The sequence below is a fragment of the Spirosoma luteum DSM 19990 genome, from assembly GCF_000374065.1.
In the GTDB taxonomy this organism is placed as follows: Bacteria; Bacteroidota; Bacteroidia; order Cytophagales; family Spirosomataceae; genus Spirosoma; species Spirosoma luteum.
In genome coordinates this window covers 1-42,883 of sequence record NZ_KB893290.1, presented here as the reverse complement: position 1 = coordinate 42,883, position 42,883 = coordinate 1, and the positions used below count along the sequence as shown (strand labels likewise).

35 protein-coding genes and 2 tRNA genes are annotated in these 42,883 nt (G+C 53.1%); 15 read left to right on the top strand and 22 right to left on the bottom strand.

Annotated features, from left to right (window positions below):
- On the top strand, window positions 1-5,486 hold a 5,486-nt coding region (locus B156_RS30540), incomplete at its 5' end, for a beta strand repeat-containing protein (RefSeq protein ID WP_018622274.1).
- A gap of 368 nt (window positions 5,487-5,854) precedes the next feature.
- On the opposite strand, the gene B156_RS0123670 is transcribed toward B156_RS30540, so the two are convergent.
- Together B156_RS0123670 and B156_RS0123665 are read right to left on the bottom strand one after the other, a co-directional pair.
- Window positions 5,855-6,667: a ferritin-like domain-containing protein gene (locus B156_RS0123670; protein WP_018622273.1), complete on the bottom strand. Its 813-nt coding sequence runs from the start codon at window positions 6,665-6,667 to the stop codon at window positions 5,855-5,857.
- 12 nt (window positions 6,668-6,679) lie between these two features.
- Window positions 6,680-7,438, bottom strand: a complete 759-nt coding sequence (locus B156_RS0123665) for a ferritin-like domain-containing protein (protein ID WP_018622272.1) — start codon at window positions 7,436-7,438, stop codon at window positions 6,680-6,682.
- A 349-nt stretch (window positions 7,439-7,787) separates the two neighbouring features.
- Between B156_RS0123665 and rbsK the strand changes: the two genes are divergently transcribed.
- From rbsK to B156_RS0123650, 3 genes are read left to right on the top strand one after another with little or no spacing between them, the layout of a single operon-like run.
- Window positions 7,788-8,753 carry a ribokinase gene (rbsK, locus tag B156_RS0123660; protein ID WP_026261010.1) on the top strand — a complete coding sequence of 322 codons (966 nt, stop codon included), beginning with the start codon at window positions 7,788-7,790 and terminating at the stop codon, window positions 8,751-8,753.
- Between the two features lie 23 nt (window positions 8,754-8,776).
- Complete coding sequence (locus B156_RS0123655) at window positions 8,777-10,330, top strand: ADP-ribosylglycohydrolase family protein (RefSeq protein WP_018622270.1); 1,554 nt, start codon at window positions 8,777-8,779, stop codon at window positions 10,328-10,330.
- Between the two features lie 13 nt (window positions 10,331-10,343).
- Window positions 10,344-11,339, top strand: coding sequence for a GRP family sugar transporter (locus B156_RS0123650; RefSeq protein WP_018622269.1), 996 nt, complete (start codon window positions 10,344-10,346; stop codon window positions 11,337-11,339).
- 179 nt (window positions 11,340-11,518) lie between these two features.
- Here B156_RS0123650 and dnaB read toward each other — a convergent pair whose 3' ends face one another.
- Window positions 11,519-13,105 (bottom strand): replicative DNA helicase, encoded by a 1,587-nt coding sequence (gene dnaB, locus B156_RS0123645; protein ID WP_018622268.1) that lies wholly within the window; start codon window positions 13,103-13,105, stop codon window positions 11,519-11,521.
- Window positions 13,106-13,465: 360 nt separating this feature from the next.
- Here dnaB and B156_RS0123640 point away from each other — a divergent pair, with 360 nt between their 5' ends.
- The 4 genes from B156_RS0123640 to B156_RS0123625 all read left to right on the top strand — a co-directional run bounded on the left by B156_RS0123640 (window position 13,466) and on the right by B156_RS0123625 (window position 18,514).
- Window positions 13,466-14,428 (top strand): PhoH family protein, encoded by a 963-nt coding sequence (locus B156_RS0123640; RefSeq protein ID WP_018622267.1) that lies wholly within the window; start codon window positions 13,466-13,468, stop codon window positions 14,426-14,428.
- A complete protein-coding gene (locus tag B156_RS0123635) occupies window positions 14,409-15,761 on the top strand; it encodes a M43 family zinc metalloprotease (protein WP_018622266.1) in 1,353 nt (450 codons plus the stop codon). The genes B156_RS0123640 and B156_RS0123635 overlap by 20 nt, the downstream gene beginning before the upstream one ends.
- A gap of 135 nt (window positions 15,762-15,896) precedes the next feature.
- A complete protein-coding gene (locus B156_RS0123630; protein WP_018622265.1) occupies window positions 15,897-16,349 on the top strand; it encodes a GNAT family N-acetyltransferase in 453 nt (150 codons plus the stop codon).
- A complete protein-coding gene (locus tag B156_RS0123625; protein WP_018622264.1) occupies window positions 16,346-18,514 on the top strand; it encodes a ComEC/Rec2 family competence protein in 2,169 nt (722 codons plus the stop codon). The genes B156_RS0123630 and B156_RS0123625 overlap by 4 nt, the downstream gene beginning before the upstream one ends.
- A gap of 57 nt (window positions 18,515-18,571) precedes the next feature.
- On the opposite strand, the gene B156_RS0123620 is transcribed toward B156_RS0123625, so the two are convergent.
- Both B156_RS0123620 and B156_RS0123615 read right to left on the bottom strand, forming a co-directional pair.
- Window positions 18,572-19,114: a hypothetical protein gene (locus B156_RS0123620; protein ID WP_018622263.1), complete on the bottom strand. Its 543-nt coding sequence runs from the start codon at window positions 19,112-19,114 to the stop codon at window positions 18,572-18,574.
- A 45-nt stretch (window positions 19,115-19,159) separates the two neighbouring features.
- Window positions 19,160-19,711: a hypothetical protein gene (locus tag B156_RS0123615; protein WP_026261009.1), complete on the bottom strand. Its 552-nt coding sequence runs from the start codon at window positions 19,709-19,711 to the stop codon at window positions 19,160-19,162.
- Window positions 19,712-19,826: 115 nt separating this feature from the next.
- Between B156_RS0123615 and B156_RS0123610 the strand changes: the two genes are divergently transcribed.
- Entirely contained in the window at window positions 19,827-20,495 is a 669-nt protein-coding gene (locus B156_RS0123610) for a TetR/AcrR family transcriptional regulator (protein WP_018622261.1), read from the top strand.
- 67 nt (window positions 20,496-20,562) lie between these two features.
- Complete coding sequence (locus B156_RS0123605; RefSeq protein WP_018622260.1) at window positions 20,563-21,888, top strand: ABC1 kinase family protein; 1,326 nt, start codon at window positions 20,563-20,565, stop codon at window positions 21,886-21,888.
- A gap of 407 nt (window positions 21,889-22,295) precedes the next feature.
- On the opposite strand, the gene B156_RS0123600 is transcribed toward B156_RS0123605, so the two are convergent.
- From B156_RS0123600 to B156_RS0123560, 8 genes are all read right to left on the bottom strand, one after another.
- Window positions 22,296-22,622 carry a DMT family transporter gene (locus tag B156_RS0123600; RefSeq protein ID WP_018622259.1) on the bottom strand — a complete coding sequence of 109 codons (327 nt, stop codon included), beginning with the start codon at window positions 22,620-22,622 and terminating at the stop codon, window positions 22,296-22,298.
- Between the two features lie 73 nt (window positions 22,623-22,695).
- Complete coding sequence (locus tag B156_RS0123595) at window positions 22,696-23,961, bottom strand: flavin-containing monooxygenase (RefSeq protein WP_018622258.1); 1,266 nt, start codon at window positions 23,959-23,961, stop codon at window positions 22,696-22,698.
- Window positions 23,962-24,182: 221 nt separating this feature from the next.
- On the bottom strand, window positions 24,183-25,328 hold the full coding sequence (locus B156_RS0123590; protein ID WP_018622257.1) for a diaminopropionate ammonia-lyase: 1,146 nt from the start codon (window positions 25,326-25,328) through the stop codon (window positions 24,183-24,185).
- A 149-nt stretch (window positions 25,329-25,477) separates the two neighbouring features.
- Window positions 25,478-27,175, bottom strand: a complete 1,698-nt coding sequence (gene ggt, locus B156_RS0123585) for a gamma-glutamyltransferase (RefSeq protein ID WP_026261008.1) — start codon at window positions 27,173-27,175, stop codon at window positions 25,478-25,480.
- A 177-nt stretch (window positions 27,176-27,352) separates the two neighbouring features.
- The gene (locus tag B156_RS0123580; protein ID WP_018622255.1) at window positions 27,353-27,952 is read right to left on the bottom strand and encodes an outer membrane beta-barrel protein; all 600 of its coding nucleotides are present in this window, start codon (window positions 27,950-27,952) and stop codon (window positions 27,353-27,355) included.
- A 484-nt stretch (window positions 27,953-28,436) separates the two neighbouring features.
- Window positions 28,437-28,958: an HPP family protein gene (locus B156_RS0123575; protein WP_018622254.1), complete on the bottom strand. Its 522-nt coding sequence runs from the start codon at window positions 28,956-28,958 to the stop codon at window positions 28,437-28,439.
- Window positions 28,959-29,034: 76 nt separating this feature from the next.
- Entirely contained in the window at window positions 29,035-30,567 is a 1,533-nt protein-coding gene (locus B156_RS0123570) for a malate:quinone oxidoreductase (RefSeq protein WP_018622253.1), read from the bottom strand.
- Between the two features lie 187 nt (window positions 30,568-30,754).
- On the bottom strand, window positions 30,755-32,461 hold the full coding sequence (locus tag B156_RS0123560; RefSeq protein ID WP_018622252.1) for a DUF6909 family protein: 1,707 nt from the start codon (window positions 32,459-32,461) through the stop codon (window positions 30,755-30,757).
- A 218-nt stretch (window positions 32,462-32,679) separates the two neighbouring features.
- On the opposite strand from B156_RS0123560, the gene B156_RS0123555 reads away from it, so the two are divergent.
- A complete protein-coding gene (locus B156_RS0123555) occupies window positions 32,680-33,624 on the top strand; it encodes a DUF2279 domain-containing protein (protein WP_026261006.1) in 945 nt (314 codons plus the stop codon).
- 68 nt (window positions 33,625-33,692) lie between these two features.
- Here B156_RS0123555 and B156_RS0123550 read toward each other — a convergent pair whose 3' ends face one another.
- Window positions 33,693-34,292: a hypothetical protein gene (locus B156_RS0123550; protein WP_245563810.1), complete on the bottom strand. Its 600-nt coding sequence runs from the start codon at window positions 34,290-34,292 to the stop codon at window positions 33,693-33,695.
- Between the two features lie 163 nt (window positions 34,293-34,455).
- Between B156_RS0123550 and B156_RS31860 the strand changes: the two genes are divergently transcribed.
- On the top strand, window positions 34,456-34,632 hold the full coding sequence (locus B156_RS31860; RefSeq protein ID WP_169518274.1) for a hypothetical protein: 177 nt from the start codon (window positions 34,456-34,458) through the stop codon (window positions 34,630-34,632).
- 62 nt (window positions 34,633-34,694) lie between these two features.
- On the top strand, window positions 34,695-35,102 hold the full coding sequence (locus B156_RS0123540) for a DUF4332 domain-containing protein (protein ID WP_018622248.1): 408 nt from the start codon (window positions 34,695-34,697) through the stop codon (window positions 35,100-35,102).
- Between the two features lie 85 nt (window positions 35,103-35,187).
- On the opposite strand, the gene cdaA is transcribed toward B156_RS0123540, so the two are convergent.
- The 7 genes from cdaA to B156_RS0123505 all read right to left on the bottom strand — a co-directional run bounded on the left by cdaA (window position 35,188) and on the right by B156_RS0123505 (window position 41,645).
- Window positions 35,188-35,991, bottom strand: a complete 804-nt coding sequence (cdaA, locus tag B156_RS0123535; protein ID WP_018622247.1) for a diadenylate cyclase CdaA — start codon at window positions 35,989-35,991, stop codon at window positions 35,188-35,190.
- A 123-nt stretch (window positions 35,992-36,114) separates the two neighbouring features.
- On the bottom strand, window positions 36,115-37,065 hold the full coding sequence (locus B156_RS0123530) for a ribonuclease Z (RefSeq protein ID WP_018622246.1): 951 nt from the start codon (window positions 37,063-37,065) through the stop codon (window positions 36,115-36,117).
- 27 nt (window positions 37,066-37,092) lie between these two features.
- A complete protein-coding gene (locus B156_RS0123525) occupies window positions 37,093-37,500 on the bottom strand; it encodes an STAS domain-containing protein (protein ID WP_018622245.1) in 408 nt (135 codons plus the stop codon).
- Between the two features lie 72 nt (window positions 37,501-37,572).
- On the bottom strand, window positions 37,573-38,526 hold the full coding sequence (locus tag B156_RS0123520) for a phosphoribosylaminoimidazolesuccinocarboxamide synthase (RefSeq protein WP_018622244.1): 954 nt from the start codon (window positions 38,524-38,526) through the stop codon (window positions 37,573-37,575).
- Between the two features lie 89 nt (window positions 38,527-38,615).
- Entirely contained in the window at window positions 38,616-39,791 is a 1,176-nt protein-coding gene (locus B156_RS0123515; protein WP_018622243.1) for a thiolase family protein, read from the bottom strand.
- Window positions 39,792-39,935: 144 nt separating this feature from the next.
- Complete coding sequence (locus B156_RS0123510; protein WP_018622242.1) at window positions 39,936-40,631, bottom strand: tetratricopeptide repeat protein; 696 nt, start codon at window positions 40,629-40,631, stop codon at window positions 39,936-39,938.
- Between the two features lie 51 nt (window positions 40,632-40,682).
- The gene (locus B156_RS0123505; RefSeq protein WP_018622241.1) at window positions 40,683-41,645 is read right to left on the bottom strand and encodes a vWA domain-containing protein; all 963 of its coding nucleotides are present in this window, start codon (window positions 41,643-41,645) and stop codon (window positions 40,683-40,685) included.
- 168 nt (window positions 41,646-41,813) lie between these two features.
- Here B156_RS0123505 and B156_RS0123500 point away from each other — a divergent pair.
- Window positions 41,814-41,900 (top strand) — tRNA-Ser (locus B156_RS0123500).
- A 20-nt stretch (window positions 41,901-41,920) separates the two neighbouring features.
- Window positions 41,921-41,994, top strand: a tRNA-Pro gene (locus B156_RS0123495).
- A 378-nt stretch (window positions 41,995-42,372) separates the two neighbouring features.
- On the opposite strand, the gene B156_RS29785 is transcribed toward B156_RS0123495, so the two are convergent.
- The gene (locus B156_RS29785; RefSeq protein WP_169518273.1) at window positions 42,373-42,699 is read right to left on the bottom strand and encodes an integrase core domain-containing protein; all 327 of its coding nucleotides are present in this window, start codon (window positions 42,697-42,699) and stop codon (window positions 42,373-42,375) included.
- Window positions 42,700-42,883: the final 184 nt, after the last annotated feature.

The window sequence follows — 42,883 nt, the reverse complement described above, 5'->3', positions numbered from 1 at the left end:
GTGGCAATTTTAGTGGCACCACCAACGTAGCCGTGGGCAGTGATCCTATAAGTGTGGCGGTGGGGGATGTGGATGGGGATGGCGATCTGGATTTCTTAACCGCTAATAATAACGAAGCCAATGTGAGTGTGCGCTTGAATAACGGCAGTGGCACTTTTAGTGGCGGCTCCAACGTAGGGGTGGGCACGGGAAACAGTCGTCCTCGAAGTGTGGCGTTGGGGGATGTGGATGGGGATGGGGATCTGGACTTCCTGGCCGCTAATCAGATGAATAGCACTGTGAGTGTGCGCTTGAATAACGGCAATGGTAATTTTACTGGCGGCTCTACCCTGGGGGTGGGCTTTGAACCTTTTAGTGTCGCGTTGGGGGATTTGAATGGCGATGGCAATCTGGATTTCTTAACTGCTGGTAATGGCAATAACACGGTGACTGTGCGGTTCAATCAGCCCCCACCCCCCACCATCACGGGCTTTGCCGCCGTCGACAACAGCGTTTGCGTCGGTAGCCCTCTGACCTTCACCGCCACGTTAGGTAACGTGACGAGCCCCTACGCCTTCACTCTCTCCAACGGCACAAGCCCCCTGAATGGCCCGGCCACGGGCGGGACTTTCAGCCAGAGCCTGGTGGCCAGTGGCAGCGGCAGCCAGAGCTTCACGCTGACGATAAGCAGCGGGGGGCAGACGGCCACGGCCACTACCAGCGTTACGGTCACGGCTCCGGTGGTCAGCAACCCATCGGTCACCACCGCTACCCAGGGCCAGCCATTCAGCCAGACTTTTACGGCCAGTGGCGGAGTGAGTCCCTACAGCTTCAGTCTGGCCAGCGGCACTCTGCCAAACGGCCTGAGCCTGAGCACGGGTGGGGTACTGGCTGGCACCCCTACCCAAACGGGTAGTTTCAGCCTGAGCGTGGGGGCCACCGATGCCAACGGCTGCGCGGGCGTGGGCGGCACCTATATCCTGTCGGTGAATGTGACGCTAAGCAGCCAGGCCCAGATCAACGCTTTCCCGGCGGATTCCATCACCCTGGCTGGCACACTCACTATTCGAGGAGATGACATCACGGATTTGAGCCCCCTGGCAAATTTGCAACGGATTGACGATGGAGATTTAATCATTCAAAATAACCCACAACTTACCAGTCTTTCCGGATTAGGCAGTTTGAGTGCGGTAGGAATGGGAGTAGTGCGGATTGAATCCAATCCTGAGCTCACCAGCCTTGCCGGCCTGGAGAATCTGACCGAGATTGGAAACGTGGAATCTAATGCGGGCATGTTTATCGGAGGTAACCCCAATCTCACCAGTATAGCCGCGTTGAGCCGGTTGAGTTCAGTAGGAGCGGGTGTGATAATTCGATCCAACCCCGAACTGACCAATCTTACCGGCCTGCAGAACCTGACCGAGGCTGAAAACGTGGAATCTACTGTGGGTTTGTTTATCATTGGGAATGCTAAACTAACCAGTCTTGCCGCGCTGAGCCAGTTGAGTTCAGTAGGGGGAGAGGTGGAGATTGAACGTAATCCTGAGCTAACGAGTCTGACCGGTCTGGAGAATCTGACCCGTATTGGCGGAAATTTAAGGATCATCAATAACGCGCAGCTGACCACCTGTGCCATTGCCAGCATCTGCCAGTACATAGCCAATCCTACCGGCAGTATCACCATCTTGGGTAATGCACCAGGCTGCAATTCCAGTGCCGAGGTACAAGCCCTCTGTGGTGGGCTGGCCGTAACGGGCTTTGCCGCTAGTCCGGATGTAGCTTGTGTGGGTAGCTCCGTCACCTTCACGGCTACAGCCACCAATGCCGCCCTACCTTATGCCTTCACGCTCACCAACGGCAGCAGCCTTACAGGCACGGCCAGCAGTCAGGCTTTTAGCCAGAGTGTAGTGGCCAGCGGTTCGGGCAGCCAGAGTTTTACGCTGACGGTGAGCAGCGGGGGGCAGACGGCCACGGCCACCACCAGCATTACGGTCAACCCGGCTCTGGTGGTCAACAACCCAATGGTCACTACCGCTACCCAGGGCCAGCCCTTCAGTCAGACGTTTACCGCATCGGGCGGCAGTAGTCCCTACAGCTTCAGCCTGGCCAGCGGCAGCTTGCCCGCTGGTCTGAGCCTGACGATGGGGGGCGTTTTGGAAGGCACGCCCACGCAAACGGGGAGTTTCAGCCTGAGTGTGCAGGCTACCAATGCTAGTGGTTGCGTGGGGGTGGGAAGCCCGTATACCCTGACGGTGAATGCGGCTCAGGCTCCCTGCCCCACGGGCAATGTAACCCTGAGCAGCCAGGCCCAGGTCAACGCTTTCCCATCGGGCTGCCCAACTATACCGGGTACCTTACTTATTTCGGGGGCGGATATCACGGATTTGAGCCCGCTGGCAAATGTGCAGCGTATTACTGATGATGATTTAATTATTCAGAATAACCCGCAACTCACCAGTCTTACAGGATTGGGCAGTTTGACTGCGGTAGCAAGAGGAAACGTGCGAATTCAAGGTAATCCTGAGCTGACGAGTCTGACCGGTCTGGAGAAGCTTAGTCGGATTGTTAGAACTTTGTTTATCATAAATAATGCTAAGATTACCAGTTTAGCCGCCCTGAGCAGTGTAAGTTCAATAGGGACAGGTGTGGAGATTGCAGGCAATCCCGAACTAACCAGTCTGACCGGTCTGGGGAGGCTGGGAGAAATCAGAAACGGAGACTTGTTTATCCGCAACAACCCTAAACTGATCAATCTTGTCGGACTGAACAATTTAAGTGTGATTGGAGGTCGTCTGTTAATTTCCGATAATCGTGATCTGACCAGTCTGACTGGTCTAACTAACCTATCCGAGATTGGAAACGTGGAGTCTAATGCAGGCATGTTTATTACCAGGAACCCCAGTCTCACCAGTATAGCCGCATTGGGCAGGGTAAGTGTAATAGGAGGAGAGGTGGTGATTGAAGGCAATGGTGAGCTAACGAGCCTGAACGGTTTGGAGAGGCTAACCAGGATTGGAGACCGAGGGGACTATAACCTGGAAATCAATAACAACGCCAGGCTGGCCAGCCTGGCCGGGTTGGGCAGTTTGGTCTCAGTACGAAGAGATGTGGTGATTCGGGGCAACAGCGCACTGACGAGTCTGAGCGGCCTGGAGACGCTCACCAGTATTGGGGGACGATTGACAATCGTCAACAACGCGCAGCTGAGTACCTGTGCCATTGCCAGCGTCTGCCGGTTCATCGCTACCCCTCCTCCGGGTGGGATCACCATCTCGGGCAACGCAACGGGCTGCGCGTCGGTAGCCGAGGTGCAGGCCAACTGTAACCCGCTTACCATCACTGACTTTGCCGCCAGTCCGAATGTAGTTTGTGTGGGTAGCCCTGTCACCTTTACGGCTACGGCTACCAATGCCACCCTGCCTTACAGCTATACGCTCACCAACGGCAGCAGTACCACCACGGGCACAGCCAGCACCACCGCCTTCAGCCAGAGTCTGGTCACCAGCGGTTCGGGTAGCCAGAGCTTTACGCTGACGGTAAGCAGTGGGGGGCAGACGGCCACGGCCACTACCAGCGTGACGGTCAACGCCCCGCCCACGGCCACCATCAGCGGCAACACGACCGTTACCAGCGGGGGCTCGACCACGCTAACCGCATCGGGAGGCACCGCCCAGACCTGGTCCACCGGAGAAACCACCCCCAGCATCACCGTGATGGCCGGCACCTACTCGGTCACCGTCACCAACGCCAGTGGCTGCAGCAGTTCCACCAGCGTGACCGTCAGTACGGCCGCCGGAACACCGCCCCCCACGGCCACTTTCAGCATCACAGGGGTGACGACGGTCAGTTGTCAGGTGGTGTCGGCGGGCCAGCGCCGGGTGAGCTTCACCCCCCGCTACGCGGGTCTGGATGGTAGTCCGGTGAGCTTCTCGGTGGTCAACGAGATGCTGCCCACCACGGCACCGGGTCCCTACACCCTGAACCTGTACACCGATAATGCGGTCATCACCCTGAGAGCAGTGCAGAGCGGCATCAGCAGCAGTTTTGCCTACAACTGGCTGTCGGCCTGTAGCTCCTCGACGGCCAACACCCCGCCCACGGTGGCGAGTCCGGTGTCGCCCCAGTCGGCCACGGTGGGTATCGGGTACACGCTGTCGCTGGCGGGTGTGTTCACCGATGCCGAGACGCCCAACAGCCTGGTGCTGTCGGTGACGGGCCTGCCCGCGGGGCTCAACTTCGTGGCCCCCTCCACTATTTCGGGTACACCTTCGATGTCGGGCGTCTCGACGGTGACGGTCACAGCGACCGATCCGGGGGGGATGATGGCTAGCACCAGCTTTACCCTGACGGTGAGTCCGGCTGGGGGTACTCCTCCACCACCGAGTGGCACCTTCAGTATCACCAGCGTGCAGACGGTGAGTTGCCAGGTGCTCTCGGCCGGTCAGCGCCGACTGACCTTTACTCCACAGTACGCGGGCCTGAACGGGGCACCGGTGAGCTTCTCGGTGGTCAACGAGTTGCCGACCACTACCAATCCGGGCCCCTACAGTCTGGACCTGTACACCGACAATCCGGTCATCACCCTCAAAGCGGTGCAGAGCGGCATAGCCAGCAGTTTTGCCTACAACTGGCTCTCGGCCTGCAGTTCCTCGACGGGTAACACTCCGCCCACGGTGGCGAGTCCCGTACCACCCCAGTCGGCTACGGTGGGCAACGCCTACACGCTCTCACTAGCGAACGTGTTCACCGATGCTGAGACGCCGAACCAGTTGACCCTCTCGGTAAGTAATCTGCCCGCGGGGCTGAACTTCGTGGCTCCTTCGACCATCTCGGGAACGCCAAGTATGTCGGGTGTCTCGACGGTGATGGTGACGGCGACTGATCCGGGTAGCATGAGCGCGAGCACCAGCTTTACCCTCACGGTGAATCCGGCTGGGGGCACTCCACCTCCGCCATCGGGTACCTTCAGCATCACGGGGGTAACGACAATGAGTTGTGAGGTCATCTCAGCGGGCCAGCGCAGACTAACCTTCAATCCCCGGTACGCGGGTCTGGATGGCAGTCCGGTGAGTTTCTCGGTGGTCAATGAGCTGCTGCCGACCACGGCACCGGGCCCCTACAGTCTGGACCTGTACACCGACAACCCGGTCATCAACTTACGGGCGGTGCAGAGCGGGGTCAGCAGCCAATTCAGCTATGGCTGGCTGGCCGCCTGCCAGACGGGCGCACGTCAGGCGGCTGAGCCCGTGAGCGGGTGGTTGGCCCGGTTGGTAGGCAACCCGGTAAGCGGAGAACTGGTGGTGGAGATCAGTGGAGCCGAAGGGCAGGCATTGAGTGTGTCGCTGACTGACGGGTTGGGTCATGTAGTAACGCATCGGGCGGTGCAGCCCACAAGCGGCACGCATCGGGAAGTCTTCGATGTGAGTCGTCAGGGCGGAGGCCTGCTGTTGTTGCAGGTCACTGGTCAGGCTGGCAGTCAGACGCTGAAAGTGATCAAGCTGGACTAGTTTTCCTCCACACCATTCGTTTCTGATCATCAATTCAGGAAAAGGCGTGCTCCGTAAAATGGGCACGCCTTTTTGCTACCTATCTGGCGGGGCCTTAGGCGGAAAAGGACCGGATGGCCTGTTTCTGAGGTGAACTGACGGGTGGGGCTGTTCGACAGAGTACTACCTAATCACTCCGTTTCTGAGCCATTATTCGGGAAGGGTCGATTGCCGCAAAGGAGAGTGATTGAGCGTTCCGTAAAAAGAATTTGGGTACGAAACGTTTCAACTTTTGGAAGCCTTATAACTGAGTGCTGAAGGTGGGGTAAAAAAACAGCAGGGTAGCTTATGGGCTACCCTGCTGTTACCACAACGTTACTTACTCTTTTTTACGGCGTTGCCTTGACAAAAGGACCGGCAATAGCCAGTACTTTTTCTTTGCTTAGCGGCTCATCGAACGATTCACGAACAATCTCTGTATCCGTCTGTTCGGTGTTACCTCCCTGCTGTTTTATCATCGGTTTGGTAACGGATACCAGGTCAACTAAATCGTGTTGACGCACCAGATTTTCGCCTTCATAAATGGCCTTGGGTGCGCCCCCTGTTTCCTGCTCCGATGCCCAGACGCGCAAACCACGAATCAGCCGTACCTCAGCTGCGTGGCGGGCCTCAACCGAGTGAATTCTCAGGGCCGTCTGCAGGATTTGTTTGTCTCCTTTTAGCCGGGGTGCCTGCCCTTTGTAGGCTCTTACGCCCAGATCCTCGAACGATTGGGATAAGACCAGGAAAGTCTGATAGTCGGAGAAAACGGTTGGGTACTTCCCTCCGCCCGTAAAATCAAACATGGGTTTGGCAATGGCATCCGCACCTAACAGGCTCTTCAGTAATTGAACGTGTTGTTGTTCATGTTCACCAATTTTCATGAACACCATCCGGTCGCTTTCCGGAATAAGTCCCGGCCTGGCCAGGCCCATCGCGTAAAACTCAGCTTCCAGGTACTCCAGCAGCAGGGCAAAGTTGAATACATCTACCACTTCGCTGTTGGCAGCAAAGGCTTTATTGAGCGTAGTAGTCAGTAAGGTAGTGGTGCCAACAGCGGCATACGCCGTTGTTTTCAGTAATTTACGACGCGAAAATGCGATTCGTTCGTAGGCTTCAGCGTCGCGTTTTTCAATGTCCGATAAGATGGCAAATAAGTTCATACGATGGCTGAATTAATAGGTTGGGAGATTAGCTACACTAAGTTTCTGTTTGATAAAAGGCTGGGCCTTCATCGCGGCTTCAACGGGCGTTCTGAACCAGTCGCGGCCCAGCACATCGATCAGTTCGTGGCCCAGAGAAAAATACGTTTTGGGCCGAAGCATATTCAGGGTAAGCGTAGCGTGCCTGGCTTCAACCGAAACAATTTTACCCGCCAGTTTGAGCATTTCCACATCCTCCAGCAAAGGTCCGGCACCGTTATAGGCTGCTACCCCCAAATTTTCAAACTGTTGAGCCGCATCGAACACCCCATACCGATCGTTGAAATTGATGTTGCTGAAATTGAACTCCAGCATTGGAATGGCATTGTTGGTTAGAATCCCCTTGAAAAATTCGCGGTGTACCAATTCGTGGTCGTGTAATTCTTCCAGTACTTTTCGATCCTGTGCACTCAGGCCAGTTGCCCTTTCGAGGGCGGTTGCGTAAAAGGCGGTTTCCAGTTGTTCCAGTGAGTAAGCCAGATTGGCAATACCAATATCACCGGAGCCCAGATCAATGGTCCCATCTGGTAGTACCGACGCCCCCATCCGGGCCGATGCACGACCGGTTACGGGGTTAACATCCGTTACTTCGCGGGTGCAGGCCGTCATCAGTGCCGTAACGGAGGCCGCCGTCAGTCCCAGCTGACGCATGAACATCCGTCGTTCTACCGATGGAATAGCCGGAATCGTTGGCCTGCTTTTTACGGGTTGCTGTTCATTAAGTTTTTCCATAAGAGTTAGAGAAATTTGTTGTGTAATTAACCTCAATCCAAAAACTTTTCAGAAAAACTGGCAGGCAGGCAAATCTGATTTCAAAGCCATAAAAAGTGAGGGAACGGTCCCTCGTTGGCGTGGTAGGTCGTGCCGAGAAACGCCGTCAGAGAAGTGCTGTTCGTGGGCAGGTAGTATCCGTAGCTTCGTTGCAGGTTACCGTTTATATATACCTCAACGGCATTGTTAGCCTTAGATAACTACTTTTTATTAACAATATATTCGTTAGTAACGTAGGATATGCTAAAAACAGGGCATTTATTTAATGCAAAAATTTAATAGGTTTGTCCTAAATTATTCCTGCAACTATATGGCCCCTGCGGTATGTGTAATCGGTAGCTCCAATACCGACATGGTAATTAAAGCCGACAGGTTGCCCGACCCCGGCGAAACGGTACTTGGCGGTACGTTTCTGATGAATCCCGGTGGTAAGGGCGCCAATCAGGCTGTAGCCGCAGCCCGGCTGGCGGCTCTGCCTGGTTCCGAACGCGGGGAGACCACTTCAATAACGTTTGTGGCCAACGTGGGGAATGATGTATTTGGCCGGCAGGCCCTGGAGCAGTTCGAGCGGGAGGGCATCCGGGGCGATTTCGTGACCACCGATGCCGACGCACCCTCGGGCGTGGCCCTGATTGGCGTAGACAGCAGGGGTGAAAATAGCATCATGGTAGCCTCCGGGGCCAACGCCCGGCTGAGTGAGCAGCAGGTAGCCACCGCCCTGGCTTCTATTACCAACCCCGTCCATACGGTAGCCCTGCTTCAACTGGAATCGCCCATGCCGACCGTGGTCTACGCCATCCGGGCGTGTTCCGAAAAAGGAATGCGGGTGGTGCTTAACCCGGCCCCGGCGCAGCCCGTCGACCCCGCCGTGCTGGCCTGCCTGTATGCCATTACGCCCAACGAAACCGAAGCCGAGCTGCTCACCGGTGTTCGCGTTACCGACGAAACTACCGCCCGCCAGGCCGCCCGGTCCCTGCACGATGCGGGGGTACCCAACGTGGTTATCACGCTCGGTTCACGAGGTGCCTACGTGTCTACAGACTCCGGCGCAGAAACTAAACTGGTGGCGGCTCCGCCCGTAACGGCTGTTGATACTACGGCTGCTGGCGACTGTTTCAACGGAGCTCTGGCGGTAGCCCTGGCCGAAGGGAAGAGCCTGTTCGACGCCGTATCGTTCGCCTGTAAAGCTGCGGCCATTTCGGTTACCCGCATGGGCGCACAGGCATCGATGCCCCATCGCTCAGAAGTCGAGGCTTTGCCCTTACTGTCCAGATGAAACCTGATCTTCAAATGAAACCAATGAAACGAAGTTATGTAGTGCTCCCTCTGCTGGCGTTGCTGTCTTTTGTTCCCGCGCCCCGCCCGTACCGCACCCCGCCCGCTACGGTCACGATGGCCAAAGCCAAACTACAGGACAAAATCAAAGGCGGCTGGGCTGGTCAGGTGATTGGCGTTACGTTTGGCGGCCCCACCGAATTCCGGTTCAACGGGACCATGATCAACGATTACCAGCCGATTCCGTGGTACGACGGCTACATCAGGAAAACGATGGTCGAGAATTTTGGCCTGTACGACGACCTGTACATGGACCTGACGTTTGTGGATGTGTTCGAGAAAAAGGGACTGGATGCGCCCGTGAGCGAACACGCCAATGCGTTTGCCAAAGCCGACTATATGCTTTGGCACGCCAACCAGGCGGGTCGCTACAACATTCTCAACGGGATGGAAGCCCCGGAATCGGGCCACTGGCTCAACAACCCCCACGCCGACGATATTGACTTCCAGATCGAAGCGGATTTTTCGGGGCTGATGGCTCCCGGCATGCCCAACACGGCCGTGCAGATTGGCGACCCCATCGGGCACATCATGAACTACGGCGACGGCTGGTACGGTGGGGTATACGTGGGAGCCCTGTATGCGCTGGCTTTCGTGAGCGACGATGTGAATTATGTTGTGCGCGAGGGCTTGAAAACCGTTCCGGCCCAGAGTACCTTTTATCAGTGCATTGCCGACGTGATCAAGTGGCACGACCAGTACCCGAACGACTGGAAACGCACCTGGTATGAAGTGCAGCGTAAATGGTCGGACGATATCGGCTGTCCGGACGGGGTGTTTGTGCCGTTCAACATCGATGCCAAGGTGAACGCGGCTTACATCGTGCTGGGCCTGTTGTACGGCCAGGGCGACTATACCAAAACCATGCAGATCAGCACCCGCGCCGGGCAGGATTCCGACTGTAACCCATCATCGGCGGGGGGGATTCTGGGCACCATGCTGGGCTACGACAACATTCCGGCTTACTGGAAGCTGGGCCTGAAAGAAGCCGAAGACATCGACTTTAAGTACACGACCATGTCGCTCAACGACGTGTACGGTATCGGGATGAAGCACGCGCTTCAGGTAATTGAGCGCAGCGGGGGCAAGGTAACCGGCGATCAGGTGACCATTGCCGTACAAACTCCTAAACCCGTCCGGCTCGAACAAAGCTTTACCAGTCACTATCCGACCGAAAAGCGCCGGGTCAATAAAGATCTGACTGATGAATACACCGCTGATTTCGAGGGGAACGGCTTCGTTGTTCTGGGTCAGGCAACGCCCAAAAACCAGTCGAACGGCCGCTACGAAAGCGACTTTTCGTACACGATGGACGTGTACGTTGATGGGCAGAAACTGGAAACGGTGACGTTGCCCGCCAGCTTTACCCGTCGTCGGCACGAACTGACCTGGAAATACCAGTTAACGCCCGGTAAGCACACCGTCCGGCTAAAGGTGCAGAATCCCGACAAGGACTACACCCTGCGGCTACAGGAGCTTATCGTGTACAGCAACAAACCCACCGAGATCCGCTACTAACCTCAACTACCTTATGTTTATCATCGAGACTTACGGCACAGCCGTTCTGTTTTGTATCGTTACCATGATTTGCTGGGGGTCGTGGGCCAATACCCAGAAACTGGCCGCCGGTAGCTGGCGCTTCGAGCTGTTCTACTGGGATTACGTGCTTGGCATCGTTGGGCTGGCCTTGATTTCTGCCCTAACGTTGGGGAGCCTGGGCGAAGGGGGACGCTCGTTCCTGGCCGATGTTCAACAGGCCGACCCGGCAAATATTAGCTCGGCGCTGTGGGGCGGGGTGCTGTTCAACGCGGCTAATATCCTGCTGGGCGCAGCTATCGCCATTGCGGGTATGTCGGTGGCCTTTCCGGTGGGTATCGGGCTGGCGCTCGTAATCGGGGTGGTGGTCAATTACCTCAATGCCCCGGTGGGGAGCGCGGGTCTGCTATTCGGCGGCATGGCCCTGATTGTGGTAGCTATCCTGCTCAACGCCATTGCCTACCGCCGGACGAGCAGCGCTGGCAGCGGCTTGTCTACCAAGGGATTAGCGCTGTCGGTGGTAGCGGGTTGCCTGATGGGCCTGTTCTACGGCTACGTGGCGCAGTCGATGTTCCCGAATTTTGAGCAGCCCGAGCCGGGAAAACTCAGCCCCTACACCGCCGTGGTCTTTTTTGCCCTGAGTATTCTGGTCAGTAATTTCCTGTTTAATACCCTGCTCATGCGCCGGCCCTTCGTCGGCGCACCGGTGAGCTATACCGACTATTTTCGGGGTAGTGCCCGCGATCACCTGACGGGCGTACTGGGCGGCATGGTCTGGTGCCTGGGGATGTTGTTCAGCATTCTGGCCTCCGACAAAGCCGGTCCGGCCATCAGCTACGGGCTGGGGCAGGGGGCCACGGTGGTGGCAGCTCTGTGGGGCATCTACGTCTGGAAAGAGTTTCGGGACGCCCCCAAAGGCGTTAGTGGCCTGCTGAACGGGATGCTTCTATGCTACATCGTAGGCATCGGCCTGCTGATTGTAGCGCGGTGACGAGTTATCAATTCCGCTTTTAGCCGTACTGGTTATTTATGGATTAATATAGGCAGCCGCTGAGTAGCAACCAGTCTGACTTGCCCCCGCGTTGTAGCCGGGGGCTGTTTGGTAAGTTTATACCGCCAGTACTATCGTACTCACTGGAAAACGGAAGCGAAATAGCTTGCTCTGTTTAGTTAAAACGGCGTTTCCTGACTGGGGTCGGCGTTGCCGAAGTTGGTCATGTTATTGGCCTTGCTTTTGAATACGCTGCCTGCCGATGGAGGTGCTTCGAAACTGCTTAATCCATTGACATCGGGCGCAAAGCCCTGCGTAGCTACCGGCTCGAAGTAGGAGTCGAGGTCGCAGAATTTGGTAAACTTATTGATAAACCGAAGCTGAATGGTGTCGAGCGAACCACTCCGGTTTTTGGCAATGATTACTTCACCGATACCCGCCGTCGAGTTACCGTTTTCGTCCTGGGTGATATTGTAGTATTCAGGCCTGTATAGAAAGCAGACCATATCGGCATCCTGCTCGATAGACCCTGATTCACGCAAGTCGGAAAGCTGTGGTTTTTTGTCACCACCGCGCGTTTCTACAGCCCGGCTCAACTGCGAGAGGGCAATAACTGGTACGTTCAACTCTTTCGCCAGGTTCTTGAGGGCCCGGGAGATGGAGGCAATTTCCTGTTCGCGGTTGCCACCCATCCGCCCCGACGTGTCGCCGGACATAAGCTGGAGGTAGTCGATGACCACCATCTGAATATCGTGCTGGGCTTTCAGGCGTCGGCACTTGGCCCGTAATTCCAGAATGGATAGGGCAGGGGTGTCGTCAATGAAAATGGGAGCTTCGGTGAGTCGCTGAATTTTGTGGTGCAACTGCGTCCACTCGTGGGGAGCCAGCGTACCCTTCCGGATCTTCTCCGAATCGATCTCCGCTTCGGCCGCAATAAGACGGTTGACCAACTGCACCGACGACATCTCCAGCGAGAAAATAGCCACCGGTTTACCGTGGTCGACAGCCGCATTCCGGAGGGCCGAAACCACAAAAGCAGTTTTTCCCATGGCTGGCCTGGCTGCCAGAATGATCAATTCCGTTGGTTGCCAGCCCGACGTTACCCGGTCCAGGTTAGTGAAGCCGGACGGCACACCCGTCAGGCCTTCCTGATTTTTCTTGGTTTCGAGTTCGTTGAGTGCCATCCGAACGATGGTGCTCATGTCGGCGTAGTTCTTCTTGATGTTCGATTCCGAAATCTTGAAGAGCGATTGTTCCGTACGGTCAAGAAGTTCAAATACATCGGTGGTATCCTCGTAGGCATCCCGCAGGATGGTGGACGACATGGCGATGAGTGCCCGCTTCAGGGCCTGCTCCGACACAATCCGGGCGTGGTACTCGATGTTGGCCGCCGAGTTGACCCTAAAGGTTAGTTCGGCTACGAAGCCACCGCCACCAACCAGTTCAATTTCACCGGTTTGCCGGAGTTTGTTCGTAACGGTCAGTAAGTCTATGGGGTCGGAATTGCCAAAGAGCGTCAGGATGGCATTATAAATCCGCTGGTGTGCTTCTTTGTAGAAGGTTTCCGGCTTGAGAATATCGACTACCGAGGAGAGTGCATCTTTCTCAATCATCAGCGCTCCCAGCACTGCTTCTTCCAGGTCGAGGGCCTGGGGGGGGAGCTTGCCAAGGCCCGTATCGAGCCAGTGATTGCCAGCTTGCTGACGACCGCCGGCAAAGGCAGATGGTTTCCGAAGATGTTGATTAGGGCGTGCGTTATTCTCCATTGTCTTACTGCAAGTTTACGCAATCATCCCCCATAAGCCAAGTCCGTTAAAACGACGTATATCGGTCAAAACGAGGAATGGTTGCGTAACATTCTGGTAATGTTGTTGCTACCCCATCGAAAAAAAAACGATTTTTTTAGGCAACGGAAGGAGGGTAACTAGTCGTATTAATTACGGAAGTCTGGCAGTGAACTGTGTGTCAGCAAGATAGATATTTATTGCCATTAAATACCCGTTTTGTCCCAAAAAGTAGTAACTGGTATGGAAAACGGGGAAAGGAATAATTTTTTCATTAAACACGTTGTAGAAGCAAAGAAATCGCTTACTTTTCGGAAATACACACGTTAAACTATTCATCGTTTGGTCGAAAAAGTTATTACCCTCGACAATGTATCGCTCATTGACTTTCTGGGCGTAGAGAACCACAACATCAAAGAAGTGGCGGCTGCGTTTCCCATGAGCAAGATTATCTCGCGTGGCAACGAGATTCGCATTAAAGGCACAACGCCGGAGATCAGCCGGATCAGCGACATTCTGGAATCGCTGATGGTGCATTATCAGAAATATGGCAAACTAACCCAGGAAACGATTCAGACCTACATCAGTCAAAGCGGACAACCAGTCAACGGCAATGGTACGCCACCAGTGGTACCCAATGATGATGAGGTGCTGGTATACGGAAACCGGGGCGTAGTGGTTCGGGCCCGAACCGATAACCAGAAACGGCTGGTAGAAGCGGCCGAAAAATACGATCTGGTATTTGCGGTCGGCCCGGCAGGAACGGGCAAGACCTATACGGCAGTAGCGATTGCCGTACGGGCGTTGAAAAACAAAGAGGTCAAGAAAATTATCATTACGCGTCCGGCGGTAGAAGCCGGAGAAAATCTGGGCTTTTTGCCGGGTGATCTGAAAGAGAAAATCGACCCCTATCTGCGCCCTATTTATGATGCCCTTGATGATATGGTTCCGGCGGAGAAGCTGAAGTTTTATACCGAAAATCGCATTATTGAGATAGCCCCCCTGGCCTACATGCGGGGGCGTACGCTGAACAATGCGTTTATTCTGCTCGACGAAGCACAAAACACGACATCCATGCAGATGAAAATGTTTTTGACCCGGATGGGACCCACATCGAAGGCCATCATCACCGGCGACCGGTCGCAGATTGATTTGCCAAACCGGCAGAAATCCGGTCTGGTCGAGTCGGTCGATATTTTGAAAAATATCAAAGGGATTGCCTTTGTGGAACTGGACGGACGCGACGTGGTGCGCCACCGGCTGGTTCGGGAAATTATTACGGCGTATGACAAAGCGGGGCAATAAGCGCCTGATGGGAAATAAGCGAACGGGCTGGCACTGGCTGGCCGGTTCACTTATTTGTTTACTGACCTCCGCGGCCAGTGCCCAGACTACCCCTGATTCGCTGGTCAACCGCTGTGGCGTTATGGACCATGAGCGCATCCTGCAGCAACGCAATCCGGACCGGCTCCGCCAGCTCAATGAACTGAATAGTCAGATCGATCAGTATCTGGGCCAATACAAATCGCTTCGGCAGCCTGCCGCCAACGTGATCTACCGTATTCCCATTGTGGTACACGTGGTGCATAACAATGCATCAAACACAATTGGCGGTGCGAATAACGTAAACATTTCCGATGCCCAGATTCTCTCCCAGGTTCAGGTACTCAATGAAGATTACCGGAGGCAGGCCGGTACCAATGGATTCAATACCAGCCCCATCGGGGCCGATGCCGGTATTGAATTTTATCTGGCTACCGTTGACCCCAATGGGCAACCCACCACGGGTATTACCCGCCATTATTACGCCCAGAAATCGTCATTCAGTATTTTCAATGACGATTTATTACTGGCGCAGATTGCTTACTGGCCCAGCGACAGGTATTTAAATATCTGGGTTGCCAGTATTCAGGACAACTACCTGGGTTACACGCAGTTTCCAACGGCAACCGACACACTGAAAGGGTTGCCTTCTGCCGTGAATAATATGACCGATGGGTCGATTATTGACTACCGGGTTTTTGGTCGGCAGACAGGTACGGTAAACCGGTCACTCTATCTGCTGGGCCGCACCGTAACGCACGAAATTGGACACTGGCTGGGATTGATTCACCCCTGGGGCGATGCTAACTGCGGGAATGATTACGTGGCCGACACGCCCCCAATGACGGATGGCTCAACGGCTCAGCAATCCTGCCGGCAAACCTTTTCCAACTGCGATGGGAAAGGGCAGGTACGGGACCTGATGGAAAATTTCATGAACTACTGGCCCGATGCCTGCATGAATATGTTCACCGCCGGGCAGGTAGCCCGGATGCGGGCCGTACTGGTCCTTAACCCACGCCGGGCTAAAGTAGTCAGTACTGCGGCAGCCCTGCCCGAATCAGAAAACCTGACCATGTCCTTATACCCCAATCCTACCAGCATTGATCCGTCTGTCGATGTGCAATTGAAGGGGACTCAGTCATTCAGCGTTGGTCTGCTCGATATGGCTGGCCGGCAGGTACGAACCCTTTCCTACACCGATGTGCCCAGTACGCGGGTTGTGCTGCCCATAATCGGGCTGGCCCCCGGCTTGTACATTGTCCGGGTAAAAACCGGTAATGAAACAGTCAGCAAACGGTTGCTGGTGCAGTAAACGGGTTCATAGTTTATGCCGGGCTCCAGTGCGGTTTGGCGTACAGCTGGCGCACTTGTCCCTCTGCTGCACCGCGCAACCGGAATGCCGGACCATCGGAATGCCGGACCGTATAAACGTAAACGATAAACCGTTATGATTTCAGTTCTCCCTATTGCTACCCCTACCGACCTCGAAACCGCCTTTGCCATTCGCCGACAGGTATTCGTGGAGGAACAACGGGTCGATGCCCGGGAAGAGTACGACGAATTTGAGGATAGCAGTGCTCATTTTCTGGCTTTTGTCGATGACGTACCCTGTGGTACAGCCCGGTGGCGACGCACATCGAACGGAATAAAAATGGAACGCTTTGCGGTATTGGCATCCTGCCGCAGGAAGGGTGTAGGCAAGGCACTGGTTCAGGCCGTGCTGGATGATGTGTTCAGTCAGCAGCCGGAGCCAATCCAAAGTATCTATCTGCACGCCCAGCTACCGGCTATGCCGTTGTACGCTGGTTTTGGCTTCGTTTCTGTCGGCCATATGTTCGAGGAGGCAGGCATTCAGCACTACAAAATGGTACTACCGGGTTCGGCTTACACAACCGAATGAAAGGCGCACCGTTTGTGCGCTACGTGGCCGCTCTGATTAGTGGCATCCTGCTATACGTATTGGAGCCTGACGGGGCCATTCTGCCCCTGGCTTGTCTGGCTGCTGGCTTTGTGCTGCTGGTCTGGAGTTTTGCCCGTGATGCCAGGCGGGTTATCAAACCCATCCAGCGGAAAGCGGGAATCGGTAGTCTGCTTATACTGCTGGGACTCGGCTGGTTTATCACCTGGCAGCGAACCGATAGCAACCGGCCTGATCACATCAGCCACCTTTCCGATACGCTACAGGGGTACGAAGGCGTAATAGCGGCTCAGCCCGAAGAACGGGCCAAAACTTACCGGGTCGAGCTGGAAATTCGCCGGGCCAGGTGGGCGTATCGGGATTCGCTGAATCAGCCCAAAACGAACGGCGAATCATGGCAGCCACTCCGGGGCCGGGTCATTATTTACCTCGATAAAGCCAGCCAGTCCGATTCCGTTACACCCCGGCCGGTTTATGGTGAAGTATGGCTGGTTTCGGGTGCTCCCCGCCCGATTGATCCTCCGCTTAACCCCGACGAGTTCAACTACAAACGCTACCTCAGCTACCGGAACATTGGCTATCAGCAGTACCTGCGTCCGTATCAGCGGTATATTCTGGGTAGCGATCCGCCCAATCCCATCACCAATTGTGCCGCCAGCGTAAACCGCTGGGCCGATAGCGTATTTACGCGGCAGGTAGGGAGCCGGGCTGAGTACGCCCTTGTCAACGCCATGATTCTGGGGGTTCGGGATGATCTGGACGCCGATATTTACCGGGCTTACTCCACCGCCGGCGCCGTTCACATTCTCTCCGTGTCGGGTCTGCACGTAGGCATCCTGTTTCAGGTGCTCACGGTGCTGCTGGGATTTCTGGCCAAACGGCGGGGTGGAAAACTGATAATGGCCGGGCTGCAACTCACTATCCTGTGGTTTTACGCCCTGGTTACGGGCTTTTCGCCCCCGGTGCTCCGCTCGGCGGGGATGTTTACGATGGTTATTCTGGCCCGGGCACTGGGTCGGCAGCAGCAGATACCGAATACCCTGGGGGCATCGGCCTTTTTTATTCTTTGTTTCGACCCCTACGCGCTGTTTTCGGCTGGTTTTCAGCTGTCGTACCTGGCCGTTGCGGGCATCAGTGCCTGGCACGCGCCCCTGTATCAGTCCATCACGTTTCGGAACAAATGGGCTAACCGGCTCTGGGAATTAACCGCTGTGGCGTTGGTGGCTCAGCTAATTACGTTTCCGGTCGGCGTATTTTACTTTCATCAGTTTCCAACGTATTTCCTGCTCTCCAATCCCGTCGTTATTGTTCTGTCGGAATTGTTACTGCCGCTGGCGATGGCAGCACTGGCCCTGTGCTGGATACCTTACCTGGGCGACATGCTGGGCTGGCTGCTGCAAAAAACGGCCTGGCTGCTCAACGGAGCGGTAATGCAGACCAGCCAATTGCCCGGAGCCGCCTGGGACGGTCTCTGGCTTTCGCCCCTGGCCCTGCTGCTGATCTATACGCTTATCGTATGCGGAGTGGCCCTGCTGCTAACCCGCAACCGGGGGTATCTGTGGGCTACCTGTCTGGCGTCGGTCCTGCTGGCAGGTATAACCCTTTGGGGCAACTACCGTCAGGCCCATCAGCAACGTTTGGCCGTCCATTTCCTGCCGCACCGAACGGCGGTGAGCCTGACCAGTGGGCACCGAAGTACGTTGCTAACCGACCTCGACTCGACCGATAACCGCTCCTTCGACTTTTACCTGAAAAATACCTTTGGAATCTGGGGTGTTTCAGCGCTGACCTTGACCCGAATGAAGCGACCCAGCGATTCGACGCATGCCCGGGAGAGTATGCCCGCTTTTTACCAGACCCCGGCGTATGCCCTTTGGGTGTGGCAGGGAAAAACGCTGCTACTGGTGAATAAACTGTCCGGACGAAATCGCTGGCGGTTACCCGCTATTGTCGACTACCTGGTTATCCGCCGTAATGCGCTGTATGAGTGGGAACAGCTAAACGGGCGCGTTGTAGCCAGGCATATCATCTTCGACGATTCCAACAAAACCCCCCTGACGGACAGGCTGCTGGCCGACGCAAAAAAGAAGGGGATACCGTGCTATTCCGTCCGGCAAATGGGCGCCTATCTGGCTGAGCTGGAGTGATTTTACCAGTTCATCTACGCCTGTTGGTCCGCCAACAATCGACCGGCAACGACGTGCTCAGTTAGCGGCCGCTTTATTGAGGGAATCCTTTTTAGGGCCGGGTGGACGGAAACCACCAATCTCCTTCTGCATATCGGGCTTTTTGGCCTGGTACAGGTCCCACTGCTCCGGGGTGAGGATAGGCTTTATTTTCTCCTCTTTCTCTTCATTAAACATCAGCATCACTTCCCGAACCTGAGTGATGACTTCGGGGGAGGGGCGACCAGTTTCCTTACCGATTATATCTTTGATGGCATCCTGTTGCTGGCTGGCATATTCATTGTTGAGGTGCTTGAGGTCCTTGAACTGCTCCTTACTGAGAGACAGGTTATCTTTCATCCACTTCGTTTCCTTCTGAGCCATGTCGCCGGCAATGTTAGGCACCGAAGCTCTCGTCGGACTGCTGTTTTGCATCTGACTCATACCACCCATCCGGCGGCCGCCCATACCGCCGTAGCCTCCTCCATAGCCCCCGTACTGACCAAAACTGAGCGAACTCAGCAGCAGGCCATTCAGCAGGCATAAACAAAAAATCAGGGTTTGGCGAAAAGACAAATTCATGAGTAGTTATACAGGTTGGTCTATATTTTTTGACTGAATGACGCGCTATCGGGTAGGGGATTTATCCGGCTTCCGAACGCGAACGCGCATCTGAGGGCTTTCCCCATCTGGCACGATAACAATGATATTGTTAGTTATTGTTTCTCCCTCTGCCAGCAGGTGCCCGGCCTGTGACAAATCGGTGGTTTTAGCCGCTATAGCTTCGCCGGGGGCAGGTTTAACCGATGCTTCGTAGGGAGCCGATGCGGGTCTGGCACGAACGGCAATAGATTTGGATGTCAACTTGGCTCCCGTAGCGTTCAGACAGTCGAAGTGAGCCAGCAAATCCCGGTCGCGGGTGCCGAAAGAGGTTTGCCGGGGATTGAACACTTTTGAGTTACCACTCCTGTTGGTCACGTAAACCATCAGTTCATACCGTTTGAAGGTGCCCAGGTTGATAAAGGCCTTTGTGCATTCATTGCGTACCGAATACCCATATTCGATACCGTCGATCTCAACGGATTTGTTGCTGGGAATTTCATAAATAGACTGAGCAATTGATGGACAAACCAGGCCAATACTCAACAATACTAGCAGACAAATCGAACGATTAGACATGATCGAGTGAGGGGGAGTAGGTATAGCCCGAAATTTAGAAAAAAAACCAGAATATATTGGCCATTATTGTCAGAAAACTGCTAAACTTTTATCTGATACACGCCGTTCAATTTGTATGGAGACGCTCGAAAAAATCCGTAAGGCTTATACGGAGTATGTACTTGAAAACGGAAAACAACCCACGTCTATTTTCCAGTTTGCCAAAAAACTGAAAATGGCCGAAGCGGAATTTTACAACCACTATGCTTCGTTCGAGGCCATTGAGGCCGACATATGGCTAACGTTTTTTACGGAAGCCATGAGCACCGTGGAAGCCGACACCACCTACCAGGGTTATTCTGTTCGGGAGAAACTGCTGGCTTTCTATTACACCTGGATTGAGTTGCTGAAAGCGCAGCGCAGTTTTGTGGTATACAGCTTTGGACAGTTGCGGGAAGCGCAGCTAAACAGCCGGTCGCGGGGAATGAGCCGCATGGCACAGTCATCGTCGAGAGTGTTGAGTCTGTTCAAAGAATCGTTCTTCGATTACGCCCGCGATTTGCTGGCCGAAGGGCGCGAAAGTAAAGAAGTGGAACCTCGCCCGTTCGTAACTGACCGCTACCCAAATGCGCTCTGGGGACAAACGCTCTACCTACTCGATTTCTGGGTGCGCGATGTGAGCAAGAACTTCGAAAAAACGGACTCCGCCATCGAAAAATCGGTCAATACTACGTTCGACCTCATTGGTCGTTCTCCTCTGGATACCCTGTTCGACTTCGCCAAATTCATGTACCAAAATAAATGAGTGGAAGAGTGAATGAGCGAAAGCCATCCGGTAGGTTTCGCTCTTTCATTCTCCCACTTTTTCACTTATGAAAAGCCAAACATCCGTTCCTACTACTAAAGTTGCCCGCGCCAGTCAGTTCGTGAAAGCAGGGGTAAAAGTAGGTGGGAACTATATCAAGCATTACAGCAAAAAACTGGTCGATCCCAGTTTGTCTAAAGATGAACTGCATAAAGACAATGCGGCCGACATTTACGATACGCTGAGTGAACTGAAAGGGTCGGCCCTTAAAATGGCGCAGATGCTGAGTATGGACCGGGGACTGTTGCCCGTTGCCTACTCCGATAAGTTCACGATGGCCCAGTACTCGGCTCCCCCGCTGTCGGGGCCGCTGGTTGCCAAAACGTTCCGGACTCATTTTGGCAAATCACCCTCGGAGTTGTTCGATAAGTTCGATATTGAAGCCGTCAACGCGGCCAGTATCGGGCAGGTGCATCAGGCCTGGAAAGACGGAAAGAAACTGGCCGTGAAAGTGCAATACCCTGGCGTGGCGGATGCCGTTAGCTCCGATCTGAAAATTGCCAAGCCGCTGGCCGTTCGGTTGCTGAATCTGAATGAGCGCGATATTGACCGGTATATGGGGGAGGTAGAATCCAAACTGCTGGAGGAAACCGATTACGAACTGGAATTAAGGCGTTCGATTGAAATTTCGGAAGCCTGCGCCCACATTGCAGATCTGGTATTCCCGAAATACTACCCGGCACTTTCCTCGAAGCGTATACTGACGATGGACTGGCTCGACGGTATGCACCTGAAAGAGTTCCTGAAAACAAACCCCTCGCAGGCCGTCCGCGACCAGATTGGGCAAGCGCTGTGGGACTTTTATGATTTTCAGATCCACACCCTTCGGCAGGTTCACGCCGATCCGCACCCCGGTAATTTCCTGATGCGGGCCGATGGTACGATGGGCGTAATCGACTTCGGTTGCGTGAAGGTCATCCCCGATTTTTACTACGACAATTACTTCCGGCTCGTTAACCCCGATACGCTGGAAGACCCGGCCTTGACGGAAGAGATTTTCAATAACCTTGAGTTTTTGACCGACGATGATTCGCCGAAGGAGCGCGTCTTTTTCTCGAATCTGTTCAAAGAAATGACCCTTATGCTGGCCGAACCATTTGCCGTAGAATCGTTTGACTTCGGCGACGATTCGTACTTTGCCAAAGTGTACGCTTTTGCCGAGGGGCTGGCCGGTGTACAGGAGTTGAAAAACTCGAAGGTAGCCCGTGGTTCGCAGGATGGTTTGTACGTGAACCGAACGTATTACGGCCTTTACGCCATGCTGAATGAACTGAAAGCAAACGTAGTTACGACCAAGCCCGAGTGGCTGCGTTCCCAAAAAGTGCTGGTATAAAAAAGGTCAGCCGGAAACAGGATACTTCACCTGTTACTGCCCGGTAATCTGTTCCCAACAGGTTACCGGGCAGTGCTTTTTACAGGCTTGCCATAACTGGTCGTCGGATGGTGCTCAGTTCAATAGGGATACCAGCCTTGTTTTTTCTCGCGTCCCATTGCGCAGTATTACACGGAGGTTTTCCTCTTCGACTGGAATAACCTGTCGTCGGGGCCCATTACCAGCGCAGGAGGGGTGACGCCCCAGCTTGCCCTAGAGAGCGGCCCAACGCCCCTGGGTATGGTACGTATTCCGTGGCAGACCTGGTTTGATGAGTACTATGCGCACGCGGGCATCAGTGTTCGTTCAGGCTTGCTTGAGGTCGACTAATGCCGTGCCTAACCAGTAATGCTCATGCGGGTCAAACTTCAGTTAGAGACAGCTTTTAGCCCGATAATGGACCCTATCAGCGTGATAAGAAAAAGTATCCGCAGAAAGGTGGCCGGTTCTTTGAACACTATAATGCCCACTAAAACAGTGCCGACTGCGCCAATGCCCGTCCAAACGGTATACGCTGTTCCAATAGGCAATGTTTGCGTTGCTTTTATCAATAGTGCCATACTGGTACCCAAGGCAACAAGAAAACCTACATACCATAGATACATTTCGCTTCCGACTGTTTCTTTCGCTTTTCCTAAACAGAAGGCGAAGACTACCTCAAAAAGGCCCGCACAAATCAAGATTATCCAATTCATTTTTTTGTTGTTCACACCACCATAACGGGCGATGCAAGCGGGATTTTACCAATAATGAAAAATAACTTTTAGTCTATAGATGTGTATTTCTGACAATTTGATTGACAATATATTCAGCGTCGTCACTTATTCCCGGAATGACTGCCGATTTTCTCTTTCGTAACCAGGGGAGCCCGATAAAATAGAGCCCTTCAACGGCTGAAAGTCCATTGTGGTGTTTCGGTGTCTTTTGCTCACTAAGAACCGGCAGTTTTAGGTAATTAAAGTCACCGCTGAAGCCTGTAGTCCAGATAATGGAATTGATGTTATTGTCATCTAGATTAAGTTGGGTAATAACAGAAGCACAAGAGGCATGCTCATCAGGAATATCATCCGGGTCCAGTTCCGGCAAAGGGTCTGGTAAATTATTTTCTTTAATGTACTCGTCGATCAGCCGTTTAATTGTCAGGGAAAATTCATCCGCATACTTAACGTGCGCTGCGGCATCAGGTTGAAAAAACATAGTTTCCAGATCAGCATTAGCCGCTCGCCCGAATATCTTGACTCCCTGCCTAGCCAATGATTGTAAGCTCGTCGTTTTTCCCCGTTCCCCGGCTCCCGATACCTGGGGAGGCTTCATAGTCAGGATAGCAGGGTCTGTAATATCATCCGTTAAGACATCATAAAAACCCATGCCAAACAGCCAGTCAAAAATATCTTTACCCCTGTACCTTCTGGGAAACCGTCCCGCCATTCCCGTAGAAAGAAAAACGTTTCTGTTTGCTCTCACCAAATCGTCGGCAACTTGTGTTCCCGATTGCGCACTGCCAACTACAAGCACGTTGCCATTGGGAAGCTGGCCGGGGTTTTTGTAGTAGCATGTGTGTAATTGCAAAACACGGGGCGACACATTTTTGGCGAAGGAAGGTATCCGGATTTTGTTCTGTCCTCCCGAAGCAATTACGATTTGTCTGCTCAGGTATGTACTCTCCGTACCCTCTTCTGAAATGGTAACATGAAAAATGGTTTGGGTTTCATCTTTTTTCACTTCCAAAACGTTGCAGTGTTCTTTTACAGGAAGATTCAACTGCTTCATGTACGTTTCGAGGGATAACGCAAATTCGTTGGCAAAAGAGAACGCATCAGGATCATCAAAGTACCCTAGTTGTCCTGGAAGTAGATTCAGTTTATTTGCCGAGTTCAACTTAAAGGAGTCCCAGCGTTGCGAACGCCAGGTTTCACCAACTCTTCCCTGCTCAAAAACAATATGTCTGATTCCATTTCTGGTCAAATAATAACTAACACAAAGCCCCGCATGCCCCGCCCCGATTACAATCACATCGGTTACTGTATTGTTCATTGATAGTGATAGTTAAATTAAGTAGTGACAAGTTTAATTAACTGATATTCAGTATAGTAATTTAATGGCGTGTCCTTGTGCTGGCAGGAAAATGGCGATTGTTAAGCCGCAACCTAGAGCCCGGTGAAGTTTGAAAAGTACAGGTTAAGAGCCCAACAGGCTTCTGCCTGGCTCAGGTATTACAGCGATTCACACAGCGCTGTACCCCGCTTGCGCAACGCCTATGGCTGGCGGGCGTTCTTTGTCTGGCCAAGGCTGGTGCTTATTATTTTCCTGAAACTGGCCAAATCAGCGGCTCCTTCAGTATTATAAAATAAAATGGTTGAATTCGGCGAAATGGCTAAAGTTTCTCTCACCTTTTGCATTGTAGCCGTGGTCATAATTTTTATAAAACCAGCTAATCCCCCCGCTCCTGATTCGCCGGCAATGATTCGTTCATCCGTGCCATTTGCATAGTATAAGGCGCGAATAGCCTGTTTCGCAACACTATCTCTGACTTTGATTACCACGTCTGCTCCGTTTTTAATGATGTCCCAGGCCGTCAATGATGGAATTCCGCAGTTTAATCCGGCCATAATTGTCCTGAACGTACAGGTTGGTTTTATCCGTTTACCGGCTTTGAATGAGGACAAAATTCCATCGGCTTCGTAAGGCTCTACTATAACAATTTTAGGGCGGTTGTTTCCATAGCGATTCAGGTAGTACCAAATGGCTGAACTCGCCCAACTTCCCACACCTGCCTGTAAAAAAACCACGTCAATTTTAGGTATGGGCAGGCTGTGTAGGGTATTTTCTAATTCCCGGAAGTGTGTCAGGTAACCGGCCATTAGTTGGGCAGGTATCTCTTCGTAGTTTTCCCAGGCGGTATCCTGTACCAGTTGCCAACCTTCTTCTATGCTCGTTTTTTCGGCAAAAGCACACGTTTCATCATAGTCCCCGGCTACTTTTACCACTATTGCCCCTTCGCCCTCTATTGCGCTGATCCTACTTGCAGTGGTATCTTCTGGAACAAAAATGACGGCTTTTTTATGCGCAATTTTTGAAGCCCAGGCTACTGCTCTTCCGTGATTTCCATCGGTGGCGGTACAAAACGTGTCTATGTCAGGATTCCGTTCAAGGATTTTATGAATGGCGTACGATGCGCCCAGCCCTTTGAACGCGTTGAGTCCGAAACGATGGGCTTCATCTTTGACGTAAATAGCCCCCACGTTATAGCTGAGCGCTAAATTTGGCAGACTGACAAGGGGTGTTGGCTGGTAAATTGACAATGATCTATGGTAGTCGATCGCACTGCTTTGCCCCAAAATAGTTGTTGTCAGCGTTGAGTTTACAGTGTTATTTGGACTATTGATGAAATAATCAGTCATGCATATCGATGCTTTTTGTACTTGACAATTATTGGTGAGGCAGGTTGGTCGTTTCTGTTTTACAAGCCATCTGCCGGGCCGCTAACTTTCTTCAGATTTTGCTCGCTGACAGCAGTGTCGGTTTGATGTGCCCCGTTGGTATGCATGGCTCAAAACCCGGCTGCCTGCCCGTCTTTGCGGGATTCGGTGGCACCGTGGTACACCTTGTTTTTAGCGTCGTACATTATGGCCTGATAGCCACCGTAGCCACCCAGTCCGTAGCCTACTTTGTGGCCCATGCGCATCAGGTCGCGAATAGTTTCGTAGGAATAGCCTGACTCCAGGCTGATACGGCCGGAATCAATCATACGCTCGCCAGTGGGTTCGGAGGAGCCATCGTGGTCAATGCGGGGTGCGTCGCCCGCTTCCTGCGGATTCATGCCGTAGTCGATCATGTTCATCACGATTTGAACGTGGCCCATCGGCTGAAACCCTCCACCCATTACCCCAAAGCTCATAAATGGCTGGCCGTCTTTAGTTACAAAAGCTGGAATAATGGTCTGAAACGGGCGCTTGTGGGGAGCAAACGTGTTGTTTTGTCCGTCGGTCAGGCTGTAGAGTTCGCCCCGGTCCTGAAGCGTGAAACCCAGGCCATCCGGCACCATCCCCGAGCCAAAGCCCCGGTAGTTACTCTGAATCAGCGAAACCATATTACCTTCCTCGTCGGCCACCGTGAGGTAGATGGTGTCGCCCTGTTTCAGAGCGGGGTTACCGGCATCGACCCGGCTGGCGGCCCGGTTTGTGTCGATAAGCTTGCGTCGTTCGTTGGCATACGGCTTACTGATGAGTTCAGCAACGGGAATTTTGGCGAAGGCCGGGTCTGCGTAGTATTTGGCGCGGTCTTCAAAGGCCAGTTTTTTGGCTTCAACAAATTTATGAATGTGTTCGGGGCTGCCCCAGGCAATTTTCGAGAAGTCGTATCCTTCCAGGATATTCAGCATTTGCAGGGCGGCAATACCCTGGCTGTTGGGCGGTAACTCCCATACATCATAGCCCCGGTAGTTGGTGGATACGGGTTCCACCCAGTCGGAGGTATGGTCGGCCAGATCCTTCGCGCTGAGATAGCCCCCCATTTTTTTCATGAAGGCATCAATCGTCTGGGCAATTTCACCTTTATAAAAGGCATCGCGGCCCCCTTTGGCGATTTTTTCGAGCGTGTTGGCCAGGGCGGGGTTTTTGAAGATGTCGCCCCGTTTGGGAGCTGCTCCGGTTAACGCGTAGGTCTCTTTCACATTGGGGTATTTACTAAACCGGGCAATCATGGAGGGCCAGTAGAAGGCGGCTTCATCGTGAACCGGAAACCCTTCCCGGGCGTAGCGGATAGCGTGCGATAAGATTTCCGGCATTGGCTTTTTGCCAAACCGCTTGTGCAGCGTGAACCAGCCATCTACGCAACCCGGCACCGATACCGGCAACGGACCGTCGGAGGGGATATGCGTCAGGCCCCGCTTTTGAAATTCGGCCAGGGTCAGCGAATAGGGCGACCGTCCGGAGGCATTCAGCCCATAGAGTTTTTTGGTTTTGGCATCCCAGACAATGGCAAACAGATCGCCCCCGATACCGTTCACGTGCGGCTCCACCAATCCCTCCATAGCATTGGCCGCAATGGCCGCATCGACAGCGTTCCCACCCGCCCGGAGAACATCAATGGCAGCCTGGGTAGACAGAGGGTGGGAGGTGCAGGCCATGCCATGCCTGGCCATCACTACGGCGCGGGTGGCAAATGTTTTGCCCATGAGCCGGTCCTGGGCATAGGCCGGAATCAAGGCAGGTATCAGGCAACAGGCGAGTAGGAAAGTTATTTTCATAAGCAGGGTAGTCGTTGGACGAATGAATGATATCCGGGTAGATGACAAGGGCACAAGATACTAAATTCATCCTACTTCCCGTACCGTGACTACTCATCCAATCGGAAACCAGCTCGTCTGAATGCAAAATGCCCGCTCAACGTAGCAGAGCGGGCATTTTGTACAGGCTGACGAATGCTACCGACGGCCACCGCCAATGTCAGCACCCACCTTAATACCTAAATAGGCGTTGCTGCTGGTGATGGTCTGGTTCGATATTGACTGGTCGGTTGATGGGATGAAGTTGAACTCAGCAGCCGCTACGAAGTGACCTGCCTTAATACCTCCCCGAATCATAGCGCCAAATTTGGTAGCGTTGACAAGCTCAATGTTTTGGTTAGCCTGTCCGTTGTTGGAAATAACCACTGTTCCGGCGGCACCAATTATGTACGGACCTACGCCAACACCCAGGAAAGGGCGTACATTACCCACTCCAAACAGGTAGTTACCCGTTAGTAAAGCAGAATTGTAGGTGCCCACATCGCCGGTGGTTGTGTTGCCATTGTATTGAATGCCCCGTGCTACCGAAGCTGATTCCAGGCGGAGACCTATGTCAAAATTATCCGAAAGGCCGTACTTGGGTTCAACGGCAACTAGAAAACCACCCGATGTACCGGCATTGAAGGGCTTGGCGTAACCAATGGATACATTCACTTTGAACGGTTTGTACTCCTGCGCAGTAGCCGAGAGCGCAACCAGCACGAACAATCCGGCGAAATAATTTTTCATAACTTTCATACTTGTGTTGTAATTAGGTAATTAGTGAATTGTGAAAAGAATTTGGTAAAAAACGTAGAATCATAACTGAGTCCGGAATTAGGTTGTTTAGTTTTTCTGATCAATTAATGAATAAATGGAGATGACTAGTGAGCGGTTGCAGGGAAAAATAAGGCTGAAATTCCTGGAATGATGGTGCAGGTGAAGGCGAATTATCCTGCCCTGCAACCGGCTGGAAATGGTGATTTGACGCCTGTATCTGACTAGATATGTAAGGGAATTCCTAGTGGTGCTACAATAAATAAGATCGCATCAATTTGATAGTGAGAGAATTAACTTATGGTTGAGGGCCTCTGTTCAATAGTGCTGCCAACGGGAGAGTGCTGATGGCTACAGCCGGTAATTCTGACTGAAACAGCCGCCGGGGATTACCCAGGTGTAAAACGAAAATGAGCCTTCAGGAGGCCCCGGTAACGAAATGAAAAAAATATAATTTTATTAACATTTACCGCTTTTTCTGCAGGCGTGTGAGCAGCCACATTAGCCCTCGCTGCAACAAAACCAGGAGGACAATAATGCTCAGCGCCATTACGAACAGCAGTAAGTTCGACTCGTTTCCCGCCCGAAAGGCAAAGCTAATGGAGGTAGCCACCGCCGGTGGGTGAACCACGTCGAAAACAATCATCAGCACAATCGTCACAACCATAGCCAGGCCGCCCGATGCGTAACCCGGCCCCAGCAGCAGGTACATCACCAGACCAATACTAGCCGCCATTACCTGCGAAAAAGCCAGCGTACGAATACTGTTCGTGCCGTGCTGGGGGTCCAGGTAAATAAGAAACGCGCTGGAGGCCAGGGAGGCAAACAACAGTCGCTGTCGGCTGAGCACTTCAACCAGCCCGAATACAATCAGTACCGTCAGGGTGGGAGCAACGGCCAGCAACAACTCGCCTTTCAAGGGCAAACGGGACCGGGCAGATCGGCTGGCTCCTTCGATAGGCTTTAAACTTTCTCGTTCCTCTTCCATAAAACCGGTTGTATTAACCCCGCTGGTATTTTCCTGCGCAACCGGAAAATACCAGCGTTGTGATGACTCAAACTACTTACCGGGCCGAATCGGACGTGTATTCATACTCGCCCAGCCCCAATACCTCACTTGTTTCCTTACGGAGGGCAATGCCCAGTTCGGGGTTTTCAGCCAAAACCTGTCCGTAACTCGGAATGATATCGGTGAGTTTTTGCTGCCAGTCGGCGGTAGCGAGTTTTTCCGGGAAGCAGCGCTTCAGTAAGTCGAGCATGATGGATACGGCAGTTGATGCCCCCGGCGAAGCCCCCAGCAACGCGGCAATACTGCCATCAGCCGCACTCACTACTTCCGTACCAAATTCCAGTACGCCCCCTTCCTCTTCATCTTTTTTAATAACCTGCACCCGTTGCCCGGCAATTTCCAGCTCCCAGTCCTCCCGTTTTGCATCCGGGTAATACTCACGCAGGGCGTCCATCCGGTCTTCCGGCGATTGCATGACCTGCTGAATCAGGTACCGGGTGAGCGGAATATTGTGCAGCCCGGCCATGAGCATGGGAGCCATGTTGCTCAACTGGATGGACTTGGGCAGGTCCATGTACGAACCGCTTTTCAGGAATTTAGTGGAGAATCCGGCATAGGGGCCAAACAGCAGTTCGCGCTTGCCATCAATCATGCGGGTGTCCAGGTGGGGTACTGACATGGGCGGGGCACCTACCGACGCTTTGCCGTAGACTTTGGCCTGGTGCCGCTCAATCACCGCACGATTCGTGCATTTGAGCCACTGTCCACCTACCGGGAAACCGCCAAAGCCCCGACTTTCGGGAATATCCGACTTTTCGAGCAGGCGCAGTGAGCCGCCCCCGGCACCAATAAACAGGAAGTTGGTTTGCACTTCGCGCTCTTTATTGGTCGTTACGTTTTCAATCTTCAGTTTCCAGCCGCCCAGTGTTTTGGAACGCCATAAATCGCGCACCTCGTGAGCAAAGTGCATATTCACGCCCGGCATATCCGTCAGTCGGCGGAACATGGCTCTGGTCAAGGCACCGAAATTTACGTCGGTACCAATGTCCATCCGGGTCGCGGCTACCGGTTGGGCCGGGTCGCGGTCTTCCATCACCAGCGGCATCCAGTGCGCCAGTTGGGCCGGGTCTTCGGAATACTGCATGCCATGAAACAGGTAATTCTGCTGCAACGCATCGTAGCGTTTGCGGAGGTAATCGACGTTATCAGCTCCCCACACGAAACTCATGTGCGGAATAGACCGGATAAAATTAGGGGCATCGCGCAGATACCCCCGCTGAATCAAATATGACCAGAACTGCTTCGACTGCTCAAAAGACTCGGCAATCTTGATGGCTTTCGACGGGTCGATGCTGCCATCTTCCTGTTCGGGGGTGTAATTTAACTCGCAGAAGGCCGAGTGACCAGTACCGGCGTTATTCCACGCATCGGAGCTTTCGGCTGCCGCGTGGTCCAGACGTTCGTAGATGTCGATGGTGAGGTCGGGCTGTAATTCTTTCAGCAGTATACCTAGGGTGGCACTCATGATGCCCGCGCCAATCAGGATAACGTCGGGCCCTTTTTCAGTCGGTTTTCTATTCTTTGCCATAACTCACGTTGAAGGTTATATTCAAAGAGACAAAGTTGGCGGTACGGTTGTTTAAAATAGTAGCAAAGCTCATTTTTCGCGTCCCGGTGGTTGTCGAACCGCAAACGCCAGGAAGTCGTCGGCCAACGCTCTGCGCTCTTTGCATGTCTCTTTGGGTTCTTTGCGGTCAATTACTGTGAACGCACCGTTAGTCTCCCCGCAGCACCTTTTCCAGCCACTTCATGGTAATCAGATACGTTGGCTTCACGCCCAGCGTACCTAAACTGCCCGACGCCAGCGTAGCACCCGTCAGCATCGGGTTGTCCGATGCGTAGTAGGCGTAGCGAACTTTTACATCAGCCGGTACGCTGTTGCGGATTTTCAGGTGCGCCTGAATCGCTTTCTGGTAGTGAGCACCTTCCATTTCCAGACCAATGGCTTTCCAGGAGGAGTTGCAGAAGTAGCTCAGAATATCTTTGTTTTGTAGCGAAGTCCCCAGTACCGTAATCATGGCCCCTTCGTACACCGCCAGGCCGTTGCCCTCGAAATCGTCTTTCCGGAAATCATTGTCCAGCGGATAGTTGTCAGCGGTACCTTCAAAAATGTGTGAGGTTGGAATCATTAAATCACCTTTGTCGCCGGTCAGGATGCCCGCCTTACCCATAATGGTGATGGAGGCTACCCGGAGCGGGAACGATTCTTCCTTTATCTCGTAGGGTTTCAGCAATTCGTCCATCGTCTCGAACGCCTGTTCGCCGAAGGCGTAGTCCATCACGAGTAGTAGCGGTTGGGTGGCCCGAACATAATCCGGATCGGCCTTAAGTTCCTCCGACAACGTTGTTACGTCGCACTGCGCCAGGTCGATTAACTGCACTTGCAGACTGGTTCCGGCGGTGTCTTCGAGTACGTGCATCCCGTGTTCAACGGCGTAGCTGACCACTCGTTTTCGAAGGTCACGTTTGGCCGACATGCTCAGGGTCATGGCCAGGTCATACAGGTCATCCCAGGTGGTGGTATCAGCCAGAGCCGCCGGGGCGTAAAGGCAGTTCATCACGCTGTGCGGGTTGGCACTGATGATGTGCAGGGGCCGGTCCTGCAACCCGTTTGCCCAGATGTATTCTTTGATGCGGGTAGCCCAGCGTTCGCCGTACAGGTGCTGCCCAACCCGTTCGCGCAACATGGGTGTAAAATTGATTTCGCGGTCCAGATTCGACTCACGCACTTCGCTGATGGACACACTGCCCAGGCTGTGTACAATCTGAAACAGCCCATTATTCGTGTTGCCCGTTTCCTCAAAACGAAGGTATGCCCGCTGCGTTTCCTCGAATGTTCGGCCCAGGATGGAACTGAGGTAGGTGAGGGCCAGTTCACGCTCATCGTCGGAAACGGTGCCCCCCGACCGGATGATGGTTTCGAGTTTTTCCCACTCCCGCGATTTGCTGCCCCGTTCCTGAAAGGCATTCCGACGGATTTTGTCGGCCTCCATGAACATAAACGTCAGGTGCGTCAGGATGTCGTAGATTTCGCTGCGGCCATTGGTTACTTCGATCACCATCTGGTCCTGGTCGATTCGGTAGCAGTTGCGACGGCGTTTGGCCGGTACGAGGACTGGAAAATGGGCGTGCTCGAAGCCCTCACGCGAAGCCAGCGTAACGACCCGGCAGGCTTCGATGCCTTTCGGCAAGCGGTCCATTACGTACACCAGCCCGTCCAGTTCCACGCGTTGCGGGTCGCCCACGAAACCGTATATTTCGGGTTGCAGCGTGAGCAATGCCCGACGGATTTCTTCGCCCGATACGCCCGATGGTTTGTAAAACCCCCGGTTAAACAGGTGGCGCATGGTAATATAAAGCCGTTCGATGGCCACGCGCGATTCCTGGGCGCGGGTAAGCGGAGGGGATGACTGTTCGTTCATGAATGTTGTGCAGGGTATTGACCCGCAAGTTACGTGGTCTGTTTCGTATGGACGGTTAGCGGTACGTAAAATTGCTGTTTGCCTGAGTACAATGCGTGTTGACGGAAATGGGGATTTAGGTACGGGAGACTGTTGCGCCAGCCAAAAAGGAGCGGACTGTTCGTGCCGAAAATTGGGTGACAGGCGCTGTTTCGATGATTTTACGGTACTTTTGGCCTATGAAAACCCCATTTCGGGCGGTTGTCCTCCTTCTGTTGACCGGGTTGCTGCTGAGCCAGTCTGTGCGGGCGCAACCGGTGCCCGGTATACCCACCACGCCTGATCCGTCAGGTATCAACAAAGGCCGCTTTATTGGCGTGGTGGTGAGTACGGCGGCATTTTATACCATCACGATGCTGGTGTTGCGGAAACAGTGGTATAAAAAACGGGTGCCGTTTCATACCTTCAACGACAACCGGGAGTGGCTCCAGATGGACAAAGTGGGCCACGTTGCTACGGCTTATTGCATGAGCCGGGGGGGGTACGAGCTCATGCGCTGGAGTGGTGTTGACGAACGCGCCAGTATTCTGACGGGTGGCTTGCTGGCCCTGCTGTTTCAGACGACGCTGGAAGTGTACGACGGCCATGCGAAGGAGTGGGGATTCTCCAACGGCGACATGCTGGCCAACGTAGCCGGAACAGCTCTGTTTATGGGGCAGCAGTTTGGGGCCGGGCAGCAGGTGGTGAGCATGAAATACGGGTTTCGAAAAACGATTTTTCCACCCTACCGCCCCAACCTGCTGGGCAAAACGACCGGGCAGCAGATGCTTAAAGATTATAATGGGCAACAGTACTGGCTGTCGGTTAACCTGGCGTCGGTATTGCCGGTGGGGGAGCGTTTTCCGCGCTGGCTGAATCTGGATGTGGGCTACAGTGGTAGCGGTATGATTGGTGGCCACGAAAATCCGGTGGTAGTCGATGCGGATGGCAAGGAGGTGAAATTCACCCGATACCGGCAGTTTTTTATCTCGCCCGATGCTGATTTCTCCCGTATCGGTACGTTTTCTCCGTCGTTACAACGGTTTGTTGGGACAGTTCAGTTTTTCAAAATACCCGCCCCGTCGCTGGAGTTCAGTCGGACAAAAGGGCTCCGGTTTCATCCGTTCATTTTCCCAAAAGAGTGAAAGTGCGAAAGATTGAAAGAGCGATGTTTAATTGGTATCGCTCTTTCAATCTTTCGCACTTTCACTCTTTATAAACGCCCCCCGCCAATATCCAGCCCCAGTTTGATGCTGAAATAGGCGTTGGGGCTTTCGTAATTCAGGTTAGCCCCCGATGAGCCTACCACGATTCCTCTGGTTTTGGGCACCAGGTTATACTCGGCTCCCAGCACAAAGTGGCGCGCTTTGATACCGGCCCGCACCATAGCCCCCAGTTTGGTTCCACCGGATACCCCACCGTCGACAGCCCCTCCATTCTGCGAAAGATTGACGCTCAGAATGTTGAACACGCCAACTCCACTTCCGATAAAAGGCCGGAAATCAGTATCCGACAGCAGGTAGTTTCCGGTAATCAGGAACGAGTTTGATCCTTTCAGTTCAGTGCTTCCCTGCTCATTGTCCAGCGTGTAGGCTTTTACAATCAGACCCAGTTCATACCGCAGCCCCAGGTCAATCCGGTCACTGAGTCCGTATTTGGGCTCCACCGATAACAGCAGCCCGCCCGAAGCTCCCCTGCCGATGGGAAGCGCGTAGCCAGTGGACAGGTTTACCTTGAACGGCTTGAACTCCTGCGCGGCAGCCGTCATGGTCGTAAGCCCAAACAGAAGTAGAAAAAAACGGTTTATAAGCATCGTGAACAGGGCTTTTCTGTACTAGTCCTGCTGCAAACATACGGGTGCATTGGCTGATTACAATAGTCGGCCGCCGGATGCTTTTTGGTTACCTTTGCTCCGTACTTACCCCCGAACAGATTGCTTTGACCACCGATTCTGTCGGGCGAGAGCCAGCTGCCTTATGACATTTGACGACTACTTAACCCAGAAAAAAATTGATGCTGACCGGTTTCAGCAGGCAGAACCCGACCGATTCAGGGAGTGGCAGCGCGAATTTGCCCAGATGCATCCCGAAAGCTTTACCGTTCAAAAAAAATTTCTTTTGAATGATACCCGAAGGAAGTACCTTGTTCGTTAAAGTATATTTAGAAGCCTGAAGGTCGGACTTCTTTTTTATCCAACCCATCTCTTTACTTCTATATGAGCCTTACATTAGGAGAACTACGGGGCATTACCGATGCCGTACAGAATGCCCTGAAGGCCCAGGGCATCAGTGATAGTGACTCGCTGCTCGAAGCGACAAAGACCCCAAAAGACCGCAAAGAACTGGCTGCCAATTCCGGCGTTGATGCTGCTGTTATCCTGGAACTGGCCAATCGGGCCGACTTAGCCCGCATAAAGGGAATTGGACGGGTATACAGTGATCTGATGGAAGAAGCAGGCGTTGATACCGTGAAGGAACTGGCGCAGCGAGCCGCCAAAAATCTGCATGCCAAACTGATAGAAATCAACAGCGTCCGGCAGTTTACCCAGCGACCGCCCTCCGTTGAGCAGATTGGCGATTTTGTGGATCAGGCGAAACTCCTGCCAAGAATGCTGGAATACTAAGCGACTGTTTTTATAAAAAAGGGGTGATCGATCACCCCTTTTTTTATGGCAGGTCTGGTATAAAGCCTGCCTAACCTGCACCCGCTTACTTCACGGATTTCCGTAAATAGCCTTCCAGCCTGTTTTCCAGTTCAGCCTGACTCAGGTTGATAAATAAGTCGCCGTTGATGGCGAGGGACAACCGGCCGCTTTCTTCCGAAACCGCAATAACGGCCGCATCCGTTGCTTCACTCATTCCCAGTGCGGCCCGGTGGCGAAACCCCAGCGAAGGTGGTAATTCATCATCGTCCGATACGGGTAGAATGCAGCGGGCGGCCCGCAGACGACCTTCGCTGATGATAACGGCCCCATCGTGTAGCGGGCTGTACTGACTGAAAATAGCCAGCAACAGTGGTTTGGACACATCGGCATCGATTATCTCGCCCGACTCGGCAAATTTTTCCAGGTCATCATTTTTCTGAAGAACCAGTAGCCCCCCCGAAAATTCACCGCTCAACGCTTTGCAGGTTTCCAGAATGGGTTTTAGCGGGGTGATTGCATCGGTTCTGTTGATATCCCGAAACAGCAATTGCCGCAACAGACGGCTATTTGTCAGGTTCGTCGACTTGCCGATAAGCAACAAAAAACGCCGGATTTCATGTTGGAAGATAATAATCAGGGCCAATGCACCAACGCTGATGAAATACTCCAGAATAGTAGTCATCAGGTTAAGGCCGAGCGCCTTAACGAGAAGATAAGCCAGATAAACCAGCAGATACCCGATAAATACCCGACTGGCAACACTGCCCCGAACGAGGTTGTAAATTTGGTAGATAAGCAGGGCTACCAACCCAATATCGAACAGGTCGAGCCAGCCGATGTCTAAAAATCCCAGGCGAAAAGCCAGCATGTACCGAGTAAAGAAAGTTTCCGGGCTAAATATAAACAGAATCCATCCGATGCCGGTATTTTCTGTAGTGAAAGGACCAGCAGACGGCTGTTAGTCCGATTAAACCAGCTGGTGTTTCAGGGTTCAGATATCAATTGTTTGCCCTTCTGTGGCTAGATACGTTTCCGGAAAAACAGCCCGGGCCTCGCCCAGAAATGGCTCGAACTCTTTGTACCTAGACGAAAAATGCCCGATTAATAAGCGACCGACACCTGCTTTGACGGCAATCGTAGCCGCCTGCCGGGCAGTAGAGTGAAAAACCTCCGCTGCCCGCGCCTGATTATCCTCTAAAAAGGTGGCCTCATGATACAGTACATCAACGCCCTGCAGCAGTGGTATTATCGCATCAGAATAGCGGGTGTCGGAGCAATAAGCATAGGAGCGGGGAGGAGCTCCCGGTTCCGTATAATCAGCAACGGCGTAACGAACAGACCCGTCTGCCGCCAGGATATCCTCCCCGTCTTTTAGCTGTTTAAGGTAGGCAACCGGAACATCGGCGGGTAACTTATCCCGCAGCAGGTGGGGCTTACCCGGCTTTTCCCGAAAGAGGTAGCCCGTACAGTCAACCCGGTGCTCAAGGGGAATGGACTGCACGCTCATGAGCGGATGATCGAGCAAAAAAACCGGCTGGTCGGGGTCAACAGCCTGAAAATGTAATTTGTAGCCCAGCCGGGAGTTCGAAACGCGAAAAATAGTGGTCAGAACCTCGTCCAGACCACGCGGCCCGAACAGGTATAAATCTTCCGTGCGCCCGGCCATGTTCAGCGACGACAGCAGGGGAGCCAGCCCAAAGTAATGGTCGCCATGCAGGTGACTAATAAAAATATACCGTAATCGGCCGGGTCGGATGCGTTGTTCAATCAACCGGAACTGCGTGCCCTCACCACAGTCGATCAGTACGTAATCAGTACCGATGGTCAATAGCTGAGCGGTCTGGTGAAGCCGGAGCGTGGGCGTAGACGAACCCGCCCCCAGAACAGTTAGGGTGAAGGGCGAACGCCTGGGGTGCGGATGGTCAGGTTTGGAGGTACTCACTGATGCTGGTCGGGATGGCTGGTCAGGTTAGTTTTCGACACTGCCCCCAAGATCATACTCGTCATCTTCTTCACTGCGGAAATCATTTTCCAGTTCATTCATGAACACGGCATCGATAGCTTCCTCTACGGTGGGCATAATAGTCAGTTCGCTCAGATTGGATTTATCCAGAAATTCGATCAGATCCTCGTTTTTAGTCACCGCAATGAACAAGCCCTCCTCGTTGGTACACTGCCGACTCGTTTTGCGCAGAGTAGTGACTCCTCCCTGATCTACGGATTGAACCGGGTCCATATCCATAATGATATTGCTATACCCTTCCCGAAACAGGACGCGGCTAATCGTTTCAAATTCAGCAGGAACTTCGCCCGAAAAGGCACTTTCTGTTAAGCGAAGCAGGGCGTACTGTTCGTTTTTTTCGATTGTGTAATTCATAAACTGTCAACTTTTAATGATTGACTGACTACCGGGTAACGGAGGCATGGGCTACCGGATAGTCACTCGAATTTAGTTTTTTATTGCCTGTAAGATGTTTTTTTCGATGCGTACGAGCGGGTCGGCAACCATATCGGCCTGGAAAGACTGCCCCGTTACGGTCTCAAACAGTTCAATGTACCGGGTTGTTATCTGGTTCACCCATTCATCGGACATGCCCGGAACAGACTGCCCGGTTTTTCCCTGAAAGCCGTTGGCGATGAGCCATTCCCGAACGAACTCTTTGGATAATTGCTTTTGTGGCTGTCCGGTGTTCTGGTTCTGCTCATACACGTCGGCGTAAAAATACCGGGAAGAATCGGGCGTATGTACTTCATCGATCAAATAAACCTTGCCATCCAGACTCCCAAATTCGTATTTAGTATCGACCAGAATGAGTCCCTGAGCAGCTGCCATCTCCGTTCCCCGCGCAAACAGGGCCAGAGCATGGCGTTCTAACTGGCTATAGTCCGGTTCCGAAACGATACCCTGTTTCAGGATTTCTTCCCGACTAATGTCTTCGTCGTGTCCTTCGTAGGCTTTGGTTGAGGGGGTAATGATGGGTGTTGGCAGGCGGTCATTCTCCCGTAGCCCGTCGGGCAGGGATACCCCGCAAAGTACGCGGTGCCCTTCCCGATACTGCCGCCAGGCATGACCAGCCAGATACCCCCGAACAACCATCTCCACGGCATACGGTTCACATTTCAGGCCGATGCTCACGTTAGGGTCTGGCACATCGAGTAGCCAGTTGGGAACAATATCGGCCGTGGCACGCAAAAAATAGGCACCTGTCTGGTTCAGCACCTGCCCTTTAAACGGAATGGCACGCGGCAGCACCACATCGAAAGCCGATATACGATCTGAGGCAACCATCACCAGTCGCGGGCCGTTGCCCTGATCAGAAAAAGAATAGACATCCCGCACTTTACCGCGGTAAAAACCCGTTTGACCGGGGAAATTGAAATTGGTTTCCTGAATGGCCTTCATTAAACAGTGTTTTTCGTTTATAGTTTTTGGTTTTTGGTTGGCTGGCGCACAACTACTTCACGCGTCAGCCAACCAAAAACCGTAAACCCCTATAATTTCTCAACAACAATGGCGGATGCCCCACCGCCCCCATTACAGATACCGACTGCCCCGTAGCGGCCTCCGGTCTGCTGCAATACATTGGTAAGCGTCGTGACTATGCGGGCACCCGATGCGCCCAGCGGATGGCCAATGGAAACGGCTCCACCCAGCACGTTCATTTTCTCCTGGGGCACGTTCAATACTTTGCTGAAAGCCAGCGGTACAACGGCAAAGGCTTCATTTACTTCAAAAAAGTCAATGTCATCTATGGTTAGGCCGGCCCGTTCAATCGCCAGGGGAACCGCTTTTGTAGGAGCGGTTGTAAACCATTGGGGTTCCTGCTCGGCATCGGCGTAGGCTAAGATCCGAACCAGCGGCTTTAATCCCAGTTCATCCGCTTTCCGTCGGCTCATAACCACTACTGCCGAAGCCCCGTCGCTGATAGGGGAGGAACTGGCGGCTGTCACCGTACCATCGGTCGAGAAAGCGGCTTTCAGGGTTGGGATTTTATCGTAGATAACATTTTTGTATTCTTCATCGTCGCTAACGGTCACGGTGCCCTTTCGCCCAACCACATCAACGGGTACGATTTCGGCACCAAACTGACCATTTTTCGTACTGGCTTCCGACCGCTGGTAGGACTGAACGGTATAAGCATCCTGTTCTTCGCGGCTGATGGTATACTTTTGGGCCGTTCTATCGGCAAACAGCCCCATAGCGCACTCGTCATATACATCAACCAGCCCATCGCGGGCCAGCCCATCTACCAGTTCGGCATTCCCGTATTTATATCCAAACCGCGCTTTTGGTACGTAATAGGGAACATTCGACATACTCTCCATGCCACCCGCCACAATAATATCGGCCTGCCCAAGCTGAATGGCCTGCGCTGCCAGCATGATGGCTTTCGTGCCCGATGCACAAACTTTATTAATGGTTGTACACGGAATGGTTGCCGGTAAACCCGCTTTGAGGGCAGCCTGCTTGGCCGGTGCCTGCCCCAGATTGGCCGACACGACATTGCCCATGTATACCTCCTGTACCTGGTCGGGCTGGATACCGGCGCGGGCCAAAGCTCCTTTTATGGCGGCTGCTCCCAGGTCGATGGCCGACAGGGTAGAAAATACACCCCCAAAACTGCCAATGGGCGTGCGAACAGCGGTGATGATGACAACTTCGTTCATGTTCTTAGGGTTTACGGTTTATAGTTTTAGGCTTTAAGTGTTTGCGGTTGCGTAAAGCGGTCAGCGCCTACCTGGTGCGCCAGCTATAAGAACGCACTGCGCAACCGTAAACCATATATCGTAAACCGTAGACCGAGTACCGTTTTACCACCGATTCGTGTTTTCTTTGGGTTTGGTTCCCGTTCGGCGGGCTGCCCGCGTCAATGCATAAGGCAGGTCGTCGCCCCGCATGGCATCGAGCAGTTGCATAGCCTGCGCTTCATTCAGGTTAAGCCGTTGAAAACGACGCAGTAGTTCATCCTGCCGGTCTGACCGTTCAACCTGTTGCCCGCCTGAAGGTTTCGGTTTCGTAATTGGTTTCGGCTGCTGACTAACACCCTGCGGCCGTTCTTTGGTAGCCGGAGGTTTGCCGGAGTATCGGGTTTTTACCAGTTCGAAGTTGTACCGGGCCGGTTCATTATCGGCATTTTCGAGCAGTGCTTTTTCAAACAGGACCAGAGCCTTCGCACTGTCACCCGCCAGGCAGGCCATTACCCCCAATTGTGTCGCAGCCGCTGTACGAAGGTCGGCGCGGTCGGACTGGAGCAGGGTTTCATACTGAGGACTTGCTTTTGCATACAGCTTCAGGTTGAAATAGGTATGGCCAAGATTTAACCGTACGGCTGGATCAATCGTAGTTGTTCGCTGGCTCAGGTAAGCGTACAATTCCAGCGCACGCTGATACTGACCGGCCTGATAGGCAGCCTGGGCATCCTGACGAGCCTGATTATTCTGCGAGACCTGATTTTGTGCGAGTAAGTTATTCAACCAAAGCCAGGCCGCAATGACTACATAAAGCATAAGAGCATACCGTATGGACGGTCAAAAATAAGACGAAACATTGAGACCAACTCATAACCGAAAGGTTCGGATGGTCACAATTAAGTCGAGAAGGAGTAATCCCAGCGCAGCCAGGAGGAAATAATAGTATTTATTCGTAGAAACCGCTACGCGCTGCTGGTTGATGGCTCCTCCTTTCAACGACCGTAAAACACTGGCCAGTTCATTCACATATTGGCCATTGACGTCGGCCTGAATGTACTGCCCCTGCACATCCCGGGCGAGATTGGTTAAAAACTCGCTGTTCAGGCGGCTACGAACAATCTGGCGGCTATCGTCCCGAATAAAATCCCGTCCATTACGAATGGATGCCCCCGTTTCAGTACCGACCCCCACTGTAATGAGGGGCATATTCTGCGTGCGAAGACGGGCTAATGCACTGCGCTCGCAGGGGGCAAAATTTTCGCCGTCGCTGAACAGGACGATGGACCGGACGCTCTGACGGGTGGATGAGTCGGTGATTAATTTCTGGTAGGCCAGTTCGATGGCACTGCACAGATCCGTTCCCCCAGTGGGTACGATACTGGAATGCACCTCGCGGATAAGTTGCTTGAGCGCATCCTGGTCCGCCGTGAGTGGCGACAGAACGAAGGACTCAGACGAAGCCAGTACCAATCCGAACCGGGTAGCGGGCAACGTGTCGCACAGTTGCTGAATATCGTACTTCACCCGTTCCAGCCGGGTTGGAACGACGTCGCTGGCATCCATAGACCGCGAGATGTCAACCACCAGGAATGTGTCATGGCCGGTGGTGGTCCGTTCGCTTTCCGCTTCGCCAAAGGAGGGACCCAGCAGTGCAATGATCAATAATGTAAGGTAGCTGCCACGCAGAAAAAACTTTGGCACTACGCCCCAGGCCGACGTATTTAACTGGCGGGCCAGCCGAAAAGTACGCCACACGTACAGTGTATAGACGCCGACAAAGATAAAAATGAAAATAAATTCGGTACGCGAAAAATGATATAACCAGTTCATTCAGTAAAGTATCAGGCTGAGACTGACTTGGTTTGGTTGGGAATCTATCCCCAAACGGAAGGGCGAAATTAATGATTACAAAAAGATTTATAGGGTTGCTATTGACCTAAACGATGAATTGCTCTATCTTTGTGTCCCAATCGTTCAGGAAGGGAGTGATTGGGCTTCGGAGAGATGCCTGAGTGGCCGAAAGGAACAGTTTGCTAAACTGTCGTACTGGTAACGGTACCGAGGGTTCGAATCCCTCTCTCTCCGCTGAGTACAGAGTAAACCTTCGGGGTGTAGCGTAGCCCGGTATCGCGCCTGCTTTGGGAGCAGGAGGTCGTAGGTTCGAATCCTGCCACCCCGACAATGAAAATCAAGCACTTATCAGAAATGGTAAGTGCTTTTTTCGTTTCTACTAACATGTTTACTAACAAAACTTAATAGGGATGTGTAATAATTGCACTTGAAAATTGGCGTTCGAAGAAAGTAACGCTAATGAGTATTCCGCTTTATGTTAGTGAAAAATGTGTAAGGATGTTGCTAGTTGAACGTGCAAGCCCATTTAGTTGAGTATCTCGAATGTTGTGACCTTAGATTTTATGAGTGTGAAAGAACAAGAGATGTGTAAACTTTGCTTGTGTAGGACCGCTACAAAAATGGGCTCTCTGGGGTGGTCCGGTTTAGCGGCACACAGAACTTGTTTATTTTAGTTTATATTCCTCTCATACTTTTCCGGGCTTTTTTAGCCCAGCGACGAGTGCCGACGCACTCGGTTGTAGTACCCTTCAATGTAGGCGAACACTTCCGTGCGCGCGCCCTCCACGCTCAAAAATGCCCCCCCTTCTAACAACTCCGCTTTGATTCTACTCCAAAAAGACTCGGCAAACGCATTGTCATAGGGGTCATCAGCCCGGCTCATGCTGGGGTTGATTCGCCACAAGCGCACTAATTCTTTATACTCGTTGGAAATGTACTGCCCACCCCGGTCAGAATGGATGATGAGACCTTCCCCAGGCAAACGGTTCTGCAACGCAGTTCGTAACGGTATCAAAATCAGCTCATCTTCCATATTGTCATCCACTCNCCAGCCTACAATCCGGCGCGAAAATAGCCGCGGTGGCGGACCACTCCATCCAGGCCCCCAGATAAGCCCATTGGCCATTGACCAAAGGCAGATAGGTGATGTCGCTTACCCAGACCACATTCGGTCTGGCGGGAAAGGCCAAGTCCAGTAACAGATTAGGCCGCACGGG

Excerpts from the sequence above, each read along its gene's own strand:
- B156_RS0123670 (WP_018622273.1), bottom strand. The coding sequence starts at position 6,667 with ATGAACTTATTTGCCATCTTATCGGACATTGAAAAACGCGACGCTGAA.
- B156_RS0123665 (WP_018622272.1), bottom strand. The coding sequence starts at position 7,438 with ATGGAAAAACTTAATGAACAGCAACCCGTAAAAAGCAGGCCAACGATT.
- rbsK (WP_026261010.1), top strand. The coding sequence starts at position 7,788 with ATGGCCCCTGCGGTATGTGTAATCGGTAGCTCCAATACCGACATGGTA.
- B156_RS0123655 (WP_018622270.1), top strand. The coding sequence starts at position 8,777 with ATGAAACGAAGTTATGTAGTGCTCCCTCTGCTGGCGTTGCTGTCTTTT.
- B156_RS0123650 (WP_018622269.1), top strand. The coding sequence starts at position 10,344 with ATGTTTATCATCGAGACTTACGGCACAGCCGTTCTGTTTTGTATCGTT.
- dnaB (WP_018622268.1), bottom strand. The coding sequence starts at position 13,105 with ATGGAGAATAACGCACGCCCTAATCAACATCTTCGGAAACCATCTGCC.
- B156_RS0123635 (WP_018622266.1), top strand. The coding sequence starts at position 14,409 with ATGACAAAGCGGGGCAATAAGCGCCTGATGGGAAATAAGCGAACGGGC.
- B156_RS0123630 (WP_018622265.1), top strand. The coding sequence starts at position 15,897 with ATGATTTCAGTTCTCCCTATTGCTACCCCTACCGACCTCGAAACCGCC.
- B156_RS0123625 (WP_018622264.1), top strand. The coding sequence starts at position 16,346 with ATGAAAGGCGCACCGTTTGTGCGCTACGTGGCCGCTCTGATTAGTGGC.
- B156_RS0123620 (WP_018622263.1), bottom strand. The coding sequence starts at position 19,114 with ATGAATTTGTCTTTTCGCCAAACCCTGATTTTTTGTTTATGCCTGCTG.
- B156_RS0123615 (WP_026261009.1), bottom strand. The coding sequence starts at position 19,711 with ATGTCTAATCGTTCGATTTGTCTGCTAGTATTGTTGAGTATTGGCCTG.
- B156_RS0123610 (WP_018622261.1), top strand. The coding sequence starts at position 19,827 with ATGGAGACGCTCGAAAAAATCCGTAAGGCTTATACGGAGTATGTACTT.
- B156_RS0123605 (WP_018622260.1), top strand. The coding sequence starts at position 20,563 with ATGAAAAGCCAAACATCCGTTCCTACTACTAAAGTTGCCCGCGCCAGT.
- B156_RS0123600 (WP_018622259.1), bottom strand. The coding sequence starts at position 22,622 with ATGAATTGGATAATCTTGATTTGTGCGGGCCTTTTTGAGGTAGTCTTC.
- B156_RS0123595 (WP_018622258.1), bottom strand. The coding sequence starts at position 23,961 with ATGAACAATACAGTAACCGATGTGATTGTAATCGGGGCGGGGCATGCG.
- B156_RS0123590 (WP_018622257.1), bottom strand. The coding sequence starts at position 25,328 with ATGACTGATTATTTCATCAATAGTCCAAATAACACTGTAAACTCAACG.
- ggt (WP_026261008.1), bottom strand. The coding sequence starts at position 27,175 with ATGAAAATAACTTTCCTACTCGCCTGTTGCCTGATACCTGCCTTGATT.
- B156_RS0123580 (WP_018622255.1), bottom strand. The coding sequence starts at position 27,952 with ATGAAAGTTATGAAAAATTATTTCGCCGGATTGTTCGTGCTGGTTGCG.
- B156_RS0123575 (WP_018622254.1), bottom strand. The coding sequence starts at position 28,958 with ATGGAAGAGGAACGAGAAAGTTTAAAGCCTATCGAAGGAGCCAGCCGA.
- B156_RS0123570 (WP_018622253.1), bottom strand. The coding sequence starts at position 30,567 with ATGGCAAAGAATAGAAAACCGACTGAAAAAGGGCCCGACGTTATCCTG.
- B156_RS0123560 (WP_018622252.1), bottom strand. The coding sequence starts at position 32,461 with ATGAACGAACAGTCATCCCCTCCGCTTACCCGCGCCCAGGAATCGCGC.
- B156_RS0123555 (WP_026261006.1), top strand. The coding sequence starts at position 32,680 with ATGAAAACCCCATTTCGGGCGGTTGTCCTCCTTCTGTTGACCGGGTTG.
- B156_RS0123550 (WP_245563810.1), bottom strand. The coding sequence starts at position 34,292 with ATGCTTATAAACCGTTTTTTTCTACTTCTGTTTGGGCTTACGACCATG.
- B156_RS31860 (WP_169518274.1), top strand. The coding sequence starts at position 34,456 with ATGACATTTGACGACTACTTAACCCAGAAAAAAATTGATGCTGACCGG.
- B156_RS0123540 (WP_018622248.1), top strand. The coding sequence starts at position 34,695 with ATGAGCCTTACATTAGGAGAACTACGGGGCATTACCGATGCCGTACAG.
- cdaA (WP_018622247.1), bottom strand. The coding sequence starts at position 35,991 with ATGCTGGCTTTTCGCCTGGGATTTTTAGACATCGGCTGGCTCGACCTG.
- B156_RS0123525 (WP_018622245.1), bottom strand. The coding sequence starts at position 37,500 with ATGAATTACACAATCGAAAAAAACGAACAGTACGCCCTGCTTCGCTTA.
- B156_RS0123520 (WP_018622244.1), bottom strand. The coding sequence starts at position 38,526 with ATGAAGGCCATTCAGGAAACCAATTTCAATTTCCCCGGTCAAACGGGT.
- B156_RS0123515 (WP_018622243.1), bottom strand. The coding sequence starts at position 39,791 with ATGAACGAAGTTGTCATCATCACCGCTGTTCGCACGCCCATTGGCAGT.
- B156_RS0123510 (WP_018622242.1), bottom strand. The coding sequence starts at position 40,631 with ATGCTTTATGTAGTCATTGCGGCCTGGCTTTGGTTGAATAACTTACTC.
- B156_RS0123505 (WP_018622241.1), bottom strand. The coding sequence starts at position 41,645 with ATGAACTGGTTATATCATTTTTCGCGTACCGAATTTATTTTCATTTTT.
- B156_RS29785 (WP_169518273.1), bottom strand. The coding sequence starts at position 42,699 with ATGGAAGATGAGCTGATTTTGATACCGTTACGAACTGCGTTGCAGAAC.